The 57123-nt window shown below is 71.3% G+C and carries 52 protein-coding genes and 1 tRNA gene (1 of these 53 cut by a window edge); 39 read left to right on the top strand and 14 right to left on the bottom strand.

Annotated elements, in window-relative coordinates; all coding sequences use genetic code 11:
• The 5 genes in view from VTA80_RS06895 to VTA80_RS06875 are tightly spaced (each overlapping or abutting the next) and all read left to right on the top strand, a layout consistent with a single transcriptional unit that may run on beyond the window.
• A protein-coding gene (locus VTA80_RS06895; RefSeq protein ID WP_407344656.1) for a PH domain-containing protein crosses the window boundary here: on the top strand, window positions 1-991 show its 3' portion. It extends 473 nt beyond the left edge of the window; the window shows 991 of its 1464 coding nt (coding positions 474-1464); its start codon lies off the left edge, out of view; it ends in the stop codon at window positions 989-991.
• Entirely contained in the window at window positions 988-1962 is a 975-nt protein-coding gene (locus tag VTA80_RS06890) for a Rossmann-like and DUF2520 domain-containing protein (protein WP_407344655.1), read from the top strand. Before VTA80_RS06895 ends, VTA80_RS06890 begins: the two co-directional genes overlap by 4 nt.
• The gene (panC, locus tag VTA80_RS06885; protein ID WP_407344654.1) at window positions 1959-2921 is read left to right on the top strand and encodes a pantoate--beta-alanine ligase; all 963 of its coding nucleotides are present in this window, start codon (window positions 1959-1961) and stop codon (window positions 2919-2921) included. Before VTA80_RS06890 ends, panC begins: the two co-directional genes overlap by 4 nt.
• Complete coding sequence (gene panD, locus VTA80_RS06880; protein ID WP_407344653.1) at window positions 2918-3370, top strand: aspartate 1-decarboxylase; 453 nt, start codon at window positions 2918-2920, stop codon at window positions 3368-3370. Before panC ends, panD begins: the two co-directional genes overlap by 4 nt.
• Window positions 3343-5064, top strand: coding sequence for an L-aspartate oxidase (locus VTA80_RS06875; protein WP_407344652.1), 1722 nt, complete (start codon window positions 3343-3345; stop codon window positions 5062-5064). The genes panD and VTA80_RS06875 overlap by 28 nt, the downstream gene beginning before the upstream one ends.
• 98 nt (window positions 5065-5162) lie before the next feature.
• On the opposite strand, the gene VTA80_RS06870 is transcribed toward VTA80_RS06875, so the two are convergent.
• On the bottom strand, window positions 5163-6581 hold the full coding sequence (locus VTA80_RS06870) for a DUF222 domain-containing protein (protein WP_407344651.1): 1419 nt from the start codon (window positions 6579-6581) through the stop codon (window positions 5163-5165).
• A 361-nt stretch (window positions 6582-6942) separates the two neighbouring features.
• On the opposite strand from VTA80_RS06870, the gene nadC reads away from it, so the two are divergent.
• The 4 genes from nadC (at window position 6943) to VTA80_RS06850 (ending at window position 10157) form a co-directional block, all read left to right on the top strand.
• On the top strand, window positions 6943-7875 hold the full coding sequence (gene nadC / locus VTA80_RS06865; protein WP_407344650.1) for a carboxylating nicotinate-nucleotide diphosphorylase: 933 nt from the start codon (window positions 6943-6945) through the stop codon (window positions 7873-7875).
• Between the two features lie 137 nt (window positions 7876-8012).
• A complete protein-coding gene (gene lysS / locus VTA80_RS06860) occupies window positions 8013-9473 on the top strand; it encodes a lysine--tRNA ligase (protein WP_407345712.1) in 1461 nt (486 codons plus the stop codon).
• Between the two features lie 20 nt (window positions 9474-9493).
• Window positions 9494-9667: a hypothetical protein gene (locus VTA80_RS06855; protein ID WP_407344649.1), complete on the top strand. Its 174-nt coding sequence runs from the start codon at window positions 9494-9496 to the stop codon at window positions 9665-9667.
• A gap of 154 nt (window positions 9668-9821) precedes the next feature.
• Window positions 9822-10157, top strand: coding sequence for an Lsr2 family protein (locus VTA80_RS06850; protein ID WP_407344648.1), 336 nt, complete (start codon window positions 9822-9824; stop codon window positions 10155-10157).
• 130 nt (window positions 10158-10287) lie between these two features.
• On the opposite strand, the gene xylB is transcribed toward VTA80_RS06850, so the two are convergent.
• Together xylB and xylA are read right to left on the bottom strand one after the other, a co-directional pair.
• A complete protein-coding gene (gene xylB / locus VTA80_RS06845; protein WP_407344647.1) occupies window positions 10288-11742 on the bottom strand; it encodes a xylulokinase in 1455 nt (484 codons plus the stop codon).
• Window positions 11743-11860: 118 nt separating this feature from the next.
• Window positions 11861-13048, bottom strand: a complete 1188-nt coding sequence (gene xylA / locus VTA80_RS06840; protein ID WP_407344646.1) for a xylose isomerase — start codon at window positions 13046-13048, stop codon at window positions 11861-11863.
• A 66-nt stretch (window positions 13049-13114) separates the two neighbouring features.
• Here xylA and VTA80_RS06835 point away from each other — a divergent pair, with 66 nt between their 5' ends.
• From VTA80_RS06835 to VTA80_RS06800, 8 genes are all read left to right on the top strand, one after another.
• Complete coding sequence (locus tag VTA80_RS06835; protein WP_407344645.1) at window positions 13115-14419, top strand: ROK family protein; 1305 nt, start codon at window positions 13115-13117, stop codon at window positions 14417-14419.
• 234 nt (window positions 14420-14653) lie between these two features.
• Window positions 14654-15784 carry a multiple monosaccharide ABC transporter substrate-binding protein gene (chvE, locus tag VTA80_RS06830; protein WP_407344643.1) on the top strand — a complete coding sequence of 377 codons (1131 nt, stop codon included), beginning with the start codon at window positions 14654-14656 and terminating at the stop codon, window positions 15782-15784.
• A 105-nt stretch (window positions 15785-15889) separates the two neighbouring features.
• On the top strand, window positions 15890-17437 hold the full coding sequence (mmsA, locus tag VTA80_RS06825) for a multiple monosaccharide ABC transporter ATP-binding protein (protein ID WP_407344642.1): 1548 nt from the start codon (window positions 15890-15892) through the stop codon (window positions 17435-17437).
• A complete protein-coding gene (gene mmsB, locus VTA80_RS06820; RefSeq protein ID WP_407344641.1) occupies window positions 17434-18666 on the top strand; it encodes a multiple monosaccharide ABC transporter permease in 1233 nt (410 codons plus the stop codon). The genes mmsA and mmsB overlap by 4 nt, the downstream gene beginning before the upstream one ends.
• An 87-nt stretch (window positions 18667-18753) precedes the next feature.
• The gene (locus VTA80_RS06815; RefSeq protein WP_407344640.1) at window positions 18754-19893 is read left to right on the top strand and encodes a lactonase family protein; all 1140 of its coding nucleotides are present in this window, start codon (window positions 18754-18756) and stop codon (window positions 19891-19893) included.
• A 201-nt stretch (window positions 19894-20094) separates the two neighbouring features.
• A complete protein-coding gene (locus tag VTA80_RS06810) occupies window positions 20095-25275 on the top strand; it encodes a glycoside hydrolase family 3 N-terminal domain-containing protein (RefSeq protein WP_407344639.1) in 5181 nt (1726 codons plus the stop codon).
• A 125-nt stretch (window positions 25276-25400) separates the two neighbouring features.
• A complete protein-coding gene (gene mshA, locus VTA80_RS06805) occupies window positions 25401-26639 on the top strand; it encodes a D-inositol-3-phosphate glycosyltransferase (protein WP_407345711.1) in 1239 nt (412 codons plus the stop codon).
• Window positions 26640-26702: 63 nt separating this feature from the next.
• A complete protein-coding gene (locus VTA80_RS06800; protein WP_407344638.1) occupies window positions 26703-27440 on the top strand; it encodes a phosphoglyceromutase in 738 nt (245 codons plus the stop codon).
• Window positions 27441-27568: 128 nt separating this feature from the next.
• On the opposite strand, the gene phoU is transcribed toward VTA80_RS06800, so the two are convergent.
• Window positions 27569-28231, bottom strand: coding sequence for a phosphate signaling complex protein PhoU (gene phoU / locus VTA80_RS06795; RefSeq protein ID WP_407344637.1), 663 nt, complete (start codon window positions 28229-28231; stop codon window positions 27569-27571).
• 143 nt (window positions 28232-28374) lie between these two features.
• On the opposite strand from phoU, the gene VTA80_RS06790 reads away from it, so the two are divergent.
• The 6 genes from VTA80_RS06790 (at window position 28375) to pstB (ending at window position 34504) form a co-directional block, all read left to right on the top strand.
• Entirely contained in the window at window positions 28375-29559 is a 1185-nt protein-coding gene (locus VTA80_RS06790) for a sensor histidine kinase (RefSeq protein WP_407344636.1), read from the top strand.
• Window positions 29556-30254 carry a response regulator transcription factor gene (locus VTA80_RS06785; protein WP_407344635.1) on the top strand — a complete coding sequence of 233 codons (699 nt, stop codon included), beginning with the start codon at window positions 29556-29558 and terminating at the stop codon, window positions 30252-30254. Before VTA80_RS06790 ends, VTA80_RS06785 begins: the two co-directional genes overlap by 4 nt.
• A gap of 161 nt (window positions 30255-30415) precedes the next feature.
• Window positions 30416-31534 carry a phosphate ABC transporter substrate-binding protein PstS gene (locus VTA80_RS06780; protein WP_407344634.1) on the top strand — a complete coding sequence of 373 codons (1119 nt, stop codon included), beginning with the start codon at window positions 30416-30418 and terminating at the stop codon, window positions 31532-31534.
• A 238-nt stretch (window positions 31535-31772) separates the two neighbouring features.
• Window positions 31773-32699: a phosphate ABC transporter permease subunit PstC gene (gene pstC / locus VTA80_RS06775; protein ID WP_407344633.1), complete on the top strand. Its 927-nt coding sequence runs from the start codon at window positions 31773-31775 to the stop codon at window positions 32697-32699.
• Window position 32700: 1 nt separating this feature from the next.
• Window positions 32701-33678: a phosphate ABC transporter permease PstA gene (gene pstA / locus VTA80_RS06770; protein WP_407344632.1), complete on the top strand. Its 978-nt coding sequence runs from the start codon at window positions 32701-32703 to the stop codon at window positions 33676-33678.
• 46 nt (window positions 33679-33724) lie between these two features.
• On the top strand, window positions 33725-34504 hold the full coding sequence (gene pstB, locus VTA80_RS06765; protein WP_407344631.1) for a phosphate ABC transporter ATP-binding protein PstB: 780 nt from the start codon (window positions 33725-33727) through the stop codon (window positions 34502-34504).
• A gap of 16 nt (window positions 34505-34520) precedes the next feature.
• On the opposite strand, the gene VTA80_RS06760 is transcribed toward pstB, so the two are convergent.
• The gene (locus tag VTA80_RS06760) at window positions 34521-35015 is read right to left on the bottom strand and encodes a hypothetical protein (RefSeq protein ID WP_407344630.1); all 495 of its coding nucleotides are present in this window, start codon (window positions 35013-35015) and stop codon (window positions 34521-34523) included.
• A 231-nt stretch (window positions 35016-35246) separates the two neighbouring features.
• Between VTA80_RS06760 and VTA80_RS06755 the strand changes: the two genes are divergently transcribed.
• Window positions 35247-35729 (top strand): CarD family transcriptional regulator, encoded by a 483-nt coding sequence (locus VTA80_RS06755; protein WP_130102424.1) that lies wholly within the window; start codon window positions 35247-35249, stop codon window positions 35727-35729.
• A gap of 73 nt (window positions 35730-35802) precedes the next feature.
• Window positions 35803-37074 carry a 2-C-methyl-D-erythritol 2,4-cyclodiphosphate synthase gene (ispF, locus tag VTA80_RS06750; RefSeq protein ID WP_407344629.1) on the top strand — a complete coding sequence of 424 codons (1272 nt, stop codon included), beginning with the start codon at window positions 35803-35805 and terminating at the stop codon, window positions 37072-37074.
• 4 nt (window positions 37075-37078) lie between these two features.
• Here ispF and VTA80_RS06745 read toward each other — a convergent pair whose 3' ends face one another.
• Window positions 37079-38014, bottom strand: a complete 936-nt coding sequence (locus tag VTA80_RS06745) for an NADP-dependent oxidoreductase (protein ID WP_407344628.1) — start codon at window positions 38012-38014, stop codon at window positions 37079-37081.
• Window positions 38015-38197: 183 nt separating this feature from the next.
• Between VTA80_RS06745 and VTA80_RS06740 the strand changes: the two genes are divergently transcribed.
• From VTA80_RS06740 to rlmB, 3 genes are all read left to right on the top strand, one after another.
• Window positions 38198-38794: a TetR/AcrR family transcriptional regulator gene (locus VTA80_RS06740; RefSeq protein WP_407344627.1), complete on the top strand. Its 597-nt coding sequence runs from the start codon at window positions 38198-38200 to the stop codon at window positions 38792-38794.
• Window positions 38795-38932: 138 nt separating this feature from the next.
• Entirely contained in the window at window positions 38933-40381 is a 1449-nt protein-coding gene (gene cysS, locus VTA80_RS06735; RefSeq protein WP_407344626.1) for a cysteine--tRNA ligase, read from the top strand.
• The gene (gene rlmB, locus VTA80_RS06730; RefSeq protein WP_407344624.1) at window positions 40381-41424 is read left to right on the top strand and encodes a 23S rRNA (guanosine(2251)-2'-O)-methyltransferase RlmB; all 1044 of its coding nucleotides are present in this window, start codon (window positions 40381-40383) and stop codon (window positions 41422-41424) included. Before cysS ends, rlmB begins: the two co-directional genes overlap by 1 nt.
• Before the next feature lie 118 nt (window positions 41425-41542).
• Here rlmB and VTA80_RS06725 read toward each other — a convergent pair whose 3' ends face one another.
• The 4 genes from VTA80_RS06725 to VTA80_RS06710 form a co-directional block, all read right to left on the bottom strand.
• On the bottom strand, window positions 41543-42778 hold the full coding sequence (locus VTA80_RS06725; RefSeq protein WP_407345710.1) for a DUF4032 domain-containing protein: 1236 nt from the start codon (window positions 42776-42778) through the stop codon (window positions 41543-41545).
• Between the two features lie 95 nt (window positions 42779-42873).
• Entirely contained in the window at window positions 42874-44001 is a 1128-nt protein-coding gene (locus tag VTA80_RS06720) for an ABC transporter ATP-binding protein (protein WP_407344623.1), read from the bottom strand.
• A 248-nt stretch (window positions 44002-44249) separates the two neighbouring features.
• The gene (gene otsB, locus VTA80_RS06715) at window positions 44250-45041 is read right to left on the bottom strand and encodes a trehalose-phosphatase (protein WP_407344622.1); all 792 of its coding nucleotides are present in this window, start codon (window positions 45039-45041) and stop codon (window positions 44250-44252) included.
• On the bottom strand, window positions 45038-46465 hold the full coding sequence (locus VTA80_RS06710; protein WP_407344621.1) for a trehalose-6-phosphate synthase: 1428 nt from the start codon (window positions 46463-46465) through the stop codon (window positions 45038-45040). The genes otsB and VTA80_RS06710 overlap by 4 nt, the downstream gene beginning before the upstream one ends.
• 104 nt (window positions 46466-46569) lie before the next feature.
• Here VTA80_RS06710 and VTA80_RS06705 point away from each other — a divergent pair, with 104 nt between their 5' ends.
• The 5 genes from VTA80_RS06705 to VTA80_RS06685 all read left to right on the top strand — a co-directional run bounded on the left by VTA80_RS06705 (window position 46570) and on the right by VTA80_RS06685 (window position 50298).
• Window positions 46570-48321: a serine/threonine-protein kinase gene (locus VTA80_RS06705; RefSeq protein WP_407344619.1), complete on the top strand. Its 1752-nt coding sequence runs from the start codon at window positions 46570-46572 to the stop codon at window positions 48319-48321.
• Window positions 48322-48390: 69 nt separating this feature from the next.
• Window positions 48391-48903 (top strand): hypothetical protein, encoded by a 513-nt coding sequence (locus VTA80_RS06700; RefSeq protein ID WP_407344618.1) that lies wholly within the window; start codon window positions 48391-48393, stop codon window positions 48901-48903.
• 47 nt (window positions 48904-48950) lie between these two features.
• Window positions 48951-49778 (top strand): DsbA family protein, encoded by an 828-nt coding sequence (locus VTA80_RS06695; protein ID WP_407344617.1) that lies wholly within the window; start codon window positions 48951-48953, stop codon window positions 49776-49778.
• 71 nt (window positions 49779-49849) lie between these two features.
• Window positions 49850-49926, top strand: a tRNA-Thr gene (locus tag VTA80_RS06690).
• Between the two features lie 168 nt (window positions 49927-50094).
• Entirely contained in the window at window positions 50095-50298 is a 204-nt protein-coding gene (locus VTA80_RS06685) for a hypothetical protein (RefSeq protein ID WP_407344616.1), read from the top strand.
• A gap of 3 nt (window positions 50299-50301) precedes the next feature.
• Here VTA80_RS06685 and VTA80_RS06680 read toward each other — a convergent pair whose 3' ends face one another.
• On the bottom strand, window positions 50302-50970 hold the full coding sequence (locus VTA80_RS06680; protein ID WP_407344615.1) for a response regulator: 669 nt from the start codon (window positions 50968-50970) through the stop codon (window positions 50302-50304).
• Window positions 50971-51100: 130 nt separating this feature from the next.
• Here VTA80_RS06680 and VTA80_RS06675 point away from each other — a divergent pair, with 130 nt between their 5' ends.
• The 4 genes from VTA80_RS06675 to VTA80_RS06660 all read left to right on the top strand — a co-directional run bounded on the left by VTA80_RS06675 (window position 51101) and on the right by VTA80_RS06660 (window position 54106).
• A complete protein-coding gene (locus VTA80_RS06675; RefSeq protein ID WP_407344614.1) occupies window positions 51101-52288 on the top strand; it encodes a sensor histidine kinase in 1188 nt (395 codons plus the stop codon).
• Window positions 52289-52510: 222 nt separating this feature from the next.
• On the top strand, window positions 52511-52963 hold the full coding sequence (locus VTA80_RS06670; protein WP_407344613.1) for a hypothetical protein: 453 nt from the start codon (window positions 52511-52513) through the stop codon (window positions 52961-52963).
• A 112-nt stretch (window positions 52964-53075) separates the two neighbouring features.
• Window positions 53076-53612 carry a hypothetical protein gene (locus VTA80_RS06665; protein WP_407344612.1) on the top strand — a complete coding sequence of 179 codons (537 nt, stop codon included), beginning with the start codon at window positions 53076-53078 and terminating at the stop codon, window positions 53610-53612.
• The gene (locus tag VTA80_RS06660) at window positions 53609-54106 is read left to right on the top strand and encodes a hypothetical protein (protein WP_407344611.1); all 498 of its coding nucleotides are present in this window, start codon (window positions 53609-53611) and stop codon (window positions 54104-54106) included. The genes VTA80_RS06665 and VTA80_RS06660 overlap by 4 nt, the downstream gene beginning before the upstream one ends.
• Here VTA80_RS06660 and VTA80_RS06655 read toward each other — a convergent pair.
• From VTA80_RS06655 to VTA80_RS06645, 3 genes are all read right to left on the bottom strand, one after another.
• Window positions 54078-54365 (bottom strand): hypothetical protein, encoded by a 288-nt coding sequence (locus VTA80_RS06655; RefSeq protein WP_407344610.1) that lies wholly within the window; start codon window positions 54363-54365, stop codon window positions 54078-54080. The genes VTA80_RS06660 and VTA80_RS06655 overlap by 29 nt on opposite strands.
• Window positions 54366-54497: 132 nt before the next feature.
• Window positions 54498-54911: a hypothetical protein gene (locus VTA80_RS06650; RefSeq protein WP_407344609.1), complete on the bottom strand. Its 414-nt coding sequence runs from the start codon at window positions 54909-54911 to the stop codon at window positions 54498-54500.
• Window positions 54912-55274: 363 nt separating this feature from the next.
• Window positions 55275-55409 (bottom strand): hypothetical protein, encoded by a 135-nt coding sequence (locus VTA80_RS06645; RefSeq protein ID WP_407344608.1) that lies wholly within the window; start codon window positions 55407-55409, stop codon window positions 55275-55277.
• A gap of 627 nt (window positions 55410-56036) precedes the next feature.
• On the opposite strand from VTA80_RS06645, the gene VTA80_RS06640 reads away from it, so the two are divergent.
• Complete coding sequence (locus VTA80_RS06640; protein ID WP_407344607.1) at window positions 56037-56528, top strand: LamG domain-containing protein; 492 nt, start codon at window positions 56037-56039, stop codon at window positions 56526-56528.
• Window positions 56529-56560: 32 nt separating this feature from the next.
• Window positions 56561-57109 (top strand): signal peptidase I, encoded by a 549-nt coding sequence (locus tag VTA80_RS06635; RefSeq protein WP_407344606.1) that lies wholly within the window; start codon window positions 56561-56563, stop codon window positions 57107-57109.
• Window positions 57110-57123: the final 14 nt, after the last annotated feature.

The raw sequence follows: 57123 nt of genomic DNA, 5'->3' as shown, positions 1-57123 counted from the left end.
GCTGGCGTTCCTCAACGAGAACGACGCCGCTGTCCTGCGCACCGACCTCCTCGCGCGTGCGGCGGGGATCCGGCGGGTCGAGGGTGCGGTCGCGCCCCCACCGGTGCCCGAGCAGCACGTGCTCGAGGTCACGCCGACGCAGCTCATGGTCGGCATGGCTCGGTCCGGGGCGACCATCGTCCTCGTGCTCGGTGTGATCGCCCTGACCACCGTGGTGGTGTGGTCCGGGGAGTTCGGCTCGATCTTCGTGATGGTCCCGGCCTCGTTCGGGTTCGTCGCGTTCTACTGGGGACGGTTCACGCGCGAGTTCAACTTCCGGGCCGCCATCTCCCACGACGGCATCGGCCTGCACCACGGTCTGCTTGAGGCCCGGTCGCAGACCGTGCCCCCGGGCCGCGTGCAGGCGTTGCGCCTGACCCAGGGACCTTTCTGGCGCGGTCCGGGGTGGTGGCGCGTCGAGATGAACGTGGCCGGGTACAGCGGGGCGGAGGCGCAGTCCACCGAGAACGTGCTACTCCCGGTCGGCAGCCGCGATCAGGCGCTGGTTGCGGTCTGGCTCGTGCTGCCGGACCTCGGGGTCACCGACCCGCGTGCGCTGCTCGCCGCCGGGATGGACGGCACCGGCGAGGACGAGGGCTTCACCACCATGCCGCGCCGGGCGCGCTGGCTTGACCCGTTCGCGTGGCGCCGGACCGGGTTCGTCGTCACCGACCGCGCCCTGCTGATCCGCAGCGGCTGGCTGATCCGTCGCCTCACCCTCGTGCCGCACGAGCGCACCCAGTCGCTCTCGCTCGAGCAGGGACCGATCCAGCGCAAGCTCGGCGTCGCCTCGCTGGTCGTGCACTCGACCCCCGGCCCGGTCAGCCCGCGTGTCCCGCACCTGCAGGCCGCGGTCGCCGGGGAGCTCATGACCGAGCAGGCGGCCCGGGCGCGCACCGCTCGAGCCAGCGCCGGGCCCGAGCTCTGGCGGCGCCCGGAAGGCGACTCGTGACGGAGGCGTCGCGCGGCGGCGCCGCGGCGCGCCCGGGCCGGCTCGGGATCGGCATCGTCGGCGCCGGCCGCGTCGGGGCGGTGCTGGGCAGCGCGCTGCGCGCCGTCGGGCACCCCGTCGTCGCGGTGAGCGGGATCTCCGAGGCCTCGCGCGACCGGGTCGACGCGCTGCTGCCCGGGGTGCCGATCCTCGAGGTGCCCGACGTCGTCGCGCGCGCCGAGCTCGTGCTGCTCACCGTGCCCGACGACGCCCTCGCCCCCCTGGTCGCGGGCCTCGCCGAGGTCGGCGCCTGGCGTGCGGGGCAGATCGTGCTGCACACGTCCGGGCGGTACGGCATCGAGGTGCTCGCGCCAGCCCGCGCGGCGGGCGTGATCCCGCTCGCGGTCCACCCGGCCATGACGTTCACCGGGACCTCGCTCGACCTCGTGCGGCTCGTCGGCTGCTGCTTCGCGGTCACCGCGCCGGCTCCCGTGCTGCCGATCGGGCAGGCGCTCGTCGTCGAGCTCGGCGGCGAGCCCGTCGTGCTCTCCGAGGACGCGCGCCCGCTCTACCACGCGGCCCTCACGCACGGCGCGAACCACCTCGTCGTCCTCGTCGCGCAGGCGGCGCAGGCGCTCGCCGCGGCCGGAGTCGACGAGCCCGGTCGCGTGCTGGCCCCGCTGCTGACGGCCGCGCTCGAGGGTGCGCTGCGGGCCGAGACGGGCCGCGTCGCGCAGGCGGGCCAGGGCGCGATCGCGACGATGACCGGCCCCGTCGCGCGCGGCGACGTCGGCACGGTCCGCGATCACCTCGCCGTCCTGTCCGCCCTTGCGACCCGCGATGGCGCTCTTGACGTCCCCGTCGCCTACCGTGATCTGGCCCGTGCGGGGACCCAGCGGCTGCTGGCCGCCGGGCGACTGCGCGAATCTGCTGCCCAGGGGCTGCTCGACACCCTGGTAGCGAACCCGAGTCCTCAGGAGGACACCGCATGACCCCGCTCGATCCGACGGCCGACGCAAGGGCATCGCGCGTCGTGCGCGGTCCGAACGAGCCGGGGGAGCCTCCACGCCCGGTGCTCGTGCGCACCCGGGCGGAGCTGGACGCCGCGCTCGCGGCCCGACCGGTCGCGCACGCCAAGCCCTACGGCCGCGCGGTGGTGTTCACGATGGGCGCGCTGCACCGTGGCCACCTCTCGCTCGTGGCGCGCGCTCGCGAGCTCGCCGAGCAGGTCGTGGTGTCGATCTTCGTGAACCCGCTGCAGTTCGGCGTGAACGAGGACCTGGGCTGCTACCCCCGCGACCTGACCGGCGACCTCGACCTGCTTGCCAGCGTCGGCGTCGACGTCGTATTCGCCCCCACCCCCGAGGTGATGTTCCCCGATGGCGACCCGGTCGTCCGGGTCGTCGCCGGTCAGCTCGGCGAGGTCCTGGAGGGCGTGACGCGCCCCGGCCACCTCGACGGCGTGCTCACGGTCGTCCTCAAGCTGATCCACCTCACCGCGCCGGACGTGTCGGTGTTCGGTCAGAAGGACGCCCAGCAGGTCATGGCGGTGGAACGGATGGTCCGCGACCTCGACGTGCCCGTCGTCATCGTCGCCTCGCCGACCGTGCGAGACACCGACGGGCTCGCGCTGTCCTCGCGCAACGCCTTCTTGTCCGCGGACGAGCGCGATCGGGCGCTCGTACTGTCTCGCTCGCTGCGCGCCGGCGAGGCCGCGCTGCGCGGGAGTGCCCAGGACGGGGACGCCGTCCGCGCGGCGGCCACGGCCGAGCTCGCCGGTGCGGACCTCGAGCTCGACTACCTGGCGCTCATCGACCCGCGCACCGCCCGGGAGGTGCCCGCCGGGTACCGCGGGACGGCCGTCCTGGCCGTCGCCGCCCGGGTCGGGAAGACCCGACTGATCGACAACGCCCCGCTGTGGCTGGGCGAGCCCGAGGAGGGCACGAAGTGACGTCCAGACGACGCACGATGATGACCGCCAAGATCCACCGCGCGACAGTGACCGAGGCCGACCTGCACTACGTCGGGTCCGTCACGGTCGACTCCGACCTGCTGGACGCGGCGGACCTCCTCGCGGGCGAGCGGGTGGACATCGTCGACGTGACGAACGGCGCCCGGCTCAGCACGTACGTGATCCCGGGGGAGCCCGGGGCCGGCCAGATCTGCATCAACGGCGCGGCCGCGCACCTGGTGCACCCGGGCGACGTCGTCATCCTCATCGCCTACGGCTCGCTCGACGACGCCGAGGCGCGGACCTTCCGGCCACGCGTCGTGTTCGTCGACGCGGACAACCGGATCGTGGACGCGTCGAGCGACCCGGGTCAGCTGCCCGAGGTCGGGCTCACCATGCACGGCGGGCTCGCGCCGAGCGGATGGGTGTTCGAAGGAAGCCGGGCGTGACGCAGCCGGCGCCGCGGATCGCTTCGACCCTCGCGGCTCCGCTGGCCGGCTGGACCGCCCAGGCCGACGTCGTCGTCGTCGGCTCGGGGATCGCCGGGCTGACGGCCGCCCTCGAGCTGCGCACGCGCGTGCCGCGCGTCCTGCTCGTGACCAAGGGCGTGCTGGCGTCCGGGTCGACCGTGTGGGCGCAGGGTGGCATCGCCGCCGCGCTCGACCCGGAGGACTCACCGGCGGCGCACCTCGCCGACACCCTGATCGCCGGGGCCGGCCTGTGCGACCCGCGCGCCGTCGAGGTGCTCGTCACCGAGGGCCCCGCGCGCGTGCGTGAGCTCGTCGCGCTCGGTACCCGCTTCGACCTCGATGTCGCCGGTGGTCTCGCCCTGACGCGCGAGGGTGGGCACCATGCCGACCGGATCGTGCACGCGGGCGGCGACGCCACCGGGGCAGAGGTCTCCCGTGCGCTCGTCGCGCAGCTCGAGGCCGTGCGCAACGACCCTGGGATCGAGGTCATCGAGCACGCCCTCGTCCTCGACGTGCTCACGGCGGCGCCCGGTCCCGACGGACGACCCGGACCCGCCTGCGGGGTGACCCTGCACGTCATCGGCGAGGGGTCGAGGGACGGGGTCGGTGCTGCGCTCGGGCGGGCCGTCATACTGGCGACCGGCGGGATCGGCCAGGTCTACCGGTCGTCCACCAACCCACCCCAGGCCACCGGCGACGGCATCGCGGCCGCCCTGCGCGCCGGTGCGGCCGTCGGGGACGTCGAGTTCGTCCAGTTCCACCCGACCGTGCTCTGGCTCGGTTCCGGCGTCCGCGGGCAGCTCACGCTCATCTCCGAGGCGGTCCGCGGCGAGGGCGCGCTGCTGCTCGACACCGACGGCGTGCGGTTCATGCCGGCCGTGCACCCGATGGCCGAGCTGGCGCCGCGGGACGTCGTCGCGCATGCGATGGTGCGCCGGATGGCGGCGACGGGCGCCGACCACGTGCTGCTCGACGCCCGCCACCTCGGTGCCGACTTCCTGCGCAAACGGTTCCCGACCATCTGCGAGAAGCTCCTCGAGCACGGGATCGACCTGGCGAACGACCTGGTCCCGGTCGCGCCCGCCCAGCACTACCACTCGGGCGGCGTGGTGACCGACCTGTCCGGTCGATCCTCGCTGCGCGGGCTGTACGCCGCCGGCGAGGTGGCCTGCACCGGGGTGCACGGAGCCAATCGCCTTGCCTCGAACTCCCTGCTCGAGGGCCTGGTGTTTGCCCACCGCGCCGCCCGGGACGCCGCGACGCGGGTAGCCGCCGGCGAGCTGCCGCAGCGGGACCCGGTCGAGCGGCCGGGGCCCGGCATGCTCGTCGCCGCGGCCGCGCGGTCGCGGATCCAGCGAGCGGCGTCCACCGGTCCGGGTGTCGTCCGGTCCGCGGACGGGCTGCACCAGGCTGCGGCCGAGCTCGCGGCGGTACGCACGGACGCGCACGTCGCCATCGGCGTCGTCGCCGCCCCGCAGGTCGCCGAGTGGGAGACGACCAACGTGCACCAGGTCGCCACGGTCCTCACCGAGACGGCGCTCGCCCGCACGGAGAGCCGGGGCGGTCACTTCCGCTCCGACTTCCCCCTGCCCGACGACGACTGGCGCGTCCGCCTCGTCGCCACCCTCGACGACGACGGCGCGCTGCGCGTCACCCGCACCGACCTCGAGTAGCGCCCGGGCAACTGGGCATCAGGACGGTCGGCGGGCACAACGTGCGCGCACGGGAACCGGAACTGGAAATGGAACCGGACTGATCAGATCGCGTCGAGTCAGAACGGTGGTGCGGGGTCCCAGGCGAGTGGGGGTTCGTGTCCGGGGGGTGGTTCGGGTCGGTGGCGGTAGGTGTGTCCGGTGGGGGTGGTCCAGGTCGCGGTGCCGTCCGTGGATCGGGTCAGGCGCCAGCGGGCGTGGGTCTTGATCAGGTGGTCGCGTTTGCACAGCGGGTTGAGGTTCGCCGCGGAGGTGGATCCGCCGGTGCCGTCGGGGTGGAACGGGTCGCGGTGGTCCAGCTCGCAGCGGTGAGAGGGGATCTCGCAGATCGGGGCCAGGCAGCGGGTGTCGCGGGCGCGGATGATCGCGGCGAGGTCGCCGGGGGGCCGGTAGCGGGTTGTGCCCACGTCCAGGACGGTGCCCGAGGTGGGGTCGGTCACCAGGCGCCGCCACGTGCCCGCGGTGGCTAACCGGCGGGCGGTCTGCGCGGTGATGGGCCCGTACCCGGCCAGCTCCCCGGGGTTCTCGTCCTGCCCGAGCAGGGTGGCCAAAGACACCGTCACGTCCACGCGCACCCCCGCACAGCCGCCCCCGCACGACCCGGCAGTCTTCGCCCCGGTCAAGGAGGCGCCCGGGCCGTATGGCTCGTGGCCGGTCAGGGCGGCGGCGAGGGTGTCGGCGCGGAGCTGGTCGGGGGTGCGGGGGTCGCCGGTCGCCTTGGCAGTGCGGGCTGCGGTGGACAGGGCGTTGTCGATCTGGGTGGCCACCGCGGCGGGCAGCACGGCCCAGATGCCGGCCATGCCGTCTGCCAGGCGCTTGGGGTGGCACACGCGGCGTTTGTCGACCGCGCGCACGGTGCGTTGTTCGGCGTCGGTGGGGTCGACCACGATCAACGCCCGGGCCAGGTCGCGGCGTAGCTGGGCGTGGGTGCGCCGACCCGCGTCGGGCAGCACCCGGGCCTGCACGTCGACGGCGACCTGCACCGCGACGTCGCCCAGGACGGCGGCGAAGATCTTCGCTTTGCCCCAGTCGATGTGACCGGCATGCAGGGCAGCGGCGGTGGGGATCAGGGGGCCGGCGAGCAGCCGGGCGGTGTCCACCAGGGTCCGGCCGGCGGCGCGGGAGGTCCCCAGGGCGGCGGCGACCTCCTCGGCCGTGATGTTCGGCTGGGAGACCTTCACGGGCCAGAACGGGTTCATCGACTCCCGCCGCGACAGCGCCTCCACCACGATCAGCTGCCGCGCCCGCGCACACGACGCCTCCCGCTCCAGATCCCCGATGAGCTCCACCAGGGCGAAGTCGTCCAGAGAGTCCACGACCGGCTCCCCGAACTGCACCGCCGGCTCAGGCTCGCCGAGCTGCGCGTCGGCGAACTCCCAGAACGCCATCAGGTCGGCGGGCGGCACGGGTGCCTCGATCTGCGTGCCTGCGGCGTCCCAGGAGGCAATCAGCTCCGCCGACGGCGCCAGCAACGACACAGCACTCTGCCCCGCTACCGGCGACTGAGCGACTCGCAGCCGCGACGCACCGACACCCGCGCCCGAATCGGCACCATCGCCGGCCGCGCGCTCAGGGCGCTCGGCTCGCGGCAACACGTCTCGCACCCCCAGCTCGCGGTCACCCGCGTCACCGCCGTCGCAAAACCGCTCGAAGTCGAACATGCGTTTGATTCTAGCAAGGAACGCCAACAAACGCCAGGGCTGTCCCCATCCCCGTCGCGAGGCGACGTAGCGCCGCCGTCGGGCACGGGTGGAAGGACACGATGCCCGGCGCCGGACCACGACGCCCGGGGCTGGACGGGCGACCCGAGCCCGTCGCCGTCGCCGCTAGCGTGGTCCGGTGACCGTTCCTCGCACGACCCCTGCACCCGCTCCCGGCACGCCTGACCGGGGCCTCGACCCCGCCTGGATCCGCGCTGCCGTTGCGCGCGCGCTCGACGAGGACCTCGGGCCCGCCCCGGGCCGGGACGTGACCACGCAGGCGACTGTCGCCATCGGCGAGGTCGGCGTCGCCCACCTCGTGGCGCGCGAGGCGGGCGTCGTGGCGGGCCTCGTGGTCGTGGCGGACGTCCTCGAACAGGTCGCGGACCGCTTCGCCCTCCCCGACGTCACGGTCGAGCTCCGCGTGCCCGACGGCGCCCGGGTCGCGGCCGGCGACGTCCTCGCCGTCCTGACGGGCCCGGTCCAGGTGCTGCTGGTGGCCGAGCGGACCCTGCTCAACTTCGCGAGCCGTGCCTCCGGCGTGGCCACCCACACGCGGCGCTGGGCGGACGCGCTCGCCGGCTCGAACGCCCTCGTGCTCGACACCCGCAAGACGACTCCCGGGCTCCGCGCGCTCGAGAAGTACGCGGTGCGCTGCGGCGGCGGGACGAACAAGCGGATGGGCCTGTACGACGTCGCCATGGTGAAGGACAACCACGTCGTGGCCGCCGGGTCCGTGGCGGCCGCCGTGGCGGCGGTGCGCGCGCACTTCCCCGACGTCGTCGTGCAGGTCGAGGCGGACACCCTCGACCAGGCGCTCGAGGCGGTCGAGGTCGGCGCGCGGTTCCTGCTCCTCGACAACATGCCGACGCCGCTGCTGACGGACGTCGTCGCCGCGGTCCGTGCCGGTGAGGCCCGGACCGGCCGGGTGGAGCTCGAGGCGACCGGGAACCTCACGCTCGAGCGGGCCGCCGAGGTCGCTGCGACCGGCGTCGACTACCTGTCCGTCGGTGCCCTGACGCACTCCTCGCCGATCCTCGACCTGGCGCTGGACCTGATCTCCCGGACCTGATCTGGCCAGATCCGGCCCGTCGGCGGGCGTTTTGCACTGGTCGGTAGGATCGACCGGTGACTTCGCCAGAGCGCATCGACCCTCCCGTGGGCAACAACCCGGATGCCGAGGGCGACGCCAGCGCCCTCCCCGAGCAGATGCAGGTCCGGCTCGACAAGCGGGAGCGGCTGCTCGCCGCCGGCCAGCAGGCCTACCCCGTCTCCGTGCCGCGGACCCACACGATCGCCCAGGTGCGCGCCGAGCACCCCGATCTCGAGTCGGGCCAGGAGACGGACGACGTCGTCGGGATCGCCGGTCGTGTCGTGTTCCTGCGCAACACCGGCAAGCTCTGCTTCGTGAGCCTGCAGGACGGCGAGGGGGAACGCCTCCAGGTGATGCTGAGCCTGGCCCAGGTCGGCGAAGAGTCCTTGGCTGCCTTCAAGGCGGACGTCGACCTCGGCGACCACCTCTTCGCGCACGGCAAGGTCATCAGCTCCCGGCGCGGCGAGCTCTCCGTCTTTGCCGACGAGTGGCAGCTGGCGTCGAAGGCATTGCGGCCCTTGCCTGTGCTCTTCAAGGATCTGTCGGAAGAAACGCGCGTTCGCCAGCGTTATGTCGACCTCATTGCCCGCCCCGCCGCGCGCGACATGGTGCGATTGCGTGCCGGCGTCGTGCGTTCGGTTCGTGAGAATCTGCACCGGCGCGCGTACCTCGAGGTCGAGACACCGATGCTGCACACGATTGCAGGCGGTGCCTCAGCTCGTCCGTTCACCACGCACATGAATGCGTTCGACCTGGAGCTCTACCTGCGGATCGCGCCGGAGCTGTTCCTCAAGCGCGCAGTCGTCGGCGGCGTCGAGCGCGTCTATGAGATCAACCGCAACTTCCGCAATGAGGGTGTCGACTCCACGCACTCGCCCGAATTCGCGTCGCTCGAGGCCTACGAGGCCTACGGGGATTACAACACCATGGCCGAGCTGACGCGCGACCTGGTGCAGACCGCCGCGATGGATGCGCTCGGCACAACGACGATCACGCTGCCCAGCGGCGACGACTACGAGCTCGGCGGTGAATGGACTGCGCTCTCGCTGTACGAGTCCCTTTCCGGTGCGCTGGGTGAAGAGATCACGACGTCGACCTCCGTTGCAGAACTGACGAAGATCGCCGATCGGTTCGGCCTCGCGGTCGAACCGAAGAAGGTCAATCACGGCAAGCTCGTCGAGGCCGTCTGGGAGCACCTGGTGGGGGATCACCTCGTGGCACCCACGTTCGTGCGGGACTTCCCCGTCGATACGTCTCCCCTGACCCGTGCGCACCGCACCGAGCCGGGCAAGGTCGAGAAGTGGGACCTGTACGTGCGCGGCTTCGAGCTGGCGACCGCCTATTCCGAACTTGTGGACCCGGTCATCCAGCGGCAGCGCCTCGAGGCGCAGGCATTGCTAGCCGCGGCCGGCGACGACGAGGCGATGGCGGTCGACGAGGACTTTCTTACCGCAATGGAGTACGCCATGCCGCCGGCGGGTGGCATGGGCCTCGGCATTGACCGGCTGTTGATGGCCATGACCGGGCTGGGTGTTCGTGAGACGATCCTGTTCCCGTTGGTCAAGCCTCTCGCCTGACGGACAGTTAGGGTGAATGCGTGAGCCCGTTCCTTACTGCTGTTGCCGCGCTCGTCCCGTCCCTCGGGGTGGGCTTCCTGTTCTACCTTGCGATCCGGGCACTGGTGAATGCCGACCGGACCGAGCGCGCCGCCCTTGCGCGGATGGATGCAGCGGAGCGTGCAGCGCAAGCCGCTGCCGACAACCCGAAGTAATCAGGCCAAGCCAACACCTAAACCCGTCTTGGTCATACCAAACTTTTGGTGCCTTATCCGCAGGATGTCGGGGCTACACTTTGACGGGGGATTGGCGAAGTGACATGCTTTTGCCTGCCACGTATTTTTCAACCACGTATCAAGGGGTAATCCGATGGCTCAGAAGGTCCAAGTTCTTCTTGTTGACGATATCGATGGCGGAACGGCCGACGAGACCGTGACTTTTTCCCTCGACGGCGTCTCTTACGAGATCGACCTGACGGCGGATCACGCCCGCGAGCTTCGTGACGGATTCGGCCAGTGGGTCGGCCACGCGCGCAAGCTCAGCGGCCGCACGGCCGGTCGTCCGGCACGCGCCGGCGCCCGTCGGTCCGGCGGGGCGAGCGACGCCACGGCGATCCGCGAGTGGGCCCGCGCCAACGGGCACAACGTGTCCGAGCGTGGACGCATCTCGGCTGGCATCAAGGCCGCGTACGAGGCTGCGCACTGAGTAGTTCCCACCCCGTGGTGAGAACGATGCGGTAGGCACTGAGCACCACCAGCAACGTCCGAGCGCTGACGTCCTCTAGGACGTCAGCGCTCGGACGTTTCGCGTGTGTGTGTGGGAGGGGCGTGCGAGGTCAGACGGGGCGCATCGCAGTCAGGTCGCGGACGGCCGCGTACTGGGCGCGCACCTGCGGGGTCGGCTCGGCCGAGAACGTCAGCGTGTCCGACGACGTCGCCCAGGCCGGCGGGCGGACCGTTCCGGCGAGGGCCCAGGCTGCCTGACGCGCGGCGCCGTCGGCCACGTACTCCCCGGGTGGCGGCACGAGCACGTCGAGACCGAACACCGCGGGGGCGATCTGGCGGACCGCCTCCGACTGCGCGCCGCCGCCGATCAGGAACACCCGGTTCACGGGCACTCCCTGGGCCCGCAGCGCATCGAGACCGTCGGCGAGGCCGCACAGCATGCCCTCCACCGCCGCGCGCGCCAGGTGGGCGGGAGTCGTGTTCGCGAGCCGCATGCCGTGCAGCGCCCCCGTCGCCTCCGGCCGGTTCGGCGTGCGCTCCCCCTCGAGGTAGGGCACGAGCACGAGCCCGTCGGCACCGGCCGGTGCCGACAGTGCCAGCGCGCTGAGCCCCGCATGGTCGACGCCGAGCATCCGGGCCGCAGCGTCCAGCACGCGGGAGGCATTCAGCGTGCAGGCGAGCGGAAGGAACGCGCCGGTTGCGTCGGCGAAGCCGGTGACCAGCCCGCTCGGGTCCGCCGTCGGGGTGGCCGAGATGGCCGAGACCACGCCGGACGTGCCGATCGACACCGCGACGTCCCCCTCGACCATGCCCATCCCGAGGGCGGCCGCGGCGTTGTCGCCCGCGCCGGCGCCGAGCACGGTGCCCCCCGCAGCGACCCCGGCGGCAGCGACGCCTGCGCGCTCGCCGGCGCCCACGACCCGGGGCAGGATCGCGCCGTGCCCGAGCCCGAGCGCGAGCAGGTCGGTCCGGTAGTCGTCCGTGACCGGGGACCAGTAGCCGGTGCCGGAGGCGTCCGACCGGTCGGTGGTGAGGGCCGCGAGCCCGGCGGCACCCGATCCGGCGCCGTGGCCCGCGAGGCGCCACGTCAGCCAGTCGTGCGGGAGCGCGACGGCGGCGACGCGCGCCGCGTTCGCGGGCTCGGTGTCGCGTAGCCAGCGCAACTTCGTGACGGTGAGGGAGGCCACGGGGACCGAACCGATGGCCGCGGCCCACGCAGCCGCACCGGCGACCGGGTCGCCGTCGCCCAGCTCGAGCACGAGGTCGCGCGCTGCGGACGCCGAGCGGGTGTCGTTCCACAGCAGCGCGGGACGCACGACGGCGCCGTCCGCGTCAAGCGTGACCATGCCGTGCTGCTGGCCGCCCACGGCGAGGGCGGCGACATCGGCGAGCCCGCCGGCGTCGGCCACTGCGGCCTGGAGCGCGTCCCACCAGCGGTCGGGATGAACCTCCGTGCCATCGGGGTGCGAAGCCCGGCCGGACCGGACGAGCGCGCCGGTGAGCGCGTCCCGGATGACGACCTTGCAGGACTGGGTGGAGGAGTCCACCCCGGCGACCAGCGTCATTGCTGAGATTCCTCTCGAGTCAGGTGTGAGTTCGCCGATCCGTCGCGAGTTCGCCGGTCGAGACCAGCGAACTCGCAACAGACCGGCGAACTGGCCGTGCGGGGATGGAGCCAGTGCGTCAGCGGGCGCCGAGAGCGTGCTCGAGGGCCAGCTGGTTGAGCCGCACGAAGCCGAAGCCGCGCTTCGCGACCTCGTCGACGTCGAGGTCCTCGTACGCCGAGGTGTCCGCGAGCAGGTCGGCCAGGGTCTCGCCGGCCGCCAGGGTCGGGAGCGCGAGGTCGAACACGCCGGCGGCCTCGAGGGCCTCCTGAACCTCCGGGTCGGCGCGGAACGCGACGGCCCGCTCCTTGAGCAGGAGGTACGCGCTCATGTTGGCCGCGGCCGAGTCCCAGACGCCCGTGAAGCTCTCGGTGCGCGAGGGCTTGTAGTCGAAGTGGACCGGGCCGTCGTAGCGCGGGCCGCCGGAGGGGAAGCCGTTGACGAGCAGGTCGACCGTGCCGAAGGCGGAGAACAGGTCGCCGTGGCCGAACACGAGGTCCTGGTCGTACTTGATGGACTTCTGCCCGTTGAGGTCGATGTGGAACAGCTTCTCGGCCCACAGTGCCTGCGCGATGCTCGACGTGTAGTTCAGGCCTGCCATCTGCTCGTGGCCGGTCTCCGGGTTCACCCCGACGATGTCGCCGTGCTCGAGCTCGGCGATGAAGGCCAGCGCGCTGCCGACCGTCGGCAGGATGATGTCGCCGCGGGGCTCGTTCGGCTTGGGCTCGATGGCGATCTTCAGCCCGTAGCCCTTGTCCTTGATGTACCCGGCGACGGTGTCGATGCCCTCGCGGTAGCGGTCGTGCGCGGCCTTGAGGTCCTTGGCGCTGTCGTACTCGGCGCCCTCGCGGCCGCCCCACATGACGAACGTCTCGGCACCGAGCTCGGCGGCGAGGTCGACGTTGCGGATGACCTTGCGCAGGCCGTAGCGGCGCACGCGGCGGTCGTTCGAGGTGAACGCACCGTCCTTGAAGATCGGGTGGCTGAACGTGTTGGTCGTGACCATCTCGACCTTGATGCCGGTCTCGGCGAGCGCACCCTTGAAGCGGGCGAGGATCGCGTCGCGGGTCGCGGCGTCCGAGCCGAACGGGATCACGTCGTCGTCGTGGAACGTGATGTAGCTCGCGCCGAGCTTGGCGAGCTGGTGGATCGACTCGACCGGATCGAGCCACGGGCGGCTGGCGTCGCCGAACTGGTCGCGCGCCTCCCAGCCGATGGTCCAGAGACCGAATGAGAACTTGTCTTCGGGGGTGGGCTGGGGCGTCATCGAACTCTCCTCGTCGAGATTTGTTGTACCAATGAACTTATCCGGTCAACCGGCTAGGGTCAAGCCATGTCCGACGACGATTCCTCCGCACGCCCCGTGCGCGCCGCCGCGCGCGCTCTTGTCCTGACCAACGGCGCCCGCACGGGCCGGGCAACGACGGTGCCGCTCGCACGGAGCACGGGACGCGCGGCCCGGCAGGCCGGGCTGCGCGAGCACAACCTCAGCCTCGCGCTGCGGCAGGTGCTCGACGCTCCTGCCCCGGTGTCCCGGGCGGGGATCGCCGCGGCGACAGGGCTCGCCCGCGCCACGGTCTCGGGCCTCGTCGATCTGCTGATCGAGGCCGACCTCGTGCGTGAGCTCGACCCGCCCGTGGCGGTGCACGCCGGGCGCCCGGCCGTCCCGCTCGTGCCGGCGCGGGGGACCGTGGCGGGGGTCGGCATGGAGGTCAACATCGACTACATCGGGGTGCGCGCTCTCGACATCGCGGGTCGGGTGCTGGCCGAGCGCATCGAGCTCGGCAACTTCCGGCACAGCGATCCCGTCGTCGTTCTCGACCGGCTCGCCCAGATAGCCGACCGCACGATCGCGGCGCTGAGCGCCGACGGCGTGCGGATCGCCGGGACAGCCCTCGCGCTGCCCGGCCTGGTCGACCGGGTCACCGGGCCCCTGCGGGTCGCGCCGAACCTCGGGTGGCGCGATGTGGACGTCGTCGCGGTGATGACGGCGCACCCGGTGCTCGCGGGCTTCCCCCCGCACCTCGCGAACGAGGCGAACCTCGCCGCACGCGCCGAGGCGCACGCCCGGCGGGCCGGCGCTCCTGCCAGCTTCGTCTACGTCTCCGGCGAGGTCGGCATTGGTGGCGCGATCGTGCTCGATGGCGAGATCTTCCGCGGGCGGCACGGCTGGAGCGGGGAGATCGGCCACATGGTGGTCGACCCGTTCGGCGCGCGCGGTGCGCAGCGGGGCACGCTCGAGGACCTGGCCGGCCAGGATGCTCTGATGGCGGGTGCCGGGCTCGACCCGTCGCTGCACCTCTCGGACCTCGCCGCGGCAGCGGCGGCCGGCGACCCCGCCGCGTTGGGTTCGCTCCGTCGGGGTGCCGAGGCGCTCGGGATCGCGCTCACCAACGTCGTGAGCGTGGTCGACGTCGACGAGGTGGTGCTCGGGGGGTCGTTCGCGCCGCTGTTCGCCTACGTGCACATGACGGTTGCCGAGCAGCTGGCGCGCGGGGTGATCTTCGCGCCGTGGGCCCCGGTGCAGGTCACGGAGGCGATCGCCGGTGAGTACCCGGCGATGACCGGTGCCGCGCTCGCGGTCATCGAAACGGTTGTCGCCGACCCCGGTGCCTGGATGCCGGTCGAGCGAATCTGACGCTCGACCGTTATGCGATCGTGACTCGTTGCGGGGCCCGAGCGGTTGCGGGGCGTCGGAAAACCGCTATAAGTTCGAGGCGGCAACAAATCGATCCGGCTCGCCCGGAGCGATGACGAGGGACGGGATCTGCCCGTCGGCGCGTGCGTGCGAGCCGACGAAACAGGGTGTGGCGAGACGCCCTTTGGACCGACCGGGTGGTCCGGTCGATGATGCGCGAAGGGTCGGACAAAGATGTCGGTCAAGAGAACGAAGTTCGTAGCGATCGTCGCGAGTGCGGCGTTCTTGGTCGTAGGGATGACCGCGTGCAGCAGCACGCGGACCACGTCGGGTGACGCGACCACGGCCGGGGCCTCGGCGGGTGGCGAGCTGATCGGCATCGCGATGCCGACCAAGAGCCTCGAGCGCTGGAACAAGGATGGCGCCCACCTGGAGGAGCTGCTGAACGCCGCCGGGTACAAGACCACGCTCCAGTACGCCGACAACAAGGTCGACCAGCAGATCACGCAGCTCCAGAACATCATCAACCAGAACCCGGCCGTGATCGTGGTCGCGTCGATCGACGGCACGGCCCTCGCGCCCGTGCTCCAGACGGCGGCCGACGCCGGCATCAAGATCATCGCGTACGACCGCCTGATCAACGGCACCCCGAACGTCGACTACTACGCGACGTTCGACAACTACCAGGTCGGCCAGCTCCAGGGGCAGTTCATCGAGGAGAACCTCGCCCTGAAGACGGCTCCTGGTCCGTTCAACATGGAGCCCTTCGCCGGCTCGCCGGACGACAACAACGCCAAGTTCTTCTTCTCTGGTGCGTGGGACGTCCTGCTTCCCTACGTCCAGTCGGGCAAGCTCGTCGTGCAGTCCGGCAAGGCGCCTGCGAGCAACGACGAGTGGGCCAGCATCGGCGTCCAGGGTTGGTCGTCTGACACGGCCCAGTCGGAGATGCAGAACCGGCTCAACTCGTTCTACGCGACGAGCAAGGTCGACGTCGTGCTCTCCCCGAACGACTCGCTCGCGCTGGGCATCGAGCAGGCGCTCGAGGGGTCCGGCTACGCCGTCGGTACCGACTGGCCGCTGGTGACGGGTCAGGACGGCGACAAGGCGAACGTCATGAACATGCTCGCCGGCAAGCAGGCCATGACGGTCTGGAAGGACACGCGGGCGCTGGGTGACCAGGTCGCCAAGATGGTCGACCAGATCGTCACCGGTGCGACCGTCGAGGTCAACGACGAGAAGACCTACGACAACGGCATCAAGGTCGTCCCGACGTACCTGCTCCCGCCGGTCGTCGTCACGAAGGACACCGTCCAGTCCCTGCTCGTCGACTCGGGCTTCTACAAGGCGAGCGACCTCGGTCTGTAGTTATCCTCGAAGGTCAGGATCTCGTCGGGTTGCCGCGGCACTGTCGCCGCGGCAACCCGACCGGTCCCCGGCTGTCCCTACCCGAGCCCACGACAGCGAGATGACATGTCGAGTCAGCACACCATTCTGGAGATGCGCAGCATCACCAAGACGTTCCCCGGGGTCAAGGCCCTGCAGGACGTGACGCTGGAGGTTTCGCGGGGTGCGATCCACGCGATCTGCGGAGAGAACGGGGCCGGCAAGTCGACCCTCATGAACGTCCTCTCCGGGGTCTACCCGCACGGCTCGTACGAGGGCGAGATCCTGTTCGAGGGGGAGCCGTGCGAGTTTCGAAACATCCGCGATAGCGAGCAGCGCGGGATCGTGATCATTCACCAGGAGCTCGCGCTGAGCCCGTACCTGTCGATCGCGGAGAACATCTTCCTCGGCAACGAGCAGCAGACGCGTGGTGTCATCGACTGGAACACGACCAACTCCGAGGCGGCCAAGCTGCTCGCCCGGGTAGGCCTGGACGAGCGACCAGAGACCAAGATCATGGACATCGGCGTCGGTAAGCAGCAACTGGTCGAGATCGCCAAGGCGCTGTCCAAACGCGTCAAGCTCTTGATCCTCGACGAACCCACCGCGGCCCTCAACGACGACGACAGCGCCCATCTGCTCGACCTCATCCGCAGCCTCAAGGGCCACGGGATCACGTCGATCATCATTTCCCACAAGCTCAACGAGATCGCCGCCATCGCCGACCGTACGACGATCATCCGCGACGGCGAGACGATCGAGACGCTCGATATGCGCGGTGCCGAGCCGGTCTCGGAAGAGCGAATCATCCGCTCGATGGTCGGTCGCTCGCTGGACCACCGGTTCCCCGCGCGGACCCCGAAGATCGGTGAGGAGGTGTTCCGGGTCGAGGACTGGACGGTGCACCACCCGATCGACACGTCGCGCATCGTCGTCGACCACGCCAACCTGTTCGTCCGACGCGGCGAGATCATCGGCCTCGCGGGACTGATGGGTGCGGGTCGGACGGAGCTCGCGATGAGCATCTTCGGGAAGACCTACGGCGCCCACATCACCGGCCGGCTCTTCAAGGACGGCAAGGAGATCCAGGCTCACAGCGTCGGCCAGGCTATTCGCCACGGCATCGCGTACGCGACGGAGGATCGTAAGAAGTACGGCCTCAACCTGCTCTCCGACATCAAGCGGAACATCACCTCCTCGGCGCTGGGCAAGGTCGCCCGGTGGGGAGTCATGGACGCGAGCGGGGAATCGCGCATCGCGGGGAAGTTCCGCACGGACATGAACATCAAGGCGCCGTCCGTCGACGTCATCACCGGCACGCTCTCGGGTGGCAACCAGCAAAAGGTGGTGCTGTCCAAGTGGGTCTTCGCCGACCCTGAGGTGCTGATCCTCGACGAGCCGACCCGCGGCATCGACGTCGGTGCGAAGTACGAGATCTACACGATCATCAACGCCCTTGCCGACTCCGGGAAGGCCGTCATCTTCATCTCGTCGGAGCTTCCGGAGCTGCTCGGCATGTGTGACCGGATCTACGCCCTCTCGACGGGCCGGATCACGGGCGAGCTCACTCGGGCCGAAGCAAACCAGGAGTCGCTCATGCACCTCATGACCATGGAGAAGGAAGCAGTCCGATGACCACCACGGGGACGAAGTCCGGCCAGACGACGGCAAGTGAGCCAGGCCCCAGCGCCGCCAGCACGCTGCGCAGGAACCTCGGTGGCAGCCTGCGCCAGTACGGGATCATCGGCGCCCTGATCGTGATCGTGCTGCTGTTCCAGGTGCTCACCGACGGCAAGCTCCTCCTGCCGAACAACATGGCCAGCCTGGTCCAGCAGAACGCGTACGTCATGATCCTCGCCATCGGCATGGTCATCGTGATCGTTGCCGGGCACATCGACCTGTCGGTCGGGTCCGTCGTGGCGTTCATCGGTGGCGTCGTCGCGCTGCTCATGAAGAACGTGGGGCTGCCGTGGTTCGTGGCGGTCCTCGCCGGTGTCGCGCTCGGTGCGCTCGTCGGCGCCTGGCAGGGCTACTGGGTGGCCTACGTCGGCATCCCGGCGTTCATCGTCACGCTGGCCGGGATGCTCATCTTCCGCGGTCTGGCGGTCGTCATCGTCGGGGTCACGGTTGCCGGGTTCCCGGAGGGCTTCGTGAAGATCTCGAACGGGTCGCTGCCGAACGTGCTCGGGTTCGCGGCGAACCGAGATGTCGTGACGCTCGTCCTCGGCGCCGTCACGATCGCGGCTCTCGTCTTCAGCCAGATCCGGACGCGGCGCATTCTCATCAAGCACGAGCTCCGAGTCGAGCCGCTCGGGTCCATGATCGCCAAGCTGGTCATCTTCTCGGCGCTCATCGCCGCACTCGCCTGGATCCTGTCGGGCAGCCGCGGCGGTGCCCCGATCGTGCTGCTCATCGTCGGTGCGCTCATCATCACCTACAGCTTCGTCATGGGCCGGACGGTCTTCGGTCGGCATGTCTACGCGATCGGTGGCAACTTGCACGCCGCGATCCTCTCCGGCGTGAACACCCGGAAGGTCAACTTCATGATCTTCATCAACATGGGTGTTCTCGCCGGCATCGCCGCCGTCGTGACCACGTCCCGGGCAGGGGCCGCAGTGGCCGCCGCCGGGATGAACTACGAGCTCGACGCGATCGCGGCCTGCTTCATCGGCGGTACGGCGGTCACCGGCGGCATCGGTCGCATCTCGGGCGCCATCATCGGTGCGCTCATCATGGGCGTGCTCAACATGGGGCTGTCGATCATGGCGGTCGACCCGGCCTGGCAGCAGGCGATCAAGGGCCTCGTGCTCCTGCTGGCCGTCGCGTTCGACCTGGTCAACAAGCGTCGGGTGGGTGGGCGCTGAAGCCTTCGCGCACGCGCAGTTCCCGAACGGTCGGTTCACCGCCCCCGCGGTCGAACCGGCCGTTCGGCTCGTCATAGGATCCCGGGCGTGACCACCTCGCGCGCCGTCTGGATCGGTACCTACCCCGCGGCCGGGGCAGGGTCCCTCGCGGGGCTCGGCGAGGGCATCTGGCGCGTCGAGCTGGGCGACCTCGTGGCCGGGGCCGTTGGCCCCTCCGTCGGTGCGACTCTCGCCGTGACGACCCCCGCGCCGTCGTTCCTCGCCGCCCACCCCAGCGGCCGGGTGCTCTACGCGGTCGGCGAGCAGGCAGCAGGCACGGTCACCGCGTTCGCGGCCGGTTCCGATGGCCGGCTCGGCGCGCTCTCGGTCGTCTCGTCAGGCGGCGCCGACCCGTGCCACCTCCTGCTCGCGCCCGACGCACGCACGCTTTACGTCACCAACTACAGCTCCGGCTCGGTCGGGGTGCTGCCGCTCGATGCCGACGGCGCCTTCACGCGCGCCACCATCGTTGCCGGCGGGCCGGTCCAGGTGCTTGCGCACACCGGTTCGGGTCCCGACCCTGAACGCCAGGAGGCCCCGCACGCGCACTCCGCGGCGTTCGCCCCCGGCGGGCGGCACCTGCTCGTCGCCGACCTCGGCACCGACGAGCTGCGCCGCTACCGCGTGCTCCCCGACGGTTCCCTGGAGCCCGACGGCGTCGCCGCGACCCTGCCCCCCGGCACCGGCCCCCGCCACCTGGTCGCGATCGCCGACGACGCCGGACGCCTCCCCGACGGTCGCATCTACCTCGTCGGCGAGCTCGACAGCACGGTGCGCGTCCTGCGGTGGGATGGCGCGACGGCCACGGCGACCCTGCTCCAGACGCTCCCTGCCACCACCACGCGCGCGACGACCGAGCCGCCGTCGGTCACCCAACCGCCGAGCCTGCCCGCTCATCTCGTGCTCGATGCGGACCGTCTTCTCGTCTCGATACGCGGCGCCGACGTGATCTCGACCTTCGCGGTCGACCCGCGCTCGGGGCTCCTGACCGCCGCGGGGGAGGTCCCCACCGACGGCGCGTGGCCGCGCCACTTCGCCCTGCTCGACGGCGTCTGCCTGGTCGCCCACCAGCACTCGGGCACCGTGGGAACGCTCGTGCCGCGCGGTGCCGACGGCCAGCGCCGACCCGGGGACCGCGCCGCCGTCGTCCACCAGATCCCGGCCCCGGCCTGCATCCTCCCCGCCTGAACGACTCTCCCGCTGCGGGTGCACCGCGGGCGGCGTCATTGGTTACTAACAGGGCAGTAAGTAAATGTGGTTCACTGGGTGCACCGTCAATCGCTCAAGCCTTCGTCAAGATCGGTCGCACCAGCGTTGGTGCTCCGGCGTGCGGCTTGCGTCCCATCGGCTCCGGCCATGACGGCGTGGTACCTCACGAAGGAGTGAACGGTGCAGCGTGCGACCAGCCTGAGCCCCCTGTCCGGACGACCGGGTCGACCCCTGGTCCCGCCCCGGCGAGCGGGATCCGCCCGATCGGCCGCGGTCGTCGCCGCCCTGGGGCTTCTCGTCCCGCTCGGCGTGCTTGCGGCCGCACCTGCCGCGGCCGCCACGGGTGACCTCGCGGTCGCCGGCACCGCGACCGCCTCGGTCTCGCAGGACGACGTCGACGGCTCGTTCCCGGCCTCGAACGCGATCGACTCCGACCCCGCGACCCGCTGGGCCAGCGGCAACGGTCCGGACGCGGACGTCGCGTTCACCGCCTGGCTGCAGGTGGACCTCGGCGCCACCGTCGCGGTCGACCGTGTCAACCTCGCCTGGGAGGCCGCGTACGCGACCGCCTATGACGTGCAGGTCGCCACCGGCGATCCGGCCGACCCCGCGAGCTGGAGCACCGTGGCGACCGAGGCGGCCGGCGACGGCGGCGGCGACGACCTCGCGCTCGCGGCACCCGTCGACGCGCGCTACGTGCGCCTCGCCATGCTGACCCGCAGCCAAGCCACCTGGGACCCTGCCGGACCGCACTGGTACGGCTACTCGCTGTTCGCGCTCGAGGTCTACGGCACCGCGCAGCAGTCCGCCGTCGTGTTCGGCACCGGGGGAGCGACCGTCCCGGCCGGCCAGCCGGCGACCGTCCCCGTGAATCTCGCCTCGCCGTCGACCACCGACGTCGCGGTGCGCGTCACCTCCGCCGGCGGCACGGCCGTGGCCGGGGCCGACTACACCGCCGTCGACCAGGTGCTCACCTTCCCCGCGGGCACGACGACGCAGGACCTCACGGTCGCGACCGTCGACCACGGTCCGCTGTCCCCGGTCACCACGTTCGACCTCACGCTGTCCGAGCCGACCGCCGGCCTCCTGCTGGGCGGTCGCTCGGTCGCCAGGGTGACAATCACCCCGCACGGCGAGCTGCCCGACGTCGGCCCCGCGCAGGTCCTCGACGACTTCGAGTCCGGCGTCCCAGCCGGCTACTCGACCTGGGGAATCAGCGGCCCGGTGACCCCCGCGCTCGCCACCACGGGCGCCGGTCGCGACGGCGCCCCCGCCGGCAACCAGGTCCTGCAGGCCACGGTCGCGGGCCCCGCGGCCGCCGGTGACTGGTTCGGCTTCTCGCACGACCTCTCCCCCGCCGCCGACTGGTCCGCCCAGGACGGCTTCAGCTTCTGGTTCCTCGGGACGGGCACGGGCGGCACGCTGCGCTACGAGCTCAAGAGCAACGGGCAGATGTTCGAACGCACCGTGGTCGACGACGCCGCCGGCTGGCGCCGCGTCACCGCGCCGTTCGCGCTGCTGCGGCTCAAGGGCAACCCCGCCTCCGACGCGCGGTTCGACCCGGCCACGGCCGGCGGCTTCGCGATCACGCTGACCGACCTCGGCGCCGGCACCTGGCAGTTCGACGACGTCGCGCTCTACCAGCGTTCGACGCTGATCCAGGACTTCGAGGGCGAGGTCCCGATCGCGGCTCCGGGCGCCACCGTCGGCTTCTTCCCGTGGGGTTCCGCGGGCTCGCAGGTCACCGTCGGCGTCAACGCCGTCGATCGTGACGGCGCTCCGGCCGGTAACCACGTGCTCTCGGGCGACTTCCTGGTCCCCGTCGGCGACTGGGGCGGGTTCAGCCAGAACCTCGCCGCCGCGCAGGACTGGAGCTCGTTCCGCGGGCTCCGGTTCCTCTGGTACGCCTCCCAGGACAACCGCCCGGCGTCACCCACCGCGGGCGCCGACATCAAGGTCGAGCTCAAGGACGGCGGTCCCGACGGCGAGCACTCCGAGCTGTGGTCCGCGACCTTCAAGGACAACTGGTCCACGGACGGCAGCCGGTGGAAGCTCGTCGAGCTCCCATTCGACGCGTTCACGATCGGCGGCTACCAGCCGGGAGACGCCGCGACCCAGAACGGCACGCTCGACCTGACCTCGGCGTGGGGCTACGCGCTGACGATGCCGGTCGGCAACGCCACCACGGCCGGCTACGCGATCGACGACGTCGCGCTGTACGGCTCGCCGGTCCCCGCGCCGGCCGCCGAGGTCGCACCCGCCCAGGACGTCTACCTCGTCGACCCGGGCGAGACCGCGCAGGTCACGGTGCGGCTCACCACGACCGACGGCGCCCCGCTCGTCGAGCCGGTCACGGTCACCTACGGCGACGCCGGCACGACGAACACCGGGGTCGCCTCGACCCACTACGTGCCCTTCGGGGGCACCCTGACGTTCGACGCCGGGTCGGCGTCGGGCACCGAGCAGACGGTCGCGGTGCAGACCCTGGCCACCGGGGCCGACGACGCCCGCTCGGTCGAGGTCACGCTCACCGCGCAGGGAGCGGACGTCACGAGCTCCCCGCGGGTCGTGCTCAACGCGACAGGTGCGCCCTACCTCGACGCGACGCTGCCGACCGCCGAGCGCGTCGACGATCTCCTCGGCCGCATGACGCAGGCCGAGAAGATCGGGCAGATGACCCAGGCCGAGCGCCTGGGCCTGAAGCAGACCGCCGACATCGCCGGGCTCGCGCTCGGGTCGCTGCTGTCCGGCGGCGGCTCCGTCCCCGCCGACAACACCCCGGCGGGCTGGGCCGACATGGTCGACGGCTACCAGCTCGAGGCGCTGAGCACCCGGCTCCAGGTCCCGCTGATCTACGGCGTCGATGCCGTGCACGGGCACAACAACGTGGTCGGGGCGACGATCATGCCGCACAACACCGGCCTCGGTGCTGCGCGCGACCCGGGTCTGGTCGCCGCGGCCGGGCAGGTCACCGCGGCCGAGGTGCGGGCCACCGGCGTCCCGTGGACGTTCTCGCCGTGCCTGTGCGTGACGCAGGACGAGCGTTGGGGCCGCAGCTACGAGTCGTTCGGGGAGGACCCGGCGCTCGTGACCGCGATGGCGGGCGCCGCCGTCGTCGGCCTCCAGGGCTCGAACCCCGCCGACCTGTCGGGGCCGACCACAGTGCTCACGACCATCAAGCACTGGGTCGGTGACGGTGGCACGCGGTACGAGCCGTCGCTCGCCGGCTCCGGCTACCCGATCGACCAGGGCGTGACGCACGTGGAGTCGCTCGCCGAGCTGCTCCGCCTGGACGTCGCGCCGTACGTGCCCGCGATCGAGGCGGGCGCCGGCTCGGTCATGCCGTCGTACTCGGCGGTCGCCATCGCCGGCGCGGAGCCTGTGCGGATGCACGAGAACGGTCCGCTCAACAACGACCTGCTCAAGGGTGAGCTCGGCTTCGACGGGTTCGTGATCAGCGACTGGGAGGGCATCGACAAGCTGTCCGGCGGCACCTACGCCGACAAGGCCGCGCGATCCGTGAACGCCGGCCTCGACATGGCCATGGCGCCCTACAACTACGGCGCGTTCATCACGGCGATCACCGACAAGGTCGCCGACGGCACCGTCGCGCAGACGCGCGTCGACGACGCGGTGACGCGCATCCTGACCCAGAAGTTCGCGCTCGGGCTGTTCGAGACCCCGCTGGCCGACCGGTCCCTTTCCGCCGACCTCGGCTCGGTCGCGCACCGCGCCGTGGCCCGGGACGCCGCGGCACGCTCGCAGGTCCTGCTCAAGAACGACGGCGACCTGCTGCCGCTCGCGAAGGACGCCAGCATCTATGTCGCCGGCTCCAACGCTGACGACCTCGGCCACCAGATGGGCGGCTGGACGATCTCCTGGCAGGGCGGGACCGGTGACACCACGACCGGCACCTCGATCCTCGAGGGGATCGGTCAGGTCGCCCCGGACGCGGCGGTCACCTACTCGAAGGACGCCTCGGCGCCCATGACGGGGGCCGACGTCGGCGTCGTCGTCGTCGGTGAGCCCCCGTACGCCGAGGGGGTGGGGGACGTCGGCAACAACGGCCGCAGCCTCGACCTCCCGGCCACGGACCAGGCCGCGATCGACGCCGTCTGCGGCGCGATGCCGTGCGTCGTGCTCGTCGTGGCCGGTCGCCCGCAGCTCGTCACCGACCAGCTGCCCGGGATCGACGCGCTCGTGGCGTCGTGGCTGCCCGGCAGCGAGGGAGCCGGCGTGGCCGACACCCTGTTCGGTGACGTGCCGTTCACGGGTCGGCTGCCGCTCTCCTGGCCGGCCACCGCGGCCCAGCTGCCCGTGAACGTTGGCGACGCGACGTACGCGCCGCTGTACGCGTACGGCTGGGGCCTGCGCACGGACGCGCCGCGCGCCCGGCTCGCGGCAGCGGCCGATGCACTGCCCGCCGGCGACGCGAAGACGGCCGTGCTCGCGGTCCTGGACGCCGACGTGTGGTCGGGTGACGCGCTCGACCCCGCTCCCGCGGCGGTCGACCGCGCGGTCCGGCTGCTCGCCACCGCGGCGACGCTGCTCGACGGGACCGGCGGCGACGTCGTCGTGCCGGCCGGGCTCGTGGTCTCCCTGGTCCGCGACCTGGCCCAGGAACTCGTGGTCACGGGCGGTCCGGACGTTCCCGCGGGAACGTCCGCGATGACGGCGGACGCCGAGCACGCGCTCATGGCCGGTCGGGCGGGGGAGTCCGTCGCCCTGCTGGCGGGCCTCGTCGGCGTCGATCTGCGCGAGCCGTCCACGACGACGCTCCGACTCCACCCGGCCCGGGCGACCTTCGGCGAGCCGGCCAGTGCCACGGTCCGCGTGACGGGCACGTCCGCCACGCCGTCGGGAACAGTCGAGCTCCGGGCCGACGGCGTCGCGGTGGCGACCGGCGAGCTCGTCGCGCCCGACGGCGAGGCGTGGACCGACGGGTTGACCGCGTCCGTGCGGCTGACCCTCCCGGCGGATCTCGCGGTGGGCGACCACGAGCTCGTGGCGGTCTACCTCGGCGACGAGGCGGTCGCCGGCTCGACGTCGCGGGCGTCGTCGTACGTCGTGGCGAAGGCGCGCCCGGCGGTGCGCACCGAGGGCACGGACTGGACGGTGGGCCGCGCGGACGCAAAGGTCATCGCCGTCCAGGTCGCCGCCGTGGCGGGCGTCGTGGCGACCGGATCGGTGGACGTCTACGTGAACGGCACACGCCGCGGGACGGGCGCACTGGACGCCGCCGGCACGACCAGCGTCACGTTGCCGCCGAGCACCCGCACGGCGCTGGTGACGGTCCGCTACGAGGGCGACGCAACCTACCGCTCGTCCCTGGCTCTCCCCCGGATCCTCTGGATCCACTGACCCGGGCGGGGGGCTCGGGCCCGCGGGGGGATGAACGGGGGAGCGTTCGGTGTTACGTGGGGTGGCGTCAGTTGGCGCCCCTCAGGTTCGGGAGTCCCGTGAGCATCGAGCAGCCCCGCGTGGCCATGCTCTCGGTGCACACGTCCCCGCTGGACCAGCCCGGCACGGGCGACGCCGGCGGGCTGAACGTCTACGTCACCGACCTGTCCCGCGCGCTGGCTCGGCTCGGCGCCCGCGTGGAGATCTTCACGCGCGCGACGTCCTCGCACCAGAGTGAGCTCGTCGAGCTCGATGCGGGGGACGAGCGCGTCGTCGTGCGGCACGTGCCCGCCGGCCCGTTCGAGGGGCTCGACAAAAACGACCTGCCCGGCCAGCTGTGCGCCTTCACCGCCGGCGTGCTGCGCACCGAGGCCGGCCGGTCGGCGCACTACTACGACGTCGTGCACTCGCACTACTGGCTCTCCGGGCAGGTCGGCTGGTTGGCCGCCGACCGCTGGGACGTGCCGCTCGTGCACACGATGCACACGCTCGCCAAGGTCAAGAATGCCTCGCTCGCACCCGGCGACACCCCCGAGCCGGCCGGCCGCGTGATCGGCGAGGAGCAGGTCGTGGCCGCCGCCGACGCGCTCCTCGCGAGCACCGCGCAGGAGGCGGGCGAGCTCGTGGAGATGTACGGCGCCGACCCGGCGGCCCTGCACGTCGTGACGCCCGGGGTCGACCTCGACCTGTTCCACCCGGACGCGCTCGACGCCGCGAGACGCGACGCGCTGCGTACCCGCCTGGGCCTGCCCGTCGACCGTCAGATCGTGCTGTTCGCCGGCCGGGTCCAGGCGCTCAAGGCTCCGGACGTCCTGGTCCGCGCGCTCGCTGTTCTCGCCGCCACCGGTCGGCCCGTCCCGCTCCTGGTCATCCTGGGCGGCCCGAGCGGACGCCCGACGGCGCTGCGCGAGCTGAGCGGGCTCGCGATCGTCAGCGGCGTCGGCGAGCAGGTCGTCTTCCGCCCGCCGGTCCCCCGCGCCGAGCTCGCCGACTGGTACCGCGCGGTCGACCTCGTGGCGATGCCCTCGCGCAGCGAGTCGTTCGGGCTCGTCGCGGCCGAGGCGCAGGCCAGCGGCACCCCGGTGGTCGCCGCCGCGGTGGGCGGGCTGCGCACCGTGGTGCAGGACGGCGTCACCGGTCGACTGGTCTGGTCGCACGACCCGGCCGAGTGGGCCGACGCGCTCGCCGAGCTCCTGGCCGACGACGCCCGTCGGGTCGTCCTGGCGCGCGGCGCCCAGCGGTTCGGGGCCGGTCTCGGCTGGGACGCCGCCGCCGAGCAGGTCCTCAAGGTCTACGCACTCGCGGACCAGCGCCGCCGCGGCTGAACCGCCCGTCCACGGACCGTTGGTCCTGTGCACCCCGGTGGCCGTTGCGGCAGGATGCAACCCATGACCTACACGCTGGTACTGCTCCGCCACGGCGAGAGCGAGTGGAACGCCAAGAACCTGTTCACCGGCTGGGTGGACGTCAACCTGTCAGAGAAGGGGATCGCCGAGGCGATCCGCGGCGGTGCGCTGCTGACCGAGGCCGGGATCATGCCCGACGTCGTCCACACGTCCCTGCTGCGTCGTGCCATCACGACCGCCAACCTCGCGCTCGACGCCGCGGACCGTCACTGGATCCCGGTCAAGCGCAGCTGGCGCCTCAACGAGCGCCACTACGGCGCGCTGCAGGGCAAGGACAAGAAGCAGGTCCGCGCCGAGTTCGGCGAGGAGCAGTTCATGCTCTGGCGTCGTTCGTACGACGTGCCGCCGCCCGAGCTCGAGGCCGGCTCGGAGTTCTCGCAGGACGCCGACGTGCGCTACGCCGGTGAGCCGACCCCGAAGTCGGAGTGCCTCAAGGACGTCCTGATCCGCGCGCTGCCGTACTGGGAGTCCGACATCATCCCGGACCTCGTGGCCGGCAAGGTCGTGCTGGTCGCCGCCCACGGCAACTCGCTGCGCGCGATCATCAAGCACCTCGACGGCATCGACGACGAGACCATCTCGGGCCTGAACGTGCCCACCGGCATCCCGCTGGTGTACGAGCTGGACGAGAACTTCAAGCCGACCGTCGCCGGTGGCCGCTACCTCGATGCCGACGCGGCCGCTGCCTCGATCGCCGCGGTAGCCAACCAGGGCAAGTAACCCCCACCACCCATCACCACCCGCAACGCCCCGCGAACTCGGAGGTTTCGCTCGAGCTAGGACACTGCGGTGTCCGAGTTCGAGGCAAACCTCCGAGTTCGCGGGGCGTTGCGTCGTGCGAGGCGTTCCTAGTGGACCGGGCTGCCGTCCTCGAGGAACTCGCCCGTCACGAGGTAGACCATCCGGCGGGCGATGGAGACGCCGTGGTCGCCGAACCGCTCGTAGTACCGGCTCAGCAGCGTGGTGTCGACCGTCTCCTGCGACGTGCCAGTCCACGTGCCGCCGAGCAGCGCCGTGAATGTGTCCTCGTGCAGGTGGTCGAGCAGGTCGTCGTCGGCCTCGATGCTCGTGGCGAGCTCGAGGTCGTGCGACTCGAGCAGCGTCGTGGTGCGCTGCGCGACGCGGGTGGCGGCCGCGTGCATGTCCGCGAACGTCGCCGACAGCGCTGCCGGGACGGCGACCCGCGGGTAGCTGCGGCGCGAGATCTGCGCGACGTGCCGGGCGAGGTCGCCCATGCGCTCGAGCGTCGACGCCATCCGCAGGGCGGTGACGATGACGCGCAGGTCGGTCGCAACGGGTGCCTGCTGCGCGAGCAGGTGCACGCAGCGCGTGTCGAGCTCCCGCTCGAGGGAGTCGATCGCCTCGTCGGCGACGATCACCGACTCGGCCATCTGGAGATCACCGGTCATCAGCGCGGTGCCCGCATTGCTGATCGCTACCTCGACCAGACGGCTCATCTCGGTAAGGTCGGTACCGAGCTGTGTGAGCTCGGCGTTGAAGATCTTGCGCATGCGTACCTCTTCTCGATTGCGACGCTCAGGTTCTCAGCCTCGGATGAACGTCACACCGACCTCAGGTGAACAGTCGGCGGTGCGCGTTGCCTTGGCCAGCCGGATGGCGCTCCGGCCCCTCAGGTGAACCGTAGTCTGACGGCGTGAACGAATTCGACATCGTGCTGGCCGGACTCCTCGGTCTGCTGGTCGGGGTCGCCGCGACTCTCGCTTTCAGGTACAGCGAACGGGTCCAGCGCACCATTCCCGCCCAGGCCGAACCTGTGCTCGACGAGAGCCTCGTCCGCGTGCTGGCGGTGCTGCGATCGGCCGTCGTCGTGCTCGACGACGACGGCGTGGTGCTGCGGGCCAGCGCCCCGGCGTACGCGTTCGGGATCGTGCGTGACGGGCGGGTCGCCCCGCGGGCGGTGCTGGACCTCATCGACGACGCGCGCCAGAACTCCGTGATCCGGGACGAGGAGCTGGAGCTTCCCCGAGGACCGGTCGGCCGCGGCACGATCATGGTGCAGGTCCGTGTGGCGCAGATCGGCCCCCACCTCATGCTGGTCCTGGTGGAGGACCGCACCGAGGCGCGTCGCGTCGAGGCGATCCGGCGGGACTTCGTCGTGAACGTGTCGCACGAGCTCAAGACCCCGGTCGGCGCGCTGTCGCTCCTCGCCGAGACCGTCGAGGCCGCCGCGGACGACCCGGACGCCGTCCGCCGGTTCGCGGGCCGCATGCAGCGGGAGTCGGCGCGGCTGTCGGCCCTCGTGCACGAGATCATCGAGCTCTCCCGCCTGCAGGTCGCCGGCGGCCTGGGGGCGATGACCCTGGTCGACGTCGACCGCGTCGTGGCCGAGGCCGTCGACCGGGCGCGCACGACGGCGGCGGCGAAGCAGATCACGATCGACGCCGGGGGGGTGCGCGGCGAGACCGTGTACGGCGGCCACGCGCTGCTCGTCACCGCGGTGCGCAACCTGCTCGACAACGCGGTGGCCTACTCCGGAGCGGGGACCCACATCGGGGTCGGGGTGCGGCGCGCCGGCGACCTGGTGGAGATCGCCGTCGTCGACCAGGGGATCGGCATCGCCCGGACCGATCAGGAGCGGGTCTTCGAACGGTTCTACCGCGTCGACCCGGCCCGCTCGCGGGACACGGGCGGCACGGGGCTCGGCCTGAGCATCGTCAAGCACGTCGTGGCCGACCACGGGGGAGACGTCGCCATCTGGTCGCAGCCCGGTCGTGGCTCGACCTTCACGCTCCGCATCCCGGCGGCACAGCTGCCACCCTCCGCCCAGCTCCCCCCTGCGCACGATCCGAGCACCAGACCCAAGGAGGTGGATGCGTGACCCGCATCCTGCTCGTGGAGGACGAGGAGTCCTACCGCGACCCGCTGTCGTACCAGCTGACCAAGGACGGGTTCGAGGTGGCAACCGCGGCGACGGGTCTGGAAGCACTCGAGGAGTACGACCGCGGCGGCGCGGACCTCGTGCTCCTCGACCTCATGCTGCCGGGGCTGTCGGGCATGGAGGTGTGCCGCCAGCTGCGGGCGCGCGGCGACGTCCCGGTGATCATGCTGACGGCGAAGGACAGCGAGATCGACAAGGTGGTCGGGCTCGAGATCGGCGCCGACGACTACGTGACCAAGCCCTACTCGTACCGCGAGCTCGTCGCGCGGGTGCGCGCGGTGCTGCGCCGTCGCCACGGCGTCGTGGACGACGACGACGAGGACGGCGCGCTCGAGGTCGGCCGCGTCCGCATGGACGTCGACCGCCACACCGTCGAGGTCGACGGCGCGCGGGTCCCGCTCCCGCTCAAGGAGTTCGAGCTGCTCGAGCTCCTGCTGCGCAACGCCGGCCGCGTGCTCACCCGTACCCAGCTGATCGATCGCGTCTGGGGCTCGGACTACGTCGGCGACACCAAGACGCTCGACGTCCACGTCAAGCGGGTGCGCGCGAAGATCGAGCCCGATCCCGCGAACCCCCAGCTGCTGCTCACGATCCGCGGCTTGGGCTACAAGCTGGTGGACGACGCGGGCTCCTGACGTCCGCCGAGTGAGGTGCGTCGCTCTGGCTGCTCTGAATCGTCGCCCATCGTTCACCGTGCGTTCATCTTTCACGGTCTGACTGGTCACCTGGGATGCCTAGCGTCGCATCCAGCAGCGTGCAGCAAGCGCGCCGCCCTTCAACGACAGGACCAAACAACGTGAAGCTCTCCCTCCAGCGCCGTGTCGGGGCGGTCGCCCTCACCGGTGCCCTCGCCATCTCGCTCGCGGCGTGCGGTTCGGACAACGCCACCGGCAACGCGACTGCTTCTGGTGACGCGACCGCGGCCGCGTCCGACCTGAGCGGCGACCTGAACGCCGCTGGCTCCAGCGCGCAGGAATCGGCCATGGAAGCCTGGCGTGCCGGGTTCCAGTCCACGAACACGGGCGTCAACGTGAACTACGACCCGGTCGGCTCCGGTGGTGGCCGCACGCAGTTCCTCGACGGCGGCGTGCAGTTCGCCGGCTCCGACGCTGCGCTGTCGGACGAGGAGCTCGCCAAGTCGAAGGAGACCTGCGTCGGTGGCCAGGCCATCGACCTGCCGGCCTACATCAGCCCGATCGCGGTCGTCTTCAACCTCGAAGGCGTCAAGGAGCTGAACCTCTCCCCCGCAGTGATCGCCGGCATCTTCAACCAGAAGATCACGAACTGGAACGCACCCGAGATCGCCGCAGACAACGCCGGCGTCACGCTCCCCGACCTGGCGATCTCGCCGGTCAACCGCTCGGACGACTCGGGCACCACGAAGAACTTCACCGACTACCTCGCCACCACGGCGCCCGACGCCTGGCCCTACAAGGCCGACGGCGTCTTCCCGGTTGCCGGTGGGCAGTCGGCCCAGGGCACCTCGGGCGTCATCCAGACCGTCCAGGGTGGCAACGGCACGATCACCTACGCCGACGCCTCCAAGGCAGGCGAGCTCGGCACGGCGAAGATCAAGGTCGGCGACGCGTGGGTCGGACACTCTCCCGAGGGTGCAGCCATCGCCGTTGACGCCTCTCCCCGCGTCGACGGTCGCATCCCGACCGACATCGCGATCAAGATCGACCGCAAGACGACCGCGGCCGACGCCTACCCGCTCGTGCTGACGACCTACGAGATCGCCTGCAACGTCTACAAGGACGCGAACGACGCGGCGCTCGTCAAGGCGTTCCTCAGCTACGTCGTGAGCGCCGAGGGCCAGGCTGCCGCAGCCAGCGCTGCCGGCTCCGCGCCGATCTCGGCTGAGCTCGCCACCGAGGTTCAGGCCGCGATCGACAGCATCAAGGCCGCTGCCTGATTCGAGTGACCTGCTCGACCCGGTGGCCGCACCGCCTGACAGGGCGGGGCGGCCACCGGTTGGGGTCCCGGCCCAAGGGCCGTAACCTCAGGGGAGGCGACGACCTCGCACGAGGTGGATCGGACCTCCAGAACTGACCGCATCACTCGCCTTCCTCGGAGAACTTGTGACAACCAGCACGAGCAGCACGCGATCGGCGCCGTCACCGGTCGAGCCGACCGGGCGTCGTCGTCGGTCGATGGAAGGGTTTGCAGGCAGGGCGTTCCGGTGGACGGCCGTCGGGGCCGGCGTGCTCATTCTGATCGTGCTGGCCGCCGTCGCCGTCTTCCTCATCATTCGCGCGTGGCCGGCCATGTCCGCTCGGTCCGGAGAGCTCTCCAGCCAGATCAACTGGTTCCCGGAGGGGCAGAGCCTGCTGCAGTTCGTGGGCCCCCTGGTCTGGGGCACCTTGCTCGCCGCCGCGATCGCGCTCGTCATCGCCATGCCCCTGGCGATCGGCATCGCGCTGTTCATCTCGCACTACGCCCCCCGCCGTCTTGCGAACACCCTTGGGTATGTCATCGACCTGCTTGCGGCTATCCCGAGCGTCGTCTACGGCCTGTGGGGCGGCCTCTGGCTGATCCCGCTCCTGCAGCCCGCCTGGTCGTGGCTTGCGGACACCTTCGGCTGGATCCCGCTGTTCGCGCCACCCGCCTCGGACCCGCCGCGCGTGATCCTCAGCGTCGGCCTCGTGCTCGCCGTGATGATCCTGCCGATCATCACCGCCGTGTGCCGCGAGGTCTTCCTGCAGGCGCCCGTCCTGCACGAGGAGGCGGCGCTCGCGCTGGGCGCGACCCGCTGGGAGATGGTCCGGATGGCCGTGCTGCCGTTCGGCCGGCCCGGCATCATCTCCGCAGCCATGCTCGGTCTGGGCCGCGCGCTCGGGGAGACCATGGCGGTGCTGATGATCCTGTCGCCCGGCGCCCTCTACTCGCTCAAGCTCCTGTCGGTCGGTCAGCAGCAGACGATCGCCGCGAACATCGCGCTGCAGTTCCCCGAGGCCGACCCGCTCGGCGTGAGCACGCTAATCGCGACCGGGCTCGCCCTGTTCGTCATCACCCTGGCGGTCAACATGGCCGCCCGCGCGATCGTTGCGCGCCGCAAGGACTTCTCGGGGGCGAACTGACATGACCACGCTCACCTCACCCGCGGCCGGTTCGCCGGACCTGACCCCCGACTCCACGGCGGACACGCGCTCCATGCTCGCCGGGCTCGACCGCCGCCGCAGGACCACCGACCGGATGATGACCGGGCTCGTCTTCGCGTCCTTCGCGGTTGCGCTGATCCCGCTCATCTCGGTGTCCTGGACCGTCCTGTCCAAGGGCCTGGGCCGGTTCAACCTCAACTTCCTGTCGGTCTCCATGCGCGGCGTGTTCGGCGGGATGGACGCCGGCGGGATCTACCACGCCATCGTCGGCACGATCGAGATCACCGCGCTCGCCTCGCTGATCTCGGTCCCGATCGGGCTGCTCGCCGCGATCTACCTGGTCGAGTACGGCCGGGGTGCGCTCGCGCGGACCGTGACCTTCTTCGTCGACGTCATGACGGGGATCCCGTCGATCGTCGCCGGGCTGTTCGCCTACGCGTTGTTCGCGGTCATCTTCGGGCCGGGCGTGCGCTTCGGCGTCGTCGGCGCGGTGGCGCTGTCCGTGCTGATGATCCCCGTCGTGGTGCGCTCGTGCGAGGAGATGCTGCGCCTCGTCCCCAACGAGCTGCGCGAGGCCGCGCTCGCCCTCGGGGTGCCCAAGTGGCTCACCGTGGTGAAGGTGGTGCTGCGCACGGCGATCGCCGGGCTCGGTACCGGCATCATGCTGGCGGTAGCGCGCGTGATCGGTGAGACGGCGCCCCTGCTCATCACCGTCGGGGTGATCGACTCGATCAACTTCAACGTGTTCGACGGGCGCATGATGACGCTGCCCGTCTACGTCTACCGCCAGTACAGCCAGGGCCTGGTGCCCTGCAACAACCCGGCGGCAGTCTGCATCCCGACCATCAACTACGACCGCGCGTGGGCCGCCGCCCTCACGCTCATCCTCATCGTGATGCTGCTCAACCTCCTCGGGCGGCTCATCACCAAGTTCTTCGCCCCCAAGACCGCTCGCTGACCGGGTCGGACCCGGCAGACCTCTCGACGCAGAAATAAAGGACATCGTGGCCAAGCGCATCGACGTGAAGGACCTCAACATCTACTACAGCGACTTCCTCGCTGTGGCCGATGTCTCGGTGGACATCGAGCCGAACTCCGTCACGGCCTTCATCGGGCCGTCGGGCTGCGGCAAGTCGACGTTCCTGCGCACGCTCAATCGCATGCACGAGGTGATCCCGGGGGCGCGCGCGGAGGGCAAGGTCGCGATGGACGGCGTCGACCTCTACGGCGAGGGCGTCGACCCGGTCGCCGTCCGCCGCTCGATCGGCATGGTGTTCCAGCGCCCGAACCCGTTCCCGACCATGTCGATCGCGGAGAACGTGCTCGCTGGCGTCCGGCTGAACAACCGCCGGATCTCCAAGGGGGACGCGCAGGAGCTCGTCGAGTCCTCGCTGCGCGGCTCGAACCTGTGGAACGAGGTGAAGGACCGGCTCACGCGCCCGGGGTCGTCCCTCTCGGGCGGTCAGCAGCAGCGACTGTGCATCGCGCGGGCGATCGCGGTCCGTCCGCAGGTCCTGCTCATGGACGAGCCGTGCTCGGCTCTGGACCCGATCTCGACCCTCGCGATCGAGGACCTGATCTCCGAGCTCAAGGACGACTACACGATCGTCATCGTCACCCACAACATGCAGCAGGCCGCCCGGGTGTCCGACCGGACCGCGTTCTTCAACATCGCCGGCTCGGGCCTGCCGGGCCGCTTGATCGAGGTCGACGCGACCGCCACGATGTTCTCCTCACCGCGCGAGAAGGCCACTGAGGACTACATCTCGGGCCGCTTCGGCTGAACCAGCCCGGTTGGGCTCAGCCGGCCGTGGGCACCAGGTTGGCGTACTGGGGGAGCGTTCCGTCGAGCACGGGGATCGACACGTCCTCGCTGCCGCCGTCGCGCGTCGAGATCGTCATGGGGAGCACCGCGCCCGGGGCGACGCCGACCTTGTCGATCTCGAGCGGCGGGTCGTTGTCACCGCCGAGCAGCACCGTCTCACCGGCGGGCACGCGCACCGTGGCCTCGGTCGCACCCTTCGGGCTGAGGGTCACGCTGATCGGGCTGTCGCTCTTGTTCGTCAGCCCGCCGACAAGAACTCCCGGCTCGCCCTCGGCCTCGCTGATGATGAGCAGGTTCGCGGCACTGAACGTCGAGCCGAGCACGACCCGGACGCCGTCGGACGGCGCGTAGGGCTTGGTGGTCGTCAGCGGGCTGCACCCCGTGATCGCCACCGCGGCGAGAGCGACCATCCCGGCGGCGAGCGGTCGCGACCATGGGCGGGACGGGCGGGAAAGGCGGACGCTGGCCACGTGGACTCCTCGAGACGACTGGTGCGGGACGGGGGCACGAGGAGCGGGCGGTAGCCAACATCTGGGCTCCCCGCGCCGTTCGCGCTGCTCCGCGCTAGCCTAGTGGATGGACCACATCTCCTGCGGATCGACCGCTGACCTGCGACGATGTGATACTTATCCGCGCGAAATCCCGTCGTGGCCGCATTGCGGCGTGGTAGGATGAATTCCCGCGAAAGGGGACACCACCAGATGACTTTCACTGTTGGGGAGACTGTTGTCTACCCGCACCACGGCGCTGCGCTGATCGAAGAGATCAAGACCCGGACGATCCGTGGCGAGGACAAGGTATACCTCAAACTCAAGGTGGCTCAGGGTGACCTGACTATCGAGGTCCCAGCGGAGAACATCGACCTCGTCGGTGTGCGTGACGTGGTCGGTCAGGAAGGTCTCGAAAAGGTCTTCGATGTCCTTCGCGCTCCGTACACCGAGGAGCCGACCAACTGGTCGCGCCGCTACAAGGCGAACCTCGAGAAGCTCGCCTCGGGCGACGTCATCAAGGTGGCGGAGGTCGTCCGCGACCTGTCGCGTCGCGACGCCGACCGTGGCCTGTCCGCCGGCGAGAAGCGCATGCTCGCCAAGGCCCGCCAGATCCTCGTCTCCGAGCTCGCGCTCGCGGAGCACACCGAAGAGGACAAGGCCTCGGCGATCCTCGACGAGGTTCTCGCTTCCTGATCTTGACCAGACGCTCGATCGGGCGCCGCTCCCTCACGGGGGGCGGCGCCCGACCCATATCCGGGGGCTACGCATGACCACCGCCGCGATCCTGATGGCCGCGGGCAGCGGGAGCAGGCTCGGCCACGCGCTGCCCAAGGCCCTGGTCCCGCTCGCCGGCGTCCCGCTCGTCGTGCACGCCGCGCGCCGGCTCGCCGTGTCGGGGGCGGTGGACGTCCTCATCGTCGCCGTGCCGGCCGGTCTCGTCGCGCCGTTCCAGGCCGTGCTCGACGGCGCGGGCCTGGCCGTCCCGGTCGTCGTCGTCGTCGGGGGCGTGAGTCGGCAGGCCTCCGTCGCGGCCGCACTGGCCCACCTCGCGCCCGAGATCGACGTCGTCCTCGTGCACGACGCCGCCCGCGCGCTCACCCCGCCGGACCTCGTCGCCCGGGTCGTCGCCGCCGTCCGGTCCGGTCAGCGCGCCGTCGTGCCCGGCGCCCGCGTGACGGACACGATCATCGAGGTGGCCGCCACCCCCGCCGTCGGCCAGGCAGGGCCGGACGCGACGGCGGGGCCGGACGCGATGGTCGTGGCGGCGAACCCCGACCGCGACGCGCTGCGGATCGTCCAGACGCCGCAGGGCTTCGATCGCGCGCTGCTGGTCCGGGCGCACGCAGCGGCCGTCCACCGCGCGGGCGACGAGGCGAGCGCCGCGACCGACGACGCCTCGCTCGTGGCGGAGCTGGGGGAGGTCGTCCACGTCGTGCCGGGGCACGCCGACGCGGCCAAGATCACGACGGCACGCGATCTCGCGCTGGCCGAGCTCGTCCTGGCGGAGTCCAGCGTCCTGATGTCGAACGACCACGAGAGGAACGAGATGACGGCCCTGCCCCGCACCGGGATCGGGGTCGACGTCCACGCCTACGCGGCGCCGGGCAGCGATCGCACCCTTGCCCTCGCGGGCCTGACCTGGCCCGGCGAGCGCGCGCTCGAGGGCCACTCCGACGCCGACGTCGTCGCGCACGCCGCGGCCGACGCGCTCTTCTCCGCCACCGGGCTCGGCGACCTGGGGTCGAACTTCGGCACGTCCGAGCCCGAGTGGGCGGGCGCCGCCGGATGCACGCTCCTCGCGGAGGCGGCCCGGCGGGTCCGGGTCGCCGGGTTCGAGATCGGCAACATCGCCGTCCAGGTGATCGGCAACCGGCCCAAGGTCGGGCCCCGTCGGGCCGAGGCGGAGGCGGTGTTGTCCGCCGCTGCCGGGGCGCCCGTGACGGTGTCGGCCACGACGACCGACGGTCTCGGTCTCACCGGTCGGGCCGAGGGGGTCGCGGCGATAGCGACGGCGCTGGTCGTGCCCGCCGACCGCTAGCGGTTCACGGGAGCAGGATCATCTTGCCGCGGGCGTGGCCCGCGATGCCTGCTCGGTGCGCCTTGGCGACATCGGCCAGACGGTAGGTGGCGGCAACCCGCACGTCGAGCTTGCCTGCGATCACGAGGTCGACGAGCTTCTGGCGTGCCGCCGCGCGGATCTCGGTGCCAGGATCGGCTCCCGGGCCGTTGCCCAGCAGCTGCACGTGGAGCACCGCGCCGTGGGCGAAGTTGGCGATGGTGGCGATGCGCTGCCGATCCGCGACGAGCGCGACCGAGATGTCGAGCGCCTCCGGCGTGCCGACGGTGTCGATGGCCGCGGTGACGCCCGAGCGCGCGTGTGCGCTCACCCGTGCTGCGAGCCCCGGTCCGTAGGCCACCGGGATCGCGCCGATGTCCATGAGGTGCTCGTGGTTGGCGAGGCTCGCCGTGCCGATGACGCGGGCCCCCCGTGCGCGCGCGATCTGCACGACCATCGAGCCGACCCCGCCGGCGGCGCCGTGCACCAGCACGGTGTCGCCGGGGCCGATCCGGGTCGCGACGACGGTGTGCCACGCCGTCACGCCGGCGAGCAGCAGGCCGCCCGCCTTCTCCCAGCTCAGCGTGGCCGGCTTGGCGACCGTGGCGCTCGCCGAGACCACCACCCGCTCGGCATAGGCACCGGGTGCGCGGTACGCGATGACCGCGTCGCCGACCGCGATCCCGTCGACGTCCGGACCGACCTTCAGGACAGTTCCGCTGGCCTCCTGCCCGAGCCGGATCGGCAGCTTCTTCAGGTCAGTGCCGAACGCACCCGTGTACGACTTCCAGTCGCTCGGGTTGACCCCGGCGGCACGGACCTGGATCAGGACCTGTCCTGGGCCTGGCTCGCCCGGGTTCGCGTCGATCAGGGACAGGACCTCGGGTCCGCCGTAGGCGGTCGCCACCACTGCTCGAGACATACCCCGATCATGGCCTGGCTCGAGCCCGGTGGCGCGGTCAATCGGCGACCGAACTGCACGGGTCGCGCGGTCCAGACTCTGGGACCTTCACCCCCGGATAGCTCGATCGGCGACGCGAGGGGGAGTGTCGTGGGAGTCTCGATGGACGGAACGGTTCATCGGTCGAGTCCGAGGGGGTGGGCTGTGGAGCGACTTCCCATCGTCGAGCGCCGGGCCCAGCTCGTCCGTGCCGCCCTGGCGGTGGCGAGCCGCGACGGTATCGAGGCGGCGACCGTACGCGCGATCGCCGCGGAGGCCGGGGTCTCGCTCGGCGTCGTGCACTACTGCTTCGAGGACAAGAACGAGCTTCTGCGCGAGGTGGGCGAGGCGATCGCGGCGCAGGGTGTCGACCGGGTCGAGCTCGCCCGGCTCGCGCGCCCCGACGCGCAGCGGGCGATCGGCGCCGCCATCACGACGAGGTGGGAGGCGATGCGAGCGCACCGCGGCGTGCAGCTGCTGAGCTTCGAGCTGACCACGCAGGGGCTGCGCAATCCGGAGCTATGCGGGGTGGCAACCGCCCAGCGCGAGCGCAACCTGCGTGCCGCCCACGAGATGCTGGACGAGGCGGCAGCGGTCGCGAACATCCGGTGGACGGTCCCGATCCAGCTGCTGGCGCGATTCTCCGTCGCCGCCATGGACGGCGTCGTGCTCGCCTGGCTGGTCGACGACGACGACGAAGCGGCCAGAGCAGCCCTCTCCTCCCTGACCACCCACCTGACCACCCACACCACCCGCAAGTAACCCCCCACCCACCCCCCCACCCCCCCCACGACCCCCCGCGAACTCGGAGGTTTGCCTCGAACTCGCACACTGCGGTGTCCGAGTTCGAAGGTTTCCTCCTAGTTCGGGGGCGGCGGTCTGGGCCGGTAAAGTGGGTGGGTGAGCCTTCATCTGTTTGACACCGCCTCGCGGACCCGGCGTGAGTTCGTTCCGCTGGTCGCCGGCGAGGTCTCGATCTACCTGTGCGGCGCGACCGTGCAGTCCCCTCCCCACATCGGTCACCTGCGGTCCGCCGTCGCGTTCGACGTGCTGGCGCGCTGGCTCATGCGCTCCGGCAACCGCGTCACCCTCGTCCGCAACGTCACCGACATCGACGACAAGATCCTCGCGAAGTCCGCCGACGCCGGCGTGCCGTGGTGGGCCTGGGCGATGCAGAACGAGCGCGCCTTCACGCACGCCTACGACTCCGTCGGCGTGCTGCCGCCGAGCTACGAGCCGCGCGCCACGGGGCACGTGCCGGAGATGGTCGCGCTGATGGAGCGCCTCGTCGCCACCGGGCACGCCTACCTCGCTGGCGAGGGGGACCTGTACTTCGACGTGCGCTCCTTCCCGGAGTACGGCGCGCTGACCAACCAGCGCGTCGACGACATGGTCCCGGCGTCCGACACGCTCATGGCCGACGGCGCCGACGAGCGCAAGCGCGACCCCCGCGACTTCGCGCTCTGGAAGGCCCCCAAGCCCGGCGAGCCGGCGACGGCGTCCTGGGCGACACCGTTCGGCCGTGGCCGGCCCGGCTGGCACCTCGAGTGCTCCGCCATGGCGCAGCGCTACCTCGGCGACGAGTTCGACATCCACGGCGGCGGTCTCGACCTGCGCTTCCCGCACCACGAGAACGAGCAGGCGCAGTCGCGCGCCGCCGGCTTCGGCTTCGCCCGGTACTGGCTGCACAACGGCTGGGTCACCCAGAGCGGCGCCAAGATGAGCAAGTCGCTCGGCAACGGCCTGCTGGTCACCGAGGTGCTCGCCCACACCCGCGCGGTCGTGCTGCGCTACGCGCTCACCGCCGTGCAGTACGCCTCCATGCTCGAGTGGACCGACGACACCCTGCGGGAGTCCGAGGCCACCTGGGACCGGCTCGCGGGGTTCGTCACCCGGGCCGTCGAGGCAGTGGGCATCGTGGCCGACGACGTCGTGGCCAAGGCCGACCTCCCCGCGGACTTCACCACCGCGATGGACGACGATCTCAATGTCCCCGCGGCGCTCGCCGTCGTGCACGAGTGGCTGCGCGCGGGCAACACCGCGCTGGCTGCCGGGGACCTGGTTGCCGCGCGGACGGCGCTGATCGCGCTGCGCGGCATGCTTGATGTGCTCGGGCTCGATCCCGGTGCACCGCAGTGGGCCGCGCGCGGCGACGACGACCGGTACGCCCGGGCGCTCGGCGCGGTCGTCGCGGCCGAGCTCGACGCACGTTCGCAGGCACGGGCGGCGCGAGACTTCGCGACGTCGGACGCCATCCGGGACCGCCTCGCGGCGGCCGGGGTGGTTGTCGAAGATTCACCGGCTGGGGCGCGATGGTCGCTGGCCGCTACCCAGGAGGACGAGAACTGATGGCAGGCAATTCCGAACGTCGCGGTGCGACGCGCAAGGCCGGCTCCAAGAAGACCGCCCACGGCGGCACCGGTGGCAAGGGACGCCAGGCCCTGGAGGGTCGCGGCCCGACGCCGAAGGCCACCGAGCGGCCGCACCACCCCGCCGCCAAGCGTCAGGTCGCTGCGGCCCGGCGGGCTGCCGGTCCGGTCGCGGGCACGGGTCGCTCCGGCGGTGCGGCTCCCGCGCGGGCCTCGCGGTCGGCGTCCGGCGGCCGTGGCGGTAAGGGCGCCAGCGCGACCCACGAGATCGTGTGCGGGCGCAACTCCGTGGTCGAGGCGCTCCGCGCCGGCATCCCGGTGACCACGGTCTACTACGGGACCCGCATCGAGACCGACGACCGCACGCGCGAGATCCTCGACACCGCGGCGGGCCGCGGCTACCCGCTGCTTGAGGTCTCCAAGGCCGAGCTCGACCGGCTGACCGACGGCGCGATCCACCAGGGCGTTGCCATCCAGGTCCCGCCGTACGTGTACGCGGACCCGGACGACCTGCTCGACGACGCGTCCGACCACCGCACGAAGCCGCTGATCGTCGCACTCGACGGGGTCACCGACCCGCGCAACCTCGGCGCGGTGCTCCGCTCCGCGGGCGCGTTCGGCGCGCACGGCGTGCTCGTCCCCGAGCGGCGCTCGGCGGGCGTGACGGCTGCCGCGTGGAAGGTCTCCTCCGGTGCCGCCGCGCGTGTGCCGGTCGCCCGGGCGACCAACCTCGTGCGCACGCTTCAGGCCTACCGGCAGGCTGGCTGCTTCGTCGTCGGTCTCGCCGGTGAGGGTGACGTCGCGATCAACGACCTGCCCTTCGCGACGGACGGCCTCGTGCTCGTGATCGGGTCCGAGGGCAAGGGGCTGTCGCGCCTCGTGCGCGAGAACTGCGACGCGCTGGCCTCGATCCCGATCGGGTCGTCGGTCGAGTCCCTGAACGCCGGCGTGGCCGCCGGGATCGCCCTCTACGAGGTCGCCCGCATCCGCACCGCAGCCGCGGCGGCGGACGCCGCTCTCTGACGGTTGTGCCGGGCCCGGCTTCCGGGTCAGTTCGCTGGTTGCTCCCGAGTTCGCTGGTCTGTACCGGCGAACTCAGGACCAACCAGCGAACTCACGGGGCACGGGTGACGGGTGGTGGCTACGCGTCGTCGGCCAGGCCGCTGGCGCCGAGCACTGCGAGCTCGTCCGGGCGGTGGCGCAGCACGTCGTTGACGTAGCTGTCGACGGCCTCGGCCAGCGGGACGTCGCGGTCCTGCTCCTTCGAGATGAACCAGCGGTGGTCGAGCAGCTCGTGGAAGATCTGCGCGGGCTCGAGCTTGCGGCGCAGCTCGCGGGGGACCGCTCTCACGGCAGGTTCGAAGACCTGGGTCAGCCAGTCGTGCGCGACGAAGGACTCCTCGTCGTTCTGCCGGTCGGTCGCCGCGGCGTGCGCGTCGAGGTCGTTGAGCAGCCGGCGCGCCTGGTTCTCCTGCACGTCGAGCCCGGTCAGGCGCATGAGGCGGCGCGAGTGGTGCCCGGCGTCGACGACCTTCGGCTGGATCCGGACGGTCGTGCCGTCGATGTCGGTCATGATGTCGAGCTCGCCGACGTCGAACCCCAGGTCGTTCAGCCGCTCGATCCGGGCGGCGACCCGCCACCGGGCGTCGGCGGTGAAGGACTCCTCGTCGGTGAGCGCGGTCCACAGCTCGTCGTACCGCTCGACCAGCATCGCGCCGATCGCCACGGTGTCCTCCTCCTCGTCGAGGAAGTCCCCCGCCACGAGGTCCATCAGCTCGCCGATGATGTTGACCCGGGCGATCTCGAGGTCGTAGGAGCGCTGACCGTCGGTGAGCTTGTTGTGCAGGTCGCCGGTCTCGGCGTCGACGAGGTAGGCCGCGAACGACTCGGCGTCGCGCCGGAAGAGGGTGTTGGACAGCGAGACGTCGCCCCAGTAGAAGCCCGAGAGGTGCAGCCGGACGAGCAGCACGGCCAGGGCGTCGATGAGCCGCGTGGCGGTGTCGGGCTGGAGCGAGTTGCTGAACAAGGCGCGGTAGGGCAGCGAGAACTGCAGGTGCTGGGTGATCAGCACGGCCTCGAGGGGCTCGCCGTCGGGCGATCGGCGGCCGGTGATGACCCCGACCGGTTCCACGCTCGGCGCGTCCAGGCGCCGGAGCTGGCGGAGCAGCTCGTACTCCCGGTAGGCCACGCTCTCCCCGATCTCCTTGACCGCGATGACGCGGCCGGAGAGCTTGACGAAACGCACGATGTGGCGCGAGATCCCGCGGGGCAGGGCGGCGAGCACCTCGGCGGGCCAGTCCTCGAGAGGAACGTCCCACGGGAGGTCGAGCAGGGCCGGGTCGGGCGCGGCCGCCGTGATCTGCAGGTTCTGGGCCATCAAGTTCCTCATCTAGAGCAGCGGGGCAGGAGCACCCGGACAAACAGCGAAGGGGCGACCCGCCGTGTGGCCGGGCCGCCCCTTCGCGTCGTGGATCAGGCGTCGATGCGCAAGCCCGAACCGGCGTGGAAGAGGTGCTGCTCGCCGGTGCGGATCGTGACGTTGATGGTCTCACCCTTGGCCGGGACCTTGCGCGGGTCGACCCGCACGATGACCTGGTCCTCGCCGGCACCGGAGTGCAGGAGACCCTTGCTGCCGAGCTCGCCGGTCAGCTCGCCGTAGACGAACGCGTCGGAGCCGAGCTCCTCGACGATGTTGACCAGGACCGGGATCGAGTCCGGGGTCCCGGCGGGCACGACGTCGAGCGACTCGGGCCGGAACCCGATCGTGATCTTGGCGTTGTCGTCGGAGGTGACGGTGGTGATCGCGGTGCGGGGCACCGAGATCTTCGTGCTGCCGAGCTGGGCGAACCCGTCGGCGAGCGAGAACGTGCCGAGGTTCATCGCGGGGGAGCCGATGAAGCCGGCGACGAAGACGTTGGCCGGGGTGTCGTACATGTCGCGCGGCGTGCCGACCTGCTGGAGGATCCCGTCCTTGAGGACCGCGATGCGGTCACCCATGGTCAGGGCCTCGGTCTGGTCGTGGGTGACGTAGACCGTCGTGACGCCGAGGCGGCGCTGGAGCGAGGCGATCTGCGTACGGGTCTGGACGCGGAGCTTGGCGTCGAGGTTCGACAGCGGCTCGTCCATGAGGAACACCTGCGGCTGGCGCACGATCGCGCGGCCCATGGCGACGCGCTGACGCTGGCCACCGGAGAGGGCCTTCGGCTTGCGGTCCAGGTACTCGGTGAGGTCGAGGATCTTGGCGGCTTCCTCGACGCGCGAGCGGATCTCGGCCTTCGGCTTGCCGGCGATCTTCAGGGCGAAGCCCATGTTGTCCGCGACGGTCATGTGCGGGTACAGCGCGTAGTTCTGGAACACCATCGCGATGTCGCGGTCCTTGGGCTGGACGTCGGTGACATCGCGGTCACCGATGAGGATGCGACCGGCGTTGACGTCTTCGAGCCCGGCGAGCATCCGCAGGGACGTGGACTTTCCGCAACCCGACGGGCCGACGAGGACGAGGAACTCGCCGTCCTCCACTGCCAGGTCGAGCGCGTCCACGGCGGGACGCTCGGTGCCCGGGTAGATGCGTGTGGCTTTATCGAACGTGACTGTTGCCATGATGGATATTTCCCCTCACCGGCAGGTACGTGCCGGACGATCCGTAGTGAGCGGTGCCAGAGTGTCTGCGCTGACACGAACCCCGGAGCAGGGTGCAGTTGGCCGCATCCAAAAAGCTCGGGGTTCGGTCGACAGTCTGGCACACGGTGCTGGGCGGCGGAACGGGACCTCACGAACGTGGAGCCGGTTCGACCCGGTTCAAGCCGATCGGACCAGCCGCGTCCGGCTGGCCGTGTCAGCCAGTCCCGTCAGGCCAGAGCGTGCGCGAAGGCGGCGAGCTGGTCGCAGAACGTCGCCGGGTCCGGCGACCGCAGCCGGGCCACGGTCGGACCTGCGCCGACCTTGATCGCCAGGTCTGCCGCGCCGAGCTCGGCGAAGGCGTCCTCGTCCGTGGTGTCGTCGCCGGCATAGAGCACGACGGCGGCCCCGAGCTCGTCCCGCAGCGCCGCGAGCGCGGTCCCCTTGGTCGCGCTGACGACGGCGACCTCGACGACGTCCTTGCCGTGCATCGCCGGCACCCCGAGCTCGGCGGCGACCGCCAGGCCCTGCGCGGTCGCTGCCTGCGCGACGTCGTCCGTGGCCAGGCGGGTGTGCAGGACGGCCGCGGCCGGCTTGTGCTGGACCCAGACGCCGTCGCGCCCGCGGGCGACGGCCGTGAGTGCCGCGCCGACGCGGATCAGCAGGTCCTCCTGCTCGGGGTCGAGGCTGATGGCGGCGCGCTCGAGCCCGTAGGTCCCGACCTGGCCGCGCTCACCGCCGTGGCTGCCGATCAGCACCGTCCCGACGGGCGCGCCGCCGCGTCGGTGCAGGTCCACGACCGAGCGTCCCGAGATCAGGGCGAGCACGACGCCCGGCGCCGTGGCGAGGACCGCCAGCGCCTGCGCGGCGGCGGGGAGCATCCGCGAGTCGTCCGGGTCGTCGATGAGCGGGGCGAGGGTGCCGTCGAAGTCGAGCGCCACGAGCAGCGGGCGCCGGGACGTGTCCCGCGCGAGGTCGGCGAGGGCCGCCGTCAGGCCCCCGCCGACCGGTCCGGCGCTCATCCGTGGGTGCCGTTCTGCGGGACGGCTCCGAGCACGGCCAGGAACGACAGCGACCACTTCTCGACATCGTCCGCGAGGACCCGGCGCCGCAGTCGCCGCATGCGCTTGCGCTGCTCGCGGAAGTCCATCTCGACGGCGGACACGATCCGGTCCTTCATCCCGTCGATGTCGTGCGGGTTGACGAAGACGGCCCCGGCGAGCTCGTCCGCGGCGCCGGTGAACTCGGACAGCACCAGCACGCCGCGCTCGTCGGACCGGGCCGCGACGTACTCCTTGGCGACGAGGTTCATGCCGTCGCGGAGTGCGGTCACGAGCATGACGTCGGCCGCGACGTACAGGGCCGCCATCTCTTCCGGCGGATAGGAGTGGTGCAGGTAGCGGATCGGCTGGCACCCGAGGTGCCCGTACTCGCCGTTGATGCGGCCGACGAGCAGCTCCACGTCCTCGCGCAGCTGCTGGTAGGCGCCCACGCCCTCACGGCTCGGGCTGGCGACCTGGACCAGGGTCACCTGCGGCACCGTCAGGCGGCCGTCCTGGAGCAGCTCGCCGAAGGCCTTGATGCGGTGCCGGATGCCCTTGGTGTAGTCGAGGCGGTCGACCCCGAGCAGCATCACGTCCGGGTTGCCGATCTCCTCGCGGATCTCGATCGCGCGCTTGACGACGGACGGGGTGCGAGCGAGCTCGTCGAAGTGCCGCGAGTCGATCGAGATCGGGAAGGCGGCGGCGCGCACGTGCCGCCGCTGACCGTTCTCCTCGGTGATGGTGATGACCTCGCCGCGGGTCGTCAGGTCCGTGAAGCGGCGCACCGACCGCACGAAGTTCGCGGCATCGCTCGCCCGCTGGAACCCGATGAGGTCCGCGCCGAGCAGCCCGTGCACCACCTGGCTGCGCCACGGCAGCTGGGCGAAGATCTCCAGCGCGGGGAACGGGATGTGGTTGAAGAACCCGATCCGGATGTCGGGGCGCAGCTCGCGCAGCAGCGCGGGGACCAGCTGGAGCTGGTAGTCGTGCACCCACACGATCGCCCCGGGCGCGGCCTGCGCGGCGGCTGCCTCGGCGAACCGCCGGTTGACCTTGCGGTAGGCGTCCCACCACAGCCGGTGGTACGTCGGCGTCTCGATCACGTCGTGATAGAGCGGCCAGAGCGTGTCGTTGGAGAAGCCCTCGTAGTAGAGCTCGATCTCCGCCTCGGACAGCGCGACCGGCACGAGGTGCACGCCGTCGGCATCGAACGGCTCGTGGTCGAGGTCCGGGGCCCCGGACCAGCCGACCCACGCCCCGGTGGTGCCCTGCATGACCGGGAGCACCGCCGTGACGAGCCCGCCGGGGGACCTCGTCCAGGAAAGCTCGCCCTCGTCCGAGACCGAGAAGTCCACCGGAAGTCGGTTGGCCACGACGACCAGGTCGTATCCGTTGTCGCTCACACATCACCCCTTGACGTTTCCTTGAGGTTATCGCGAACCAATGCTGGGTGGCGGACCGGGGCGCCGCTGCGGGCGCTCCGGTCCGCTGCGGCTAGCGTGCTCTCATGGAACGGATGGGCTTGGCGCCGGGGTCGGAGGTCGGCGGGTACCGGATCGTCGCGCCGCTGGGCTCGGGCGGGATGGGGACCGTGTATCGCGCGGTCGACGGCGGCGGGAAGACGGTCGCCCTCAAGCTGCTGCACCCCCACATCGGCGCGGACCCGGCCGCGAGGGACCGGCTGCGCCGCGAGGTCGCCGCGCTGCAACGTCTGCGGCACCCCGCGATCGCCGCCGTGCTCGACGCTGAGATCGACTCGACCGAGGCCTTCGTGGTGACCGAGCTCGTCGACGGGCACAACCTCGAGGAGCACGTACGGGCTCACGGGCCCCTGCCCGCGCCGGCGCTCGCGCGGCTCGCCGTGGGGCTGCGCGACGTGCTCGAGGCGGTCCATGCCGCCGGCGTCGTGCATCGCGACCTCAAACCCAGCAACGTCCTGGTGACCGACGACGGCCCGGTGCTCATCGACTTCGGCATCGCCCAGGCGGCCGACGACGCCCGGGTGACCTCCGCCAACCTCGTCGTCGGCACGCCGGGCTACCTCGCCCCCGAGCTGCTGGCCGACGCCGAGCCCAGCGCGGTGACCGACTGGTGGGGCTGGGCCGCCGTGCTCGCGTTCGCGGCGACGGGCCGCGCGCCGTTCGGAACCCGGCCGATGGAGGCCGTGCTGGCGCGCTCGCGGGCCGGCGACGTCGACGTCATCGGGCTTGGTCCGCTCACGGCCGGGGCGCTGAGCGCCGCGCTCGATCCCGATCCGAGCCTGCGGGAGATGCCCGACGACGTCGTGGGAGACCTCGTCGAAGCCGCCGAGAACGGTGACGCCCTCCCGCCGACCCAGGTACTGACCCGGGCGGTCGCCGCCGCCGCTCCCGGAGCCCTCGCGACGCAGACCGCCCTCGACCGGACCAACGACGGGAGCACGCGCGCGTTCGGGGTCCTGGCACCCGAGGACGCCGCACCGACGGCGGCCTATGCCCCGCTGCCCGGCGCGCCCACGGACTACGGCCGGCCTGCGTACGGGGACCCTGCGTACGGGGACCCTGCGTACGGGGACCCTGCGTACGGCCAGCCCGAGGGCCAGCCGGGGTACGGCCCCGGCTACCCCGAGCCCGAGCCCGGCTACACAGCCCCCGAGCCGCGCCGGCGCATCGGGTCGGTGCTCGCGCTCGCGTTGCTCACGACCGTCGCCGCCGCGCTGTACCCCGGCGTGACGGCCGCGGTCGCCGTCGTGGCCGCCCTGCTGTTCCGCACGGTCGGCTCGGCGCTCGACGCGCTGCACGCCCGGCGTGCGCGGCGCGGCGGGGTCGGGCGCGCCGACGCCGCCCGTGCGGTCGCGGCGAGCCCGTGGCACCTGCTGCGTGCCCTCGTCGGGCTGGTGCCGTCGCTGCTGCTCGCGGCGAGCGTCGTCGTGATCGTGGACGGCGTGCTGTGGTGGGCGCTCGGGTCCGACCGGCTCGTGATCAGCTCGCAGGGCATCGGTGGCGGGACGGCGCCCGGTGGCGGGAACGAGCCGTGGGTGTACTCGGCCGTGCTCGCGATCGCGATGCTCGCGGGCCTGGTCGTGCTGTGGTTCGGGCCGACCTCCTGGCTCACCCGCGTCGGGGCGCGCCGCACGCTGGCCGGCCTGGCCCCCGGGAACGCGGGCGCCGTGACGCTGGTCGTGCTCGCGGTGATCGGCGCCGGTGCGCTCGCCGCGCTGGTCATCACGGGTCAGGACGTGACCTGGTGGCCGTTCCCGGGACCGCCCACGCTGCCCTGACCGCCGGTGCCCCGGGACGCACCTGACGACTCTCGGGTTCTCGTCAGGTCCACGTCGTACCCTGTGCGCATGACGGTGCGCTGGGTCGACGTGCGACGGGGTCTCCCGTTGCGGCCGATCGTCGTCGCCGCGCTGGGCACCCTGGTCGTCGGGCTCGGCGCCGTGGTCGTGACCCGGACCCAGTTCGCGCTGCACGCCTGCCTGCCAGGGGAGGGTCCGGTGGGTTGGCTCGGCCTGCGGCTCGCGCTCCTGCGCGACTCCGTCGACTGCCCCGAGGGCACGCTGGCGCTGGGCGGATCGGCGTCGCGCAGCGCTCTCGTCGTCGTTTCGGTGGCGTTGCCGACCCTGCTGGTCCATCTCGTCGCGGCGGTCTGCGGTGCGAGCCTGTCCGCCCTGCTGGCCCGGGCGGCGTCGGGCATCCGCGTCGTGCTCCGCGCGGCCTGGCGCGTGCTGCCGGGCGTGCCGCGGGCGCCGGGAGTGCGCTCGCGACGGGTGATCGGGCGCGTCCTGGTCGGGGTGCTCCGGCGTGCGGGCGACACGGCCCATCCCGACCGTGGTCCGCCGGTGCTGCTCGCAGCCTGATCCGGCCCGCCCGTACCACCCCCCGACCCGACCGAAGGAATTGACCCATGCCCAGCAACGAGCCGCGCGAGTCCAAAGCGCAGCAGCGGGACGCGTCCCGCAAGAAGGCCCTCGAGATGCGCGCCGCCCAGGAGAAGAAAGCCAAGCGCAGCCGCATCATCGCGATCTCCGGACTGGTGGCCGCCGTCGCGGTGCTCGCCGTCGTCGTGGCCGTGATTCTCGGCCAGGCCAAGCCCACCGCCGCGAACCTCGACGCGAAGACCCCGCTCAAGGGCGTGACCGCCCCCGCCGGCGCGCTCGCCAACGGTGCCATCCCGGTCGGGACCGACGGGACGGCCGGATCGACGTCGGACCCCAAGGCCGTGACCGTGTCCGTGTACTACGACTACCTGTGCCCGTACTGCGCGAACTTCGAGACGGCGAACGCGGCGACGCTCGACAAGATGGCGAGCGCGGGCGACATCACGGTCGAGTACCACCCGTTGGCGTTCCTCGACCGGGCGTCCGCCGGCACCCAGTACTCCACGCGCTCGGCGCAGGCGATCGCGTATGTCGCGGACGCCGACCCGGCGCACTTCCTCGCGTTCCACGAGGCCCTGTTCGCCAACCAGCCCGCCGAGAACACCGCCGGTCTGACCGACGACGAGATCGCGGCGCTCGCGGTCAAGGCCGGCGTGCCGCAGGCCGTCGCCGACAAGATCGCGGCCGACGGCGGCAAGTTCACCACCTGGGTCACTGCCGCGACCGCCCAGGCCCAGCTCGACAAGGTGAGCGGGACCCCGACCGTGAAGATCAACGGCACGGCGACCGACAAGAACGTCGACCTGTACACCGCCGGTCCGCTCGAAGAGGCCATCCGCGCCGCGATGGGCTGACGCTCGAGCGCCGCGTGGCTCGGTAGGCTGGTCCGGCACTGCCGGGCCGGTCGACGGGCCGCGCGGCGCATGCCTCCTTAGCTCAGTTGGCCAGAGCAACGCACTTGTAATGCGTAGGTCATCGGTTCGAATCCGATAGGAGGCTCCACTAGTTCACTCCTTCGAGTGAACAAATCCTTGGCGGCAGTCACTCCTTCGGGGTACAAGGGGCTCGGACGAAATCACCCGGTCGGGGGGTTTGTCCATTCGTATGCCTAGTGCAACTCTGAGGAATCGGTCAGGCAGAGGCCGGCGTGACTCCCAATGGGGGTGGGCCATGTCTGCAGACCGCGAGCTTCGCATTGACATCACGAACAACGACATCCGTCAGGCCAAGGTGGCGTGGTTGACCGCGTGGGAGTCGGATGCCCCGAACGACCGCGTGTCCGACCTGTACGAGGACTACGCCAGCCTGGTCTCGGCACAGGCTCAGCAGATCGCCGACGGCGTGCGGAAAGCCCGGCCCCGACTCGTCGAGTGACCTTCAGGCCCGGCCGGTCTCCTCGATCAGGCGCAGCGCAGCGCTGACCCGGGGGTTGCGGGCCGGATCGGCGTCGATCCGCAGCCCGGCGTAGATCGCGTTGATGTGGTTCTGCACCGACTTCTCGGTGATCCCCAGCAGCGTGCCGATGCCGACGTTCGACAGTCCCTGCGCGAGGTGGCGCAGCACCGAGTACTGCCGGTCCGTGAGCTTGGCAACGTCCGACCCGGCGCGCGGGGTCATGCGATCCAGCAGCGCGGGGTCGAGCGTCGTCTCGCCCCGGGCCGACGCGCGGACGGCGACCGCCAGCGCATCCGAGCTGGTCGACGACGTCTTGGACAGGTAGCTCCAGCCCGTGGCCACGTCCGCGGGCAGGTCGAGCAGCAGGTCCATCGCATCGTGCGCGGAGAGCAGCAGGATCCCCAGGCCGGGCTGCTTGCGGCGCATCGTCACGCCGAGCGAGATCCCGTTGCCGTCCGGCAGGTCGATGTCCATGACGACGACATCCATCGTCCCGGGTCCCAGCAGCCGGTTCGCCTCGGCGACCGTCCCGACGGCCGCGACCACCTGGATGCCGGGCTCGGCACCGAGGGTGAGCTCGAGCATGCTGCGGAACAGCGGCTGGTCTTCGACGATCCCGATGCGGACGACGGACGCGCTCTCGGTGGACACGCGGTCAGTATGGTCCGGATGGGCGCCGCGCCTCCGGGACCATCCACGGCGGGACAGTGCCGTCCAGGCTGGCAGACTCAGGTCCGTCGGATCGGGCGTCTCGCGCGCCGGGGCGACCCGAGGGGGAACCGTGCCGCCGATCGACGAGGCTCGCGCCGGCCGTCGCGAGCGCGGTGACGCGCGCGCGGACCACCGGGCCCTGCTCGCGGGGAGCGGTCTGATCTGCGTGCTGTTCGCGATCGGTGCCGCCGCCGACTCCGCGTGGCTGTACGGCCAGGTGTCCCACGATCCCGAGTCGCAGTTCGGCAGCCGACTGCTCGCGAACTTCCTCATGGTCGCCGTCGATCTGATCGTCGTCGTGGCGCTCCGCCCCGAGCTGCGTCGTGGGAGCTGGGCCCGGGGCTTGAGCGTGGTCAGTGCCGCCATCGTCGCGGCCGGGGCCCGGGTCGCGGCCCAGACGGCGTTCGGCGTCTACGCCGTGGCGACCCCCGGTACGCGGCTGGCCGAGTTCGCCAGCGGGTTCCTCATCGTGCTGGCGGCCAACCTGCTCGGGATGGGCTTCCTCGTCTCGCGGCAACGGGTCCGCGCGCAGGCGCACGAGGCCGCGCTCGGCACCCTGCAGTTCAAGCTCGCGGTCAGCGCGCTGCAGGGCGAGGAGATCCGGGTGCGCCGCGAGGTCGCCGAGGGGCTGCACGGCAGCCTGCAGCAGCGGCTCGTGCTGGTCACCGCCCGGATCGCGGCTCTCGCCGACCGTCTTGACGCCGGCCCGGCGACCGCCGCGGACATCGCCGGTCTGCGCGAGGTCGCCGTCACGCTCGACCTGGTGCGCGAGGGCGACGTGCGCGAGATGAGCCGCATGCTCTACCCGGACGGTCTCGAGGTCGGCATGATCCCCGCGGTCCGCAGCCTGCTGGTCCGCCTGCCCGCCGCGATCGCGACGAACCTCGTGGTGTCCGACGACGTCCGCCGCCTCGACGACCCGGCGTCGCCGCTGCTCGCTCAGGGGGAACGGCTGCTCGCGGTCCGCGTGGTCGAGGAGGCCGTGACCAACGCGCTGCGGCACGGCGACGCGACCAGCGTCGAGGTGCGACTCGCGGAACGGGGCGGCGCGCTGGTCATCGAGGTCCATGACAACGGCCGCGGGTTCGACGTCGGTGCTGTGACCCGAGCAGGGACCGCGCGGCTGTCCGATCGGCTCTCCCTGGCGGGCGGACGGCTCGAGCTGCGCTCGACCGTGGGTCACGGCTGCGTGGTCGAGGCGTCTTTCCCCGTCATGACGGCGGTCACAGGGCTGAACGGGACTCATCCGTTCGGGTGACGGGCTGTTACGCGTAGCACGATCGGTTGCAGCGTTCGTCCCTTTTGAGGGTGATCTGATCTGGTTCATATCGGACAGGCGCCCACCTATGGGTGTTAGCACCCAAGTCACACCTATGTCACAGGGAGTGATCTCCCTAATGTTCGCGATGGTTCGTCGGCGCAGGTGCGTCGCACCTAGAGGTCGCCATCGGCGTCACACGTTCATTCATGGGAGCTAGACATGCGCAAGTACAGCAAGCGGACCGCCATCGTTGCGGTCACGGCCGTCGTCCTTCTCGGCACGGCCGGCGGGGCGTACGCCTACTGGACGTCCACCGGAAGTGGCTCGGGCACGGCCGCCGCCGCCGCAGCCGCTTCGACCGTGACGGTGAGCCAGACGGGCCCGGTCGCGGGCCTGGTCCCCGGCGGCGCCGCGCTCGGGCTGAGCGGAACCTTCACCAGCCCCAACAGCAACGTGGTGGTCACTTCTCTGACGGCGACCGTCGCCTCCGTCGACAAGACGGGTTGCCCGGCCGCGGACTTCGTCATCGGGGGTTCTGCGGTCATCGTCAACGACGCGCCCGCCACGTCCAGCAAGACCTGGTCCGGTCTGACGATCAAGCTCAACAACACGTCGGCGAACCAGGACGCCTGCAAGGGTGCCGCGGTCACCATCAACTACGCCACGAGCTGACCACAGCATTCCGAATGGCGGACGGGGTTCGGCGCGAGCCTGACCCCGTCCGCCTTCACGGCGTTTCGGGCCGCGGCACGCACCGGCCGAGCAGACCAATGAGGGAGGACCGATGACCGACGACGTGCGCGAGCGCAAGCGCAACGTGCTCGGCTGGGTCCTTGTCGCGCTCATCGCCGCCCTCCTGCTGCGTCTCGTCATCGTCAGCGCCGCCGTCACGACCACGTCGACCAGCACCTCCGGGGGCGCGGCCGTGGCCCTGGTCTCCTCGCTCGCGCCCATCGCGTTGGCGGGCAGCGCGACAGCGCCGATCTCGCCGGGGGTGACGGCACCGCTCGACGTGAAGCTCACCAACCCGTACACCGCGGCTGTCACGGTGACCGGCCTGCGCACCACGGTGCTAGGCGTGGATGCACCCAACGCCGACGCGCTGCATCCCTGCACGGTCGCCGACTTCGCGGTCGACCAGGCGCTGATCGGGCTCGAGGTGACCGTGGCCGCGGGTGCGACGACCACGCTGGGCAGCCTCGGCGTGCCGCCCGCGTCCTGGCCCCAGGTCGGCATGGTCGCCCGGACCGTCAACCAGGACGGGTGCAAGGGCTCCTCCGTGCGGCTGGACTATTCCGCGGCGGGGGAGCTCGAGCGATGACCGTTGTCCGCGGGTCCCGGCGCCTCGTCGTGACCGCAATCCTCGCGGTTTCCCTTGTCGGTGGCGGCGCGGTGGCGTTCGCCTCGTGGCGGTCGACGGGCACCGGAACCGGCACCGCCACCGCCGGGACCGCCCTGCCGGTGACCCTGAGCCCGGGAGTGCCGACCGGGGCCCTTGTTCCGGGCGGCAGCGCATCCGTTGCGCTCACGGTGACGAACCCGAACGGCTTCCCGGTGCGGCTCAGCTCGCTCGCGCTGGACTCCGCCCGAGGCACGGCCAGCTTTACGGTCGACCCGACCCACAGCGCGTGCTCGGTGTCGACTCTGACCTTCACCACGCAGGCTCCCGCGGGAGGCTGGACGATCCCCGCCAAGGTCGGCAGCGTCGGCGGCTCGCTGTCCGTCGAGCTGGCGGGCGCGCTGTCGATGGGGGTCGGCGCGGAGAGCGCCTGCCAGGGCGCGAGCTTCACCGCCTACCTGGTGGCGGGCGCATGACCGAGGTTCTCGTCGGCGCGCGCGGGCCGGTCATGCGCTGGGCGCGGTCGATCGTGCGCGTCTGCGTCGTGGCGACGCTGGTGACCCTGACTCTCGGCGGCGGCGCGGCCTCGGCGTACTGGACGGCCGGTTCCGTCGTCGGCGGAGCGGGGGTGGCGGCCCCGGCCGCGGCGGTGAACCCGGGAGCGCAGCCCACCGCGACCGCGGCGAGGACCGTCGTGACGGTCGGCTGGTCGGCCAGCACCCTGTCGAACGGCACCTCGGTCTCTGGCTACGTGGTCAAGCGGTTCGACGCGGCCACCGGCGTCCCGGCAGAGTTCCTCGCGGGGTGCGCGGGGACGATTACCGCGCTCACGTGCACCGAAAGCGGTGTGCCGGAGGGCCGGTGGGTCTACTCCGTCACGCCGACGTTCGCCACCAACTGGACCGGCGCCGAGAGCCCCCGCAGCGCTCCCGTTGCCTCCGACTCGACCGCTCCGGTGAACGTCCTCACGCTCGCGGTGGTCTCCGGAGGAGCCTTCAAGGCGGGAAGCACGCTCTTTTTCCGAGGAGCCGCGGCGGGCTCCTTCACGCTCTCCAACGCGCTGACCGACGCCGGCTCCGGCCCGGCCTCGAGCGCGAGCGGACCGCTGAGCGGGGGACCTGGCCTGACCCACACTCCGACCACGGTGTCGACGCCGGCCGGCGGGCCGTTCGTCTCCGGTCTGTTCAGCTGGCCGGCCGGATCCACGGTCAGCCAAGGGGTCACGATGACCGGTCGTGACGTGGCGGGGAACACCGCTGCCACCGCGCTCGCCCTGGTCAACGACAGCACCGCCCCGACGGGCGGCGCACTGACCTACCTCAACGGAACAACGGCGCGCACGTCGGTGAGCGTCGCCTTCGCCACCGTGACCGACGGCGAATCGGGAGTCGGGACCCGGCTGCTTCAACGTGCCAGCGCGAGTCTCACCAACGGCACCTGCGGGGCGTGGGCGGCATTTGCGACGGTCAACGGCGGCACCAACCCCGTCTCGCCCCTGGCCGACACCGTCAGCGTGGGGAACTGCTACAAGTACCAGTACGTCGTCTCGGACAACGTCGGCAACCAGACCGTCGTGAGCAGCGTCAGCGTCGTCAAGGTCTCGACGTACCGCGACGCGGTCAACGCCACGACGGGTCTGCTCAGCTACTGGCGCCTGGGCGAGAGTGCCGCCTTGGTGGACACGTTCGGGGGGACCGCCGGGACTGCCGTGCAGAGCTGGAGCGGCGCCGGCATCGCCTGGACGAAGAACACGGGCTTCTCGACCACCGATGCGGTCATCACCGCGCAAGGGCGCATCCGCAAGCAGGGCTCGTCCGTGGGGGCGATGTACTACAGCTCGGTTCCGCCCGCGAGCGCCGACTACACCGTCGCGGCGGACGTGACGATGGTGTCCGCGATCAACAACGACCAGATCGGCCTAGTCGGTCGCCTGGACCCGGGGAATCCGGACACGTTCTACGCCGCGGTCTACGACCAGTCCGGCAAGTGCTGGACCTTGTATCGCGTGGTCAACAGCAGCATCTCGGACCAGCAATCGAAGTGCGGGCTGGCGCTGGGGGTGGAGAAGGCATACCGGCTTGAGCTCGTGATGGTCGGAAGGTCCATCACTCTGCGGGTCGATGGCTCCGATCTGGTGTCGTTCAACAACAACAACAACACCATCTCCAGCGCGGGGCGTGGGGGCGTGCTCGTGGGCTTCAACGGCTCCGCGACGCAGCTCAGCGACACCACCGGCTTGCAGTTGGACAACTTCACGATCACCCCGCAGGCGACACCGGCGATGGCCGACAGCGTGGGCTCGAACGCTGGCGTCTACCTCAACGGGCCGACCCTGGGGTCCAGGGAGCGATTCCTGGCGACACAGACTCCGCGGCCACGTTCGACGGTGCCAACGACTACGGGCGCGTGGCCCGAAAGATCTCCAACGACTTCTCCATCGAGTTCTGGTTCAGGTCGACCCAGAACGCGGGAACCGGACAGGATCCGGGGACCGGAACGCAGTGGTGGCAGGGTGCGGGCCTCGTCGATGCCGAGGTCGACGGGGCCAAGCGGGACTTCGGCGTGTCCATGTTCTCGGACGGCAAGGTGGTTGCCGGCGTCGGCTACAACCCGTCTGACGTGTCGATCTTGTCGGGCCCCGGCTACAACGACGGTAAATGGCACCATGTGGTCTTCACGCGCACGCAGGTGAGCGGTGCGATGGCGCTGTACGTCGACGGCGCCTCGCAAGGAACGGCGATCGGCGACAAGGGGAGTCTCAACGACTCGGCCTACCTCACCTTCGGCCGGATCCAGACCGGCACGTACTCCTTCGCCGGTTCCCTCGACGAGGTCGCGATCTACACGACGGTGCTCACCCCGGAGACGGTGCTGGCACATTACGTGCCGGTGCCGTAGGCCGCCCCGAACGGTTCGGCAAGGAGCAGGCGATGGTGAAGGACCCAACAGCGGCACCGGTACCGCGACGTCGCCGGTTCGTGACGGTCAACGCCCTGCTGCTCGTCGTTGCGCTCGGCGTCGCATACCTCGTTTGGCCCACAAGTTTGGGGGGTTCCATCACCCTGACCATCGTCGCGGGTGAGTCGATGGAGCCGACCTACGAGAACGGCGACCTGGTGGTGGCCCAGCGCGGCGAACCCGACGTGGGAGACGTCATCGTCTACCGGCCGGGTGACAACGCGGGGGCCCGCGTGATCCACCGGATCGTCGGCGGCAGCGATGCCGTCGGGTGGCAGATGAAGGGCGACAACAATCAGGTGGCCGACCCCTGGCGGCCGTCAGGATCGGAGGTGCTCGGGGTCGCCGGGACACGGGTCCGAGGCGTCGGGCGGCTCGCCATGCTGCTGCTCAGCCCCATCCTGTGGATCTCGCTCATCGTCTTCGCAGCGGGGATGCTGCTGTGGCCGTCGGCCAATCGGCGGTCGATCTCGAACGACCCAGACCGCGTAGACGACCCGTCTACTCACCCGATCGGCTAATTCCTTCTCGCGGT

Origin of the sequence: Pengzhenrongella phosphoraccumulans, from assembly GCF_045689905.1 — a bacterium.
Taxonomy (GTDB): Bacteria; Actinomycetota; Actinomycetes; order Actinomycetales; family Cellulomonadaceae; genus Pengzhenrongella; species Pengzhenrongella phosphoraccumulans.
This window is presented reverse-complemented; position numbering and strand designations above follow the sequence as displayed.

Bases quoted from the DNA above. Each gene is read 5' to 3' on its own strand.
- VTA80_RS06705 (WP_407344619.1), top strand. From the start codon at position 46,570: ATGGAACGGATGGGCTTGGCGCCGGGGTCGGAGGTCGGCGGGTACCGG.
- ispF (WP_407344629.1), top strand. From the start codon at position 35,803: ATGACCACCGCCGCGATCCTGATGGCCGCGGGCAGCGGGAGCAGGCTC.
- VTA80_RS06755 (WP_130102424.1), top strand. From the start codon at position 35,247: ATGACTTTCACTGTTGGGGAGACTGTTGTCTACCCGCACCACGGCGCT.
- otsB (WP_407344622.1), bottom strand. From the start codon at position 45,041: ATGAGCGCCGGACCGGTCGGCGGGGGCCTGACGGCGGCCCTCGCCGAC.
- VTA80_RS06700 (WP_407344618.1), top strand. From the start codon at position 48,391: ATGACGGTGCGCTGGGTCGACGTGCGACGGGGTCTCCCGTTGCGGCCG.
- xylB (WP_407344647.1), bottom strand. From the start codon at position 11,742: ATGACGCTGGTCGCCGGGGTGGACTCCTCCACCCAGTCCTGCAAGGTC.
- lysS (WP_407345712.1), top strand. From the start codon at position 8,013: ATGCAGGTCCGGCTCGACAAGCGGGAGCGGCTGCTCGCCGCCGGCCAG.
- VTA80_RS06745 (WP_407344628.1), bottom strand. From the start codon at position 38,014: ATGTCTCGAGCAGTGGTGGCGACCGCCTACGGCGGACCCGAGGTCCTG.
- xylA (WP_407344646.1), bottom strand. From the start codon at position 13,048: ATGACGCCCCAGCCCACCCCCGAAGACAAGTTCTCATTCGGTCTCTGG.
- panC (WP_407344654.1), top strand. From the start codon at position 1,959: ATGACCCCGCTCGATCCGACGGCCGACGCAAGGGCATCGCGCGTCGTG.
- chvE (WP_407344643.1), top strand. From the start codon at position 14,654: ATGTCGGTCAAGAGAACGAAGTTCGTAGCGATCGTCGCGAGTGCGGCG.
- rlmB (WP_407344624.1), top strand. From the start codon at position 40,381: ATGGCAGGCAATTCCGAACGTCGCGGTGCGACGCGCAAGGCCGGCTCC.
- VTA80_RS06660 (WP_407344611.1), top strand. From the start codon at position 53,609: ATGACCGTTGTCCGCGGGTCCCGGCGCCTCGTCGTGACCGCAATCCTC.
- VTA80_RS06670 (WP_407344613.1), top strand. From the start codon at position 52,511: ATGCGCAAGTACAGCAAGCGGACCGCCATCGTTGCGGTCACGGCCGTC.
- pstA (WP_407344632.1), top strand. From the start codon at position 32,701: ATGACCACGCTCACCTCACCCGCGGCCGGTTCGCCGGACCTGACCCCC.
- phoU (WP_407344637.1), bottom strand. From the start codon at position 28,231: ATGCGCAAGATCTTCAACGCCGAGCTCACACAGCTCGGTACCGACCTT.
- VTA80_RS06800 (WP_407344638.1), top strand. From the start codon at position 26,703: ATGACCTACACGCTGGTACTGCTCCGCCACGGCGAGAGCGAGTGGAAC.
- mmsB (WP_407344641.1), top strand. From the start codon at position 17,434: ATGACCACCACGGGGACGAAGTCCGGCCAGACGACGGCAAGTGAGCCA.
- pstC (WP_407344633.1), top strand. From the start codon at position 31,773: ATGGAAGGGTTTGCAGGCAGGGCGTTCCGGTGGACGGCCGTCGGGGCC.
- VTA80_RS06635 (WP_407344606.1), top strand. From the start codon at position 56,561: ATGGTGAAGGACCCAACAGCGGCACCGGTACCGCGACGTCGCCGGTTC.
- VTA80_RS06850 (WP_407344648.1), top strand. From the start codon at position 9,822: ATGGCTCAGAAGGTCCAAGTTCTTCTTGTTGACGATATCGATGGCGGA.
- mshA (WP_407345711.1), top strand. From the start codon at position 25,401: ATGCTCTCGGTGCACACGTCCCCGCTGGACCAGCCCGGCACGGGCGAC.
- VTA80_RS06695 (WP_407344617.1), top strand. From the start codon at position 48,951: ATGCCCAGCAACGAGCCGCGCGAGTCCAAAGCGCAGCAGCGGGACGCG.
- mmsA (WP_407344642.1), top strand. From the start codon at position 15,890: ATGTCGAGTCAGCACACCATTCTGGAGATGCGCAGCATCACCAAGACG.
- VTA80_RS06645 (WP_407344608.1), bottom strand. From the start codon at position 55,409: ATGACCGCATCGGTGGTCGAGAAGCCCGTGTTCTTCGTCCAGGCGATG.
- VTA80_RS06685 (WP_407344616.1), top strand. From the start codon at position 50,095: ATGTCTGCAGACCGCGAGCTTCGCATTGACATCACGAACAACGACATC.
- VTA80_RS06875 (WP_407344652.1), top strand. From the start codon at position 3,343: ATGGGTGTTCGAAGGAAGCCGGGCGTGACGCAGCCGGCGCCGCGGATC.
- VTA80_RS06665 (WP_407344612.1), top strand. From the start codon at position 53,076: ATGACCGACGACGTGCGCGAGCGCAAGCGCAACGTGCTCGGCTGGGTC.
- VTA80_RS06725 (WP_407345710.1), bottom strand. From the start codon at position 42,778: ATGGCCCAGAACCTGCAGATCACGGCGGCCGCGCCCGACCCGGCCCTG.
- VTA80_RS06835 (WP_407344645.1), top strand. From the start codon at position 13,115: ATGTCCGACGACGATTCCTCCGCACGCCCCGTGCGCGCCGCCGCGCGC.
- VTA80_RS06720 (WP_407344623.1), bottom strand. From the start codon at position 44,001: ATGGCAACAGTCACGTTCGATAAAGCCACACGCATCTACCCGGGCACC.